The organism is Lacticaseibacillus chiayiensis (genome assembly GCF_004123795.1).
Lineage (GTDB): Bacteria > Bacillota > Bacilli > Lactobacillales > Lactobacillaceae > Lacticaseibacillus > Lacticaseibacillus chiayiensis.
On the sequence record NZ_MSSM01000021.1, the window covers coordinates 57,672 to 115,342 of the forward strand.

General features: G+C 47.5%; 49 protein-coding genes and 1 other RNA gene (2 of these 50 cut by a window edge). 9 read left to right on the top strand and 41 right to left on the bottom strand.

The genetic code is table 11. The features are described 5' to 3' along the window. On the top strand, positions 1 to 1,946 hold the 3' portion of the coding sequence (gene nrdE, locus BVJ53_RS08715) for a class 1b ribonucleoside-diphosphate reductase subunit alpha (protein WP_129302075.1). The gene continues 226 nt to the left of window position 1, outside the view; only the last 1,946 of its 2,172 coding nucleotides appear in the window; its start codon lies off the left edge, out of view; its stop codon occupies positions 1,944 to 1,946. A 53-nt stretch (positions 1,947 to 1,999) separates the two neighbouring features. Continuing rightward, entirely contained in the window at positions 2,000 to 2,980 is a 981-nt protein-coding gene (gene nrdF, locus BVJ53_RS08720; protein WP_129302076.1) for a class 1b ribonucleoside-diphosphate reductase subunit beta, read from the top strand. A 153-nt stretch (positions 2,981 to 3,133) separates the two neighbouring features. Here the strand turns inward: nrdF and BVJ53_RS08725 are convergent, their stop codons facing one another. Further along, positions 3,134 to 4,036, bottom strand: a complete 903-nt coding sequence (locus tag BVJ53_RS08725; RefSeq protein WP_129302077.1) for a LysR family transcriptional regulator — start codon at positions 4,034 to 4,036, stop codon at positions 3,134 to 3,136. Between the two features lie 229 nt (positions 4,037 to 4,265). Then, positions 4,266 to 6,170 (bottom strand): M13 family metallopeptidase, encoded by a 1,905-nt coding sequence (locus tag BVJ53_RS08730; protein WP_129302078.1) that lies wholly within the window; start codon positions 6,168 to 6,170, stop codon positions 4,266 to 4,268. Between the two features lie 696 nt (positions 6,171 to 6,866). Between BVJ53_RS08730 and BVJ53_RS08735 the strand changes: the two genes are divergently transcribed. Further along, positions 6,867 to 7,880, top strand: coding sequence for a lipoate--protein ligase (locus tag BVJ53_RS08735; protein WP_129302079.1), 1,014 nt, complete (start codon positions 6,867 to 6,869; stop codon positions 7,878 to 7,880). A 240-nt stretch (positions 7,881 to 8,120) separates the two neighbouring features. Here BVJ53_RS08735 and BVJ53_RS08740 read toward each other — a convergent pair whose 3' ends face one another. From BVJ53_RS08740 to BVJ53_RS08780, 9 genes are all read right to left on the bottom strand, one after another. After that, positions 8,121 to 9,626, bottom strand: coding sequence for an ATP-binding cassette domain-containing protein (locus BVJ53_RS08740; protein ID WP_129302080.1), 1,506 nt, complete (start codon positions 9,624 to 9,626; stop codon positions 8,121 to 8,123). Next, on the bottom strand, positions 9,620 to 10,495 hold the full coding sequence (locus BVJ53_RS15330; RefSeq protein ID WP_238150158.1) for an ATP-binding cassette domain-containing protein: 876 nt from the start codon (positions 10,493 to 10,495) through the stop codon (positions 9,620 to 9,622). The genes BVJ53_RS08740 and BVJ53_RS15330 overlap by 7 nt, the downstream gene beginning before the upstream one ends. A 68-nt stretch (positions 10,496 to 10,563) precedes the next feature. Next, entirely contained in the window at positions 10,564 to 11,322 is a 759-nt protein-coding gene (locus tag BVJ53_RS15335; protein ID WP_238150159.1) for an ABC transporter transmembrane domain-containing protein, read from the bottom strand. Positions 11,323 to 12,029: 707 nt separating this feature from the next. Next, positions 12,030 to 12,257, bottom strand: coding sequence for a hypothetical protein (locus BVJ53_RS08750; RefSeq protein WP_129302081.1), 228 nt, complete (start codon positions 12,255 to 12,257; stop codon positions 12,030 to 12,032). Positions 12,258 to 12,390: 133 nt separating this feature from the next. After that, on the bottom strand, positions 12,391 to 13,326 hold the full coding sequence (locus tag BVJ53_RS08755) for a phosphoglycerate dehydrogenase (RefSeq protein WP_129302082.1): 936 nt from the start codon (positions 13,324 to 13,326) through the stop codon (positions 12,391 to 12,393). Positions 13,327 to 13,329: 3 nt separating this feature from the next. Next, a complete protein-coding gene (locus BVJ53_RS08760; protein ID WP_129302083.1) occupies positions 13,330 to 14,481 on the bottom strand; it encodes a THUMP domain-containing class I SAM-dependent RNA methyltransferase in 1,152 nt (383 codons plus the stop codon). 572 nt (positions 14,482 to 15,053) lie between these two features. Next, an RNA gene (gene rnpB / locus BVJ53_RS08770) (RNase P RNA component class B) lies at positions 15,054 to 15,419 on the bottom strand. A gap of 12 nt (positions 15,420 to 15,431) precedes the next feature. Continuing rightward, positions 15,432 to 15,830: a cell division regulator GpsB gene (gene gpsB / locus BVJ53_RS08775; protein WP_010488257.1), complete on the bottom strand. Its 399-nt coding sequence runs from the start codon at positions 15,828 to 15,830 to the stop codon at positions 15,432 to 15,434. A gap of 55 nt (positions 15,831 to 15,885) precedes the next feature. Then, positions 15,886 to 16,461, bottom strand: a complete 576-nt coding sequence (locus tag BVJ53_RS08780; RefSeq protein ID WP_129302084.1) for an SLOG family protein — start codon at positions 16,459 to 16,461, stop codon at positions 15,886 to 15,888. 66 nt (positions 16,462 to 16,527) lie between these two features. On the opposite strand from BVJ53_RS08780, the gene recU reads away from it, so the two are divergent. Together recU and BVJ53_RS08790 are read left to right on the top strand one after the other, a co-directional pair. Then, a complete protein-coding gene (recU, locus tag BVJ53_RS08785) occupies positions 16,528 to 17,154 on the top strand; it encodes a Holliday junction resolvase RecU (protein ID WP_129302085.1) in 627 nt (208 codons plus the stop codon). Next, entirely contained in the window at positions 17,147 to 19,468 is a 2,322-nt protein-coding gene (locus BVJ53_RS08790) for a PBP1A family penicillin-binding protein (RefSeq protein WP_129302086.1), read from the top strand. The genes recU and BVJ53_RS08790 overlap by 8 nt, the downstream gene beginning before the upstream one ends. Before the next feature lie 181 nt (positions 19,469 to 19,649). On the opposite strand, the gene BVJ53_RS08795 is transcribed toward BVJ53_RS08790, so the two are convergent. The 9 genes from BVJ53_RS08795 to BVJ53_RS08835 all read right to left on the bottom strand — a co-directional run bounded on the left by BVJ53_RS08795 (position 19,650) and on the right by BVJ53_RS08835 (position 34,816). Further along, positions 19,650 to 20,114 (bottom strand): deoxycytidylate deaminase, encoded by a 465-nt coding sequence (locus tag BVJ53_RS08795; RefSeq protein ID WP_129302087.1) that lies wholly within the window; start codon positions 20,112 to 20,114, stop codon positions 19,650 to 19,652. Next, positions 20,111 to 20,764 (bottom strand): endonuclease III, encoded by a 654-nt coding sequence (gene nth, locus BVJ53_RS08800; protein ID WP_129302088.1) that lies wholly within the window; start codon positions 20,762 to 20,764, stop codon positions 20,111 to 20,113. The genes BVJ53_RS08795 and nth overlap by 4 nt, the downstream gene beginning before the upstream one ends. Before the next feature lie 67 nt (positions 20,765 to 20,831). After that, complete coding sequence (locus BVJ53_RS08805) at positions 20,832 to 21,452, bottom strand: DnaD domain-containing protein (protein WP_129302089.1); 621 nt, start codon at positions 21,450 to 21,452, stop codon at positions 20,832 to 20,834. A gap of 53 nt (positions 21,453 to 21,505) precedes the next feature. Beyond that, complete coding sequence (gene asnS, locus BVJ53_RS08810; protein ID WP_129302090.1) at positions 21,506 to 22,804, bottom strand: asparagine--tRNA ligase; 1,299 nt, start codon at positions 22,802 to 22,804, stop codon at positions 21,506 to 21,508. A 30-nt stretch (positions 22,805 to 22,834) separates the two neighbouring features. Beyond that, positions 22,835 to 24,010 (bottom strand): pyridoxal phosphate-dependent aminotransferase, encoded by a 1,176-nt coding sequence (locus BVJ53_RS08815; RefSeq protein WP_129302091.1) that lies wholly within the window; start codon positions 24,008 to 24,010, stop codon positions 22,835 to 22,837. Positions 24,011 to 24,062: 52 nt separating this feature from the next. Next, on the bottom strand, positions 24,063 to 24,554 hold the full coding sequence (locus BVJ53_RS08820; protein ID WP_129302092.1) for a cell wall elongation regulator TseB-like domain-containing protein: 492 nt from the start codon (positions 24,552 to 24,554) through the stop codon (positions 24,063 to 24,065). 191 nt (positions 24,555 to 24,745) lie between these two features. Further along, positions 24,746 to 27,526 carry a helicase C-terminal domain-containing protein gene (locus BVJ53_RS08825; RefSeq protein WP_129302093.1) on the bottom strand — a complete coding sequence of 927 codons (2,781 nt, stop codon included), beginning with the start codon at positions 27,524 to 27,526 and terminating at the stop codon, positions 24,746 to 24,748. A gap of 43 nt (positions 27,527 to 27,569) precedes the next feature. Then, positions 27,570 to 31,280, bottom strand: coding sequence for a helicase-exonuclease AddAB subunit AddA (gene addA, locus BVJ53_RS08830; protein ID WP_129302094.1), 3,711 nt, complete (start codon positions 31,278 to 31,280; stop codon positions 27,570 to 27,572). Then, the gene (locus BVJ53_RS08835; RefSeq protein WP_129302095.1) at positions 31,277 to 34,816 is read right to left on the bottom strand and encodes a PD-(D/E)XK nuclease family protein; all 3,540 of its coding nucleotides are present in this window, start codon (positions 34,814 to 34,816) and stop codon (positions 31,277 to 31,279) included. The genes addA and BVJ53_RS08835 overlap by 4 nt, the downstream gene beginning before the upstream one ends. A gap of 123 nt (positions 34,817 to 34,939) precedes the next feature. Between BVJ53_RS08835 and mvk the strand changes: the two genes are divergently transcribed. From mvk to fni, 3 genes are read left to right on the top strand one after another with little or no spacing between them, the layout of a single operon-like run. Continuing rightward, complete coding sequence (gene mvk, locus BVJ53_RS08840; protein ID WP_129302096.1) at positions 34,940 to 35,875, top strand: mevalonate kinase; 936 nt, start codon at positions 34,940 to 34,942, stop codon at positions 35,873 to 35,875. 7 nt (positions 35,876 to 35,882) lie between these two features. Then, on the top strand, positions 35,883 to 36,887 hold the full coding sequence (gene mvaD / locus BVJ53_RS08845; RefSeq protein WP_129302097.1) for a diphosphomevalonate decarboxylase: 1,005 nt from the start codon (positions 35,883 to 35,885) through the stop codon (positions 36,885 to 36,887). Then, positions 36,853 to 37,887 carry a type 2 isopentenyl-diphosphate Delta-isomerase gene (gene fni / locus BVJ53_RS08850; RefSeq protein ID WP_129302098.1) on the top strand — a complete coding sequence of 345 codons (1,035 nt, stop codon included), beginning with the start codon at positions 36,853 to 36,855 and terminating at the stop codon, positions 37,885 to 37,887. Before mvaD ends, fni begins: the two co-directional genes overlap by 35 nt. Positions 37,888 to 37,971: 84 nt before the next feature. Here fni and BVJ53_RS08855 read toward each other — a convergent pair whose 3' ends face one another. From BVJ53_RS08855 to rpsU, 20 genes are all read right to left on the bottom strand, one after another. Further along, entirely contained in the window at positions 37,972 to 39,303 is a 1,332-nt protein-coding gene (locus tag BVJ53_RS08855) for an RsmF rRNA methyltransferase first C-terminal domain-containing protein (RefSeq protein ID WP_129302099.1), read from the bottom strand. Beyond that, positions 39,290 to 40,243, bottom strand: a complete 954-nt coding sequence (locus tag BVJ53_RS08860) for an ABC transporter permease (RefSeq protein ID WP_129302100.1) — start codon at positions 40,241 to 40,243, stop codon at positions 39,290 to 39,292. Before BVJ53_RS08860 ends, BVJ53_RS08855 begins: the two co-directional genes overlap by 14 nt. Positions 40,244 to 40,448: 205 nt before the next feature. Then, entirely contained in the window at positions 40,449 to 41,192 is a 744-nt protein-coding gene (locus tag BVJ53_RS08870; RefSeq protein ID WP_129302101.1) for an SAM-dependent methyltransferase, read from the bottom strand. Positions 41,193 to 41,294: 102 nt separating this feature from the next. Then, entirely contained in the window at positions 41,295 to 41,642 is a 348-nt protein-coding gene (locus BVJ53_RS08875; protein WP_025012406.1) for a metal-sulfur cluster assembly factor, read from the bottom strand. Between the two features lie 35 nt (positions 41,643 to 41,677). Next, the gene (locus tag BVJ53_RS08880) at positions 41,678 to 41,866 is read right to left on the bottom strand and encodes a 2-hydroxymuconate tautomerase (protein WP_025012407.1); all 189 of its coding nucleotides are present in this window, start codon (positions 41,864 to 41,866) and stop codon (positions 41,678 to 41,680) included. 119 nt (positions 41,867 to 41,985) lie between these two features. Next, a complete protein-coding gene (locus tag BVJ53_RS08885; protein WP_129302102.1) occupies positions 41,986 to 42,780 on the bottom strand; it encodes a Nif3-like dinuclear metal center hexameric protein in 795 nt (264 codons plus the stop codon). Then, positions 42,767 to 43,477 (bottom strand): tRNA (adenine(22)-N(1))-methyltransferase, encoded by a 711-nt coding sequence (locus tag BVJ53_RS08890; RefSeq protein WP_129302103.1) that lies wholly within the window; start codon positions 43,475 to 43,477, stop codon positions 42,767 to 42,769. The genes BVJ53_RS08885 and BVJ53_RS08890 overlap by 14 nt, the downstream gene beginning before the upstream one ends. A gap of 149 nt (positions 43,478 to 43,626) precedes the next feature. Next, positions 43,627 to 44,877, bottom strand: coding sequence for an RNA polymerase sigma factor RpoD (gene rpoD, locus BVJ53_RS08895; RefSeq protein WP_129302104.1), 1,251 nt, complete (start codon positions 44,875 to 44,877; stop codon positions 43,627 to 43,629). Between the two features lie 13 nt (positions 44,878 to 44,890). Further along, on the bottom strand, positions 44,891 to 46,660 hold the full coding sequence (dnaG, locus tag BVJ53_RS08900) for a DNA primase (protein WP_129302105.1): 1,770 nt from the start codon (positions 46,658 to 46,660) through the stop codon (positions 44,891 to 44,893). A 194-nt stretch (positions 46,661 to 46,854) separates the two neighbouring features. Further along, complete coding sequence (gene glyS, locus BVJ53_RS08905; RefSeq protein WP_129302106.1) at positions 46,855 to 48,924, bottom strand: glycine--tRNA ligase subunit beta; 2,070 nt, start codon at positions 48,922 to 48,924, stop codon at positions 46,855 to 46,857. A gap of 1 nt (position 48,925) precedes the next feature. Continuing rightward, complete coding sequence (gene glyQ, locus BVJ53_RS08910) at positions 48,926 to 49,822, bottom strand: glycine--tRNA ligase subunit alpha (protein ID WP_129302107.1); 897 nt, start codon at positions 49,820 to 49,822, stop codon at positions 48,926 to 48,928. Positions 49,823 to 50,404: 582 nt separating this feature from the next. Further along, complete coding sequence (locus BVJ53_RS08920) at positions 50,405 to 50,716, bottom strand: hypothetical protein (protein WP_129302109.1); 312 nt, start codon at positions 50,714 to 50,716, stop codon at positions 50,405 to 50,407. Between the two features lie 111 nt (positions 50,717 to 50,827). Continuing rightward, a complete protein-coding gene (gene recO / locus BVJ53_RS08925; protein WP_129302110.1) occupies positions 50,828 to 51,643 on the bottom strand; it encodes a DNA repair protein RecO in 816 nt (271 codons plus the stop codon). Beyond that, positions 51,643 to 52,545: a GTPase Era gene (era, locus tag BVJ53_RS08930; protein ID WP_129302111.1), complete on the bottom strand. Its 903-nt coding sequence runs from the start codon at positions 52,543 to 52,545 to the stop codon at positions 51,643 to 51,645. Before era ends, recO begins: the two co-directional genes overlap by 1 nt. Then, complete coding sequence (locus BVJ53_RS08935) at positions 52,542 to 52,931, bottom strand: cytidine deaminase (RefSeq protein WP_129302112.1); 390 nt, start codon at positions 52,929 to 52,931, stop codon at positions 52,542 to 52,544. Before BVJ53_RS08935 ends, era begins: the two co-directional genes overlap by 4 nt. 2 nt (positions 52,932 to 52,933) lie before the next feature. Then, the gene (locus BVJ53_RS08940; RefSeq protein WP_129302113.1) at positions 52,934 to 53,332 is read right to left on the bottom strand and encodes a diacylglycerol kinase family protein; all 399 of its coding nucleotides are present in this window, start codon (positions 53,330 to 53,332) and stop codon (positions 52,934 to 52,936) included. Beyond that, entirely contained in the window at positions 53,316 to 53,774 is a 459-nt protein-coding gene (ybeY, locus tag BVJ53_RS08945; protein ID WP_129302114.1) for an rRNA maturation RNase YbeY, read from the bottom strand. The genes BVJ53_RS08940 and ybeY overlap by 17 nt, the downstream gene beginning before the upstream one ends. A 4-nt stretch (positions 53,775 to 53,778) precedes the next feature. Continuing rightward, positions 53,779 to 54,765 (bottom strand): PhoH family protein, encoded by a 987-nt coding sequence (locus BVJ53_RS08950; RefSeq protein WP_129302115.1) that lies wholly within the window; start codon positions 54,763 to 54,765, stop codon positions 53,779 to 53,781. A 346-nt stretch (positions 54,766 to 55,111) separates the two neighbouring features. Continuing rightward, positions 55,112 to 55,546, bottom strand: a complete 435-nt coding sequence (locus BVJ53_RS08955) for a GatB/YqeY domain-containing protein (RefSeq protein ID WP_191983440.1) — start codon at positions 55,544 to 55,546, stop codon at positions 55,112 to 55,114. A gap of 27 nt (positions 55,547 to 55,573) precedes the next feature. Further along, on the bottom strand, positions 55,574 to 55,750 hold the full coding sequence (rpsU, locus tag BVJ53_RS08960) for a 30S ribosomal protein S21 (protein WP_005687665.1): 177 nt from the start codon (positions 55,748 to 55,750) through the stop codon (positions 55,574 to 55,576). A 281-nt stretch (positions 55,751 to 56,031) separates the two neighbouring features. Between rpsU and BVJ53_RS08965 the strand changes: the two genes are divergently transcribed. Next, positions 56,032 to 56,862, top strand: coding sequence for a pyruvate, water dikinase regulatory protein (locus BVJ53_RS08965; protein WP_129302117.1), 831 nt, complete (start codon positions 56,032 to 56,034; stop codon positions 56,860 to 56,862). Here the strand turns inward: BVJ53_RS08965 and BVJ53_RS08970 are convergent. Then, positions 56,859 to 57,671, bottom strand: the 3' portion of a protein-coding gene (locus tag BVJ53_RS08970; protein ID WP_129302118.1) for a deoxyribonuclease IV. It continues 75 nt past the right edge of the window; only the last 813 of its 888 coding nucleotides appear in the window; its start codon lies off the right edge, out of view; it ends in the stop codon at positions 56,859 to 56,861. The genes BVJ53_RS08965 and BVJ53_RS08970 overlap by 4 nt on opposite strands.

Here is a 57,671-nt window from a genome sequence, read left to right on the forward strand (position 1 = left end):
ACCAGCCGGCCTTCTTGGAAAAGCTGGATCGGTTTCTGACGGCCCAGCATTTTCAGTTTAAGTCCTTTATGGCGGCCTATAAGTATTACGCTCAGTATGCGTTAAAGACCGACGATGGCACTCAATATCTTGAAGATTACAAAGATCGGGTATTTGCCAATGCGCTCTTCTTTGCGGATGGTGATGAGCAGTTGGCAATTGACCTGGCGGATGAAATGATCCATCAGCGCTATCAACCTGCTACCCCTTCGTTTCTGAATGCTGGTCGGGCACGCCGCGGTGAATTGGTGTCCTGCTTTCTGCTGCAAATTACCGACGATATGAATTCAATTGGCCGCGCAATTAACTCTGCTCTTGAGTTATCGCGAATCGGTGGCGGGGTTGGCCTGACGCTCTCAAACCTGCGTGAAGCCGGTGCGCCAATTAAAGGCATTGACGGTGCTGCAAGTGGCGTACTGCCGGTTATGAAGTTGCTGGAAGATTCTTTTTCCTACAGCAATCAGTTAGGCCAGCGTCAAGGTGCCGGTGTGGTTTATTTGAATGTCTTCCATCCCGATATCATCAGTTTCCTGGGTGCCAAGAAGGAAAACGCAGATGAAAAGTATCGCGTGAAGACGCTTAGCCTCGGCGTGATTGTGCCCGACAAGTATTATGAGCTGATTAAGGCCAATGCCGATATGTATCTCTTCTCCCCTTATTCGGTTGAACGGGCTTACGGCAAACCATTTTCGTATGTGGACATTACCAAAGAATACGACAATATGGTGGCTAATCCGGCAATCAAGAAATATAAGATCAAGGCGCGCGATCTGGAAAACGAAATTTCCAAACTGCAGCAGGAATCTGGCTATCCTTACATCATCAACATCGACACGGCCAACAATGCGAGCCCGATCGATGGCAAAATCATTATGAGCAACCTCTGCTCGGAAATCATGCAGGTTCAGGTGCCGTCGAAGCTGAACAACAAGCAGGAATATGAAGTTTTAGGGACAGATGTTTCCTGCAACCTGGGCAGTACGAATATTCCTAACTTGATGCACAGTCGCGATTTTGGTCATAGTGTTGAAGCCATGGTGCGCGCGCTCACCTATGTCACCGATCACAGCAATATTGACGTTGTGCCATCTGTTCAGCATGGCAATCGCCAAGCACACAGCATTGGCCTTGGCGCGATGGGCTTGCACACGTACTTTGCTAAGAATCATATGTATTATGGGTCACCGGAAAGTCTTGATTTCACCAACATCTATTTCTTGTTGCTGAATTACTACACGTTGAAGGCATCCAACAAGATTGCTAAAGAACGTGGCGAGTCCTTCCATAATTTTGAAAACAGTAAATACGCTGATGGCAGTTATTTTGACAAGTATATCCAGCAATCATGGGTACCTAAGTACGACAAGGTGCGTGATTTGTTCAAGGATGTCCACATTCCGACCCAAGCCGACTGGGAAGCCCTTAAGGAAAGCGTCATGAAGGACGGCTTGTATCATCAAAATCGGATGGCTGTGGCCCCTAATGGCTCGATCAGCTACATCAACGACACGAGTGCCTCCTTGCAGCCAATTGTTAACCGGATTGAGGATCGTCAAGAGAAGAAAATCGGCACCATTTACTACCCAGCCCCTGGTTTGTCGAATGACACCATGCCTTACTATCAAAGTGCCTACGACATCGACATGCGTAAAGTCATTGATGTTTATGCCGCTGCCCAACAACACGTTGACCAAGGGATGGCGATGACTTTGTTCATGCGCAGCACCATTCCCGCTGGCCTTTATCCGTGGAAAGACGGCCGAACCAACAAGATGACGACGCGAGATTTGAACATTTTGCGGAACTACGCCCATCACAAAGGCCTCAAGTCGATTTACTACATCCGGACTTACACCGATGACCAGGAAGAAATCGGCAGCAACGCTTGTGAAAGTTGCTCAATTTGATGATCTTTTAACAGGGGGATCTCCCCTGTTTTTACATACGAGGAGCGAAAAATATGGCAAAACAATATATTGCAATTAACTGGAATGCGATTGAAGATGAAGTCGACAAAGCCACTTGGGAAAAGTTGACGGAACAATTCTGGCTCGACACCCGGATCCCCCTCTCCAACGATTTAGACGATTGGCGCTCGTTAAGTCCTGATGAACAGTGGGTTGTCGGGCATGTCTTCGGCGGTCTGACCTTGCTGGATACCCTGCAGAGTCAAGACGGCATGGCAAGTTTGCGGCAGAATATTCGGACTCAGCAGGAAACGGCGGTTTTGAACAACATTCAGTTCATGGAAAGTGTTCATGCCAAGAGTTATTCATCGATTTTCTCTACACTGAACACGCCGGCCGAAATCGACGAAATCTTTGACTGGACGAATCATAACGAACATCTTCAGTACAAAGCCAACAAGATCAATGACATTTACCACAACGGTTCGGCGTTGCAGAAGAAAATTGCCAGTGTCTTTTTGGAGACTTTCTTATTTTATTCAGGCTTCTTCACCCCGTTGTACTACTTGGGCAACAACAAGCTGACCAATGTGGCGGAGATCATTAAGCTGATCATTCGGGATGAAAGTGTCCACGGTACTTATATTGGCTATAAATTCCAGTTAGGCTTCAATGAGCTGCCTGAAAATGAACAGCAGAAATTGCAGGATTGGATGTACGATCTACTGTACGATTTGTACGAAAATGAAGAAAAGTATACGAATGATCTGTACGCCAAAACCAAATGGACGGACGAGGTTTTGACTTTCCTGCGCTACAATGCCAATAAAGCGCTCATGAATTTAGGCCAGGAAACGGCCTTTCAGGATACGGCTGACGATGTGAATCCGATTGTCATGAACGGTATTTCAACGTCAACTGCCAACCACGACTTCTTCTCCCAGGTTGGTAACGGTTATCGTTTGGGCCAGGTCGAAGCCATGCAGGATGACGATTATTCATTTTCAACCGAGGATGAAGGCCGCGATAAGTAAAATGTAAGTGAGCGCTATCCTCAATGGAAAACCGGCTCTAGATGCCTCGCAGATTTGCGACGTATCTAGAGCCGGTTTTTTAAGTGCCCGATTTCTTTTAGCTGAAGCTATCGATAAATGACGTAGATTTGGGCGCTGTCACTTCTGACTTGGTTAGTTACGAGTTAGCTTACTGTTTTTTTGGTTATCGACGGCTTCGTGGACAAGGCCTAAGAAGCGTTGGGCGATGCGTGACAATTCGCGATCCCGCTTCCACACCAGCGTAATCGGATCGGCCAGTGCAGGTGCTAAAGGCCGAAACGTCAAGGAAGTGTTCGAGGTTTGTGTTGCCAGATATTCAAGACATAAAGCGCGTCCCAATCCAACCGTGGTCATCCCTAAAGCATCAGCAGTCAAATCGTAAGTTCCGACAATATTAGCCGGATCAAGACCTTGCCCTAACCAGTGCTCATAGGCGTTGCGAATATGGGTTGCTCGTGGAAAAATCAACTCGCTGTCCGTGAGATCATTGGGTGTGATAAGAAGGTTATCAGTTAGCGGATCATCCGTGGTCATCAAAATCCCCCAAGCATCCCGAACTGGCAGAAGCAGACTTTCATACTGGGGCTGCTCTTTTCCCGGGCGTAGGATAAAGTCATACATCCCGGCTTCCAGGTTCGCAATCAGACTATCCTCGGAGCCATAAGTCACATGGACGTGCAAACTGGGGTATTGGTGGCGAAGTGACTGCGAGACTTGCAACATCAACCGCTTGGCACTGGTTTCTCCGGCACCGATATATAGATCGCCGCCGAGCGTATGCTTGCCTTGCAAATTGTTTTTCGTTCGTTCGGCAATGGCCGTTAGCTCACGGGCGCGGTTCAATAAATAAGTGCCGTCTTCGGTGAGGCTGACATGCCGATTGCCGCGCACAAGCAATTTGACGCCAAGCTCTTTTTCCAAATCTTTCAGTTGTCGCGATAACGCCGGTTGTGAAATACCCAGTGTTCTGGCGGCAGCCGTAATATTGCCCTGATCGGCGATTTCGATAAAGTTACGCAACGTCTGCAGTTCCATAAGCTCCCCTACTTCCTATCAGTTCTCATTATTGCTGGCAGATTCCTATAACAATTATAGCCTATCAAGAGCAACTTGTATTCCCTTTCACGTACCTTCGTTCAACTCATCACGGTTTCGATTCGTGCTGATGCTGGATTTCATTCTTTGGAGCTGGACTTTTGTTGGCGGAAGGCCCATCAAAGCTATTTTAAAAAAGCACCGACTCAATGAGCCGATGCTAAAAGTGTTACCAGATTTGAACGCGTTTTTCCGGTGGCAGATACATACCGTCGCCGGGTTGAACATCGAAAGTTGTATACCAGTCATCCAGATTACGTGGTTGGATGTTGGCACGAAGCTCATGTGGTGCGTGAACATCAATCGCCAGCAACATTTTGGCGCGTTCTAGGCGAGACTTGGAACGCCAGATGCGCGCCCAGTTGATGAAAAAGGCCCGTAGATCGGCATCGGGTTCGCGCTTAGCAGTATCCAAAGCCGCCGCCAAACCACCAGCATCGGCAATATTCTCCGACACAACCAATTTGCCATTCACCTTACCTGCTGCCGTTTCGAGACCGTCGAATTCGTCAATCATGTCTTTGGTCAGCTCGTTGAAGTGGGCATAATCCGCTTTTTGCCACCAGTTGACCATGTTACCAAACTCATCGAACTGGGCGCCATTATTGTCGAACCCGTGGGAAATTTCGTGCGCGATCACGGCCCCAATGCCCCCTAGATTTTGTGAGGCACTTTGTTTCAATGAATAAAATGGTGCCTGAAGAATTGCAGCTGGGAACGTGATGTCATTTTTTGACGGATCGTAGCTGGCATTGACCAAGTGACCGGGCATATTCCAGACAGTGCGATCAACCGGTTTGCCCAGCTTGTCGTAGTTATACTGTTGCTGAACGAGCTGCATCGCTTTTAAATTCTCGACTAAGGATTTTTGTGCATCAACGTGAAGCAAATCGTAAAGTGCCTCAGGTTTGTCCGGATAGCCCATTTTGAGCACCATCTTGTCGAGCTTAAGAATGGCTTTGTCTTTCGTCGGTTGTGACAGCCAATCGGAATTTGCCAAGCGCCGTTTGTAAGTAGCAATCATTTTCTCAACCAATTGTGTCACGTCAGCCTTCGCTTTTTCGCCAAAATAGGTGCGGCCATAGTAAATGCCAATTGGTTCGCTGAAATACGCATTGGCAACGCGGTAGGCATGCTTATCTTGATTCGGCGATTTAGGTGCCCCCGATAATGCACGGTTGTAAGTGCCGCCTAACTGACGAAGAGGTTCACTTAAAAAGCCGGACAAGCTGTCGAGGTTTAGTACATAAAGCCAGTCGCGGTAGTTGGCAAAATTGGCTTCATTGAACAATTGGCCAAATTCATCCAAAAAGCGCGGATCAGCGACCACGATGGTATCCGGAACCGTTTTAAAAATGGCCTTCAAGAAGCCTTCAAATTCAAATGGTTTAAGCTTCTCAATGACCGTGGTTGTTGGCATTGGATTATAAGCTTTCGGATAATCGGCCCACTCCTCGGAACTTTTGACGTGTTTGGCAATTTCGGCATCAAATGCAAGCGCACCGGCCAGCGTTGCCTTTTGCGCTGCCTCATCAAGATCGGTGTATGCCAATAATTTGGTCATCATGTCTTTGAAAATGCCAAGCAGTTGCGCACCGTTTTGATTATCTTTGGCGTAATAAGACGTGTCTGGCAAGATCGTCTTCGGCCCCATGAGATTAATCACATTTTTGCTGGTGTCCTTCATATCGGCGTCGACGTAAAAATTAAATGGCGGATCAATGAGGTGTTGTTGAAGCAATTCGGCAGCACGGTTATTGTAATCGGCTAGATCCTTGATGTCGAAAACGCGATGCAGTGTCGGCAAAGCCGGTTCGAACCCGGCAGCGTCCCGCGTCTTAAAATCCTTGGCCTGTCGATAAAGCGTCACTGCTTGGGCAAAGTATTTGTCCGGCGCTTCTTTTTTACCGTTAGCGACAGCGGCAAAATCAGCCATCATTTTTGCTTCTACTTCGTCGGCCAAATCCTGAAAGCCGCCGGTACTGCTTTTGTCATCGGGAATGACTGCTTGATCCATCCAAGCCCCATTCACCGCTCGATATAGATCATCTTGGTAGCGCACTTCACTCGTCATTAGAAAAGCTCCTTTCGTTATGAAACGATATGACATAAGCTTAACGCATTTCTCATTTACTTGCACGGGAAATCAGTTAGCCGTATGGTTTGCGGGTAAATAAAGGTTTATATAAAATTAGAAATTCTGCAACTTTTAACAAAGGGTAACAGAAACCCTTTAACCGGTGAGTGTCCATAAAACATTTTGTGAAACCGATTTCATTTAAGATAACAAGTTGTTTGCAATCGAAATCGCTTTCTTTTTAATCATTAACTCGCTAAAATAGGGCATGTACCAAAACGACCCTGACAACATTTGTCCGGGATACGAGATCGGACGTTTCACCGGCGCAGGAACCTGCATGTAAGGATCTTGGTCGCAATGGCCAAGCCCGGGCCATCACGCCCAAGGCCACTTACACTCCGGCTCCTAACCGCGCTGGTTCACGCTCACCATAACGCGTTCACCGGCGCAGGAGCCTGCATGTAAGGACCTTGGTCGCAATGGCCAAGCCCGGGCCATCACGCCCAAGGCCACTTACACTCCGGCTCCTAACCGCGCCGGCTCACGCTCACCATAACGCGTTCACCGGCGCAGGAGCCTGCATGTAAGGACCTTGGTCGCAATGGCCAAGCCCGGGCCATCACGCCCAAGGCCACTTACACTCCGGCTCCTAACCGCGCCGGCTCACGCTCACAAGGAGGAAACCAATAGATGTATTATGTCATTATGAAGTCTCACGATATTCGGGAGAATTTGGCGACGGAGCAGTATTTGATGAATGCCAAACAGTTCGATGAACCACTGCTGCTTTTTTATTATGAAAAGCCGAGTGTGATTGTCGGGCGCAACCAGAACACGCTGGAAGAATTGAATCAAAAATATGTTGAGGAACACAATATTGTCGTGACGCGGCGCTTGTCCGGCGGTGGTGCGGTTTACCACGATTTGGGCAATTTGTGCTTCTCGTTTGTGGTCGATAGTGATTCTGAGGAATTCGGTGACTTCAAGTCCTTTACCCAGCCAATCGTGGATGCCATTCACACATTGGGCGCCACGAGTGCTGAAGTTTCCGGGCGCAATGACATGCTGGTTGATGGCAAGAAGTTCTCCGGCAGTGCCATGTATACACGTAATGGTAAGACCTTCTCGCATGGTACGTTAATGCTGGACGTTGACATGAGTGTCATCCCTAATGTCCTCAATGTGCCGGAAGACAAGATTAAGAGTAAGGGCATCAAATCTGTTAAAAGTCGTGTGACTAATTTGCGTCCTTACCTCGACAAAAAGTACCAGGATCTGACGGTACCTGAATTTCGCGATATCCTGTTGACTCGGCTGTTTGGCGTCGACGATGTTGCTGAGATTAAAGACAAGGAATATCACGTTACTGACGCCGACCAAGTCGAAATCAAGAAGATTTACGACGATGTTTACAACAACTGGGACTGGGTATACGGTCACAGCCCAGAATTCACGACTAAGAAGCGCAAGCATTTTGACTATGGTACGATTGATGCCCGCTTTGATATTAAAGACGGCAAGATCGCAAACGTTAAGTTCTATGGTGACTTCTTTGGACCTAAGGATGTTGCTGACGTCACCACTGCTTTGAAAGACAAGCCGTATACGTCTCAGGCAGTTAAGGAGACCTTGGATGGTATTAACACTAATGATTACTTCACCAATATTCCTAAAGATGACGTCATCAACTTGTTGGTACCTTAAGCATCAATCAGTTCAATATTTTCAAAAAGGGGCAGCCATTTTACCGGCTGCCCCTTTTGTTGACGCCCTCTTAGTAACTCTTCCCGATCGAGTTTGACTTGGCCAATTTCTGGATATTTTCTAACATTAAAAACATCTCATAATATTTAATAAGGTTAGTTTAGCGCGATGGCTAAGGGTTAAAATCCGTGGAGTTATTGACGGCTCACAATTATATCCCGCTAATATCAGTTCCTTCACTTATAATCTAAAAACAATATCTGCTTGTTTTTTTATCCAATCTTGATCCGCGGTAAGAATAATGATATACCGATTGTCTTTTAACCAAGTCAGGATTTTTTGACTTCTAGCCACATCGATAACATCAAAAGGTCTGTCTAAAATTAAAAGCTTGCTGTTGAGAGCTGCTCTTGCTAAAGCAATCCGTAGCTTTTCACCAGTTGAAATCTTGGTTGCATTGATTTGTAAATCACTCTTAAATCGTGCGGAAAGCCCTAGAATTTCTAATAAGTCTTGTTTCAACACGCGTTCGCTAGGCTTAATTGTCTGGGTGACATCAGGATCTGGAAATAAATGAATATTATTATATAAGGATTCATGAAAAACATAAGGGTTTTCTGGTAGATATCCAACTGAATGGTTTGATGAGTCAAAACCATTTGTATCAATGTTTAAGTATTGTTCCGGTGCATGAGCTAGTTCTCGTAGTAATCTGCTTTTACCACTTGTATTATTACCAACGATGCAGAGGATATCACCCTCTTGTAATGCAGCGTTGCCCTCCTTGAATTCTGTCTTGAATCGTTTCAGTACCTTTTCATATTCAGGATTCGGGTGATTCACACGAAGCAATAACTGACCAATCTTATTATCAACAAATCTGATCCTTTGTAACAATTCAATTGTTTGGCTTGAAATGGTAACAAAGTCAAAGCCTGGAGCTATATAGGTTAAAAACAGCGCTATTGTTCCTGGTGAGATGCTATTCGTCCGGTTAGCAACAAATAGAGTAAGTGCAATCGCTAGCATATTGACGAATGAAATGACATTATTCAAAAATGACGCATAAGTTGCTTGCTTTAAACTGTTTATTACTTGTACCTTGTTTTGCTTATCAAAAGCTGACTGGGAATGGAGTTTGCCAAGAAATCGCATATACTTGTAGTTAGTAATTATATCAAACATTAAACCAAAGTACTTGAGTGAAGCTTTTCTTGCCTGCCGATACAAAACTTCATTATATCGTTGTGCAAGGATAACAACGGTTTGCACAATGATCAATGGGATAATGACAGTGATTGTTAATGGGCGGCTGTATGAAAACAAAATGATTAGAGAGCCAATCAAGAATATTAATTTTACACACAGATCTGTCAGTGTTAATGCTGCAAAATCAATTGAGGGAAGATCAACATTAACCACATTCAAGAGATCTGAGGCAGGTGTCGCCCCAATGTCTTTCAATTTTGAGAATAGATTATTAATAAATCTTTTGTCCGTATTAAATGTGATTTTCGCGTCTAATAAACCATACTGATTTCGTGACATATTGATGACAATCACTACGCCTATGTAAAGTGCAACGGTCATCCAAAACACTGAACCATGATATACAGCTAACTCATCGAAAGCCTTCTTTTGAATCAAACCGATGACAAGGGGTGAGGATTCTTGAATCAAAGAAAACAACATCAGTGCTGCAATTAATTTTTTTCTTTCAAAAAAGACTTTACGTATTTTCAACATGTTGTAGTGCCCTCATAAACAGCTTCCCAGTCGGCTAACTGTGAGAAATAAGTGATTTCACCGTTCGCTATAGAATAGACATGATCGGCAAACAGAAGCCGATCAGACTTGTGCGAAATTACAATTACTTTTATTTTATGACTAGTTGCGTAAGATCGTAGCAAGTTTGAAATATCACTAAAACGTTCATTGTCTAAAGAACTCAAAGTTTCATCCATGATGATGAAGTCCTTTTCTTCCAGTAATGCCCGTAAAATTAATAATAGTTGTCGGTCGCCATCTGCGATCTTGTCGATGTTTTCTCCCTCCGACCCTACTTTTTTTGATAAGGTTGTGCGTAGATAGTCCAACATAGGCATGGGAACGTGCAAACGAGCAAGGTGTTCCCATGCAGTTTCTTGTCCGGTTAATGGCGCAAAACCTTGCAAGTTATTTTCAATCGAGGCATGGAAGAGGGCTTGATCGACGGAAACATAGGAAACATTTTCGCCCATAGCAGTACTCGAGATCTTTGAAATAGGAACATTAGCGTAGTTAATATAACCCCCATACTGCCATTGCAACCCTACAATCGCTTTTGCAAGGGTACTTTTACCTGATCCTGAAACGCCTGACAGACCAATGATTTGTCCGGGGGAAATTACCATATCAGCTTGCTTTAGTACTTGGTGATTAAAGTTTTTCAAGTTGTTAATATGCACGTGTATGGTTGGCTCGTTGGGATAGTTCCCGTCCGCATCAACCTCTTTAAAACTATTCTCTACCTCCAATAAGTTGCTAAGAGCCCCTTTGAGGTATTGAAAATTATTGGAGTGAAATTGGATGTTTTCTAATGGCGACTGGATTCTGTTGCTATAGTCAATCATCATGTACACCGTTCCTAATCCAATAATACCCTGTAAAAAAAAGTAGCCACCCAATGCTAACGAGGCGATCTCTAAGAAAGCAATGAGAACCAAAGCTGCAATCCATAATCTATAGAAAAACTTTGAGCATGTAACTTTAGCGGGAGTATCTTATCGTATTGCTTGTTGAACCACGAAATGACGCGATTTGAAACATTCATCGGAACAACATCATTATAATTAACGAAGACGTCTTGAAGATAATTTGAAGTCTCTGCCTCCTTACTTCTCAGTGCGGGAATAGTCTCGTTCCCCTTCGTGTTGAAGTGTTTCAATATGAGTATCGAAATTAATATGTACATCGTAAACATAGCGCCAATGAATAGAGACTGGTAAAGCAATATTGAAATAATTGTCACGACTTGAATAACATCAGACCAAACAGGAATCAAAGTCTGCTGGCAGAAGACACGGCACTGATCAATGTCTTTTGTTAGTCGATCATTCAAGTCGCCTGTTTGAAGCATCTCGCCATCAACGACTTCATTTCCAAATGAAATTAATTTGAGGTAAGCTTTTCGAATTCGATGCGACATCTTCAAAAAAACACGATACGAGAACGCGGTAAATACTGTTCGGCCAATCAACAGTGATAGGCCGAAAGCCAAATAGATTTTAAAACTATGGGTTACATTAGCGCTCCCAGTTTTCGTAATACCATTTATCATTCTTTGAACGAAGATCTCTGAATAAACAGAACTAGTGCTCAGTGCCAATGACATGACCAGTATGAGGCATAATGTCATTAGACTGCGTTTACCGATGATCTCTGATTTAAGTATTTTTGGCATAATTATCACCCTAATTAAGTAGGTTAAAAAATTGCGCTTGTAACATATCTTTAAGCAATGAGATCTATTAGTTTGGCAATGGGAACTTGCAGGACAGCGTCCATAAAGCTTGTCTTGCTCGGCAGTTTCCATTTGAGCGATCTTTTTAATCCCTTAATGAGCAAATCTTAAAGGCGCCTGCGCTTTTGCTCCTCAAAATATGCTTTAATCGCTATCTAATTTTTTATTGTTTAATTATATTCAGATTATCATCGCGATTCTCACAAGTCAACTACTTAAATTATAATTTTAAAATTCATTTTTCTCCATAATTTAACTTATGCATCAGTGTCTGACATTCTAAATTTTAGGTACCACAATTATGGGCATTCGTGTCGATCCTCTGTCTGCCTCAAGAAATGACGTAATATGCGAAAAAATATCTTTAAATTGGGAATTTAAAAAAATGATCGAACACACCTTACTCGATCGTTTTTTGAAACAGAGATTTATACTGCTACTATCACTGCAAAAATTTTTACCAACTCACATAAACGTAAACGGATCTGTGGACTGTTTCGACGGAATCACTTTAACATCTTAGCCTTCAGCTTTTGCTCATCCATAAATTAACCCGTCAGATTCGATTCAGTAGTCGTTCATTGTTTTTTTAAAAAAGGGGCAGCCATTTTACCGGCCGCCCCTTTATCTACGCCTCGTCGGAAGCGTTAATTATATTTAATTTGGCTAATGGCGTACGCCTGAATTCGTTTAGCTCCTCGCCCAGTTGCGACCGTAATGACGCCGCGTTCGTTGTATGGCTTAACTTTTGCCGCTTTAATGTCGACGACGCGGCCCTTTAGGCAATGCCGATCGATCGTATCGATTGCAACCTCGTGCTGTGAGTGTAAAGCATCTTGAAGCAAGTTGGTAATTTCTTCCGGGCGTTGTGCCATAAGAATTCCTCCTTCATCTTCATGCCGTCTAAAATGCTGACGGCAACTGTTTCAACGCGTATTGCCGGTTTGCCAAGCAATACAGTAACTGAAAACGGTTACGAGTCCAGTATAACGGTTGCCGGACTAAATTTCAGTAGCCCCGGCTCAGATCGACTTGGTGACTTGCTAATTGACCGCGTGATACCAAGGATTGGAGGTTTTCATTAAAAATTTTAAAAACTTGATCGCGCAAATGAGGAACAGTGCCGGATATGTGAGGCGTCAACAAAACCTGATCCATGTCCCAAAGTGGTGAGGTCTGTGGCAATGGCTCGGGATCAACCACATCAAGGACAGCGGCACGCAATTGTTGAGCTTGCAGCGCTTGAACGAGTGCCGTTGTTTCGACGGATGCACCGCGACCGATGTTAACGAAAAGTGGCTGCCGATCCAGAGCGGCAAAAAATTTGGCGTTATAAAAATATCTGGTAGCAGGCGTGAGCGGTAATGCGTTAATCACGATGTCAGCGGTGCGAATTACCCGCGTCATCTCAGCATCGGTCACCACATCATCGAAACCGGCTGCAGGCCGACCATGGGCACTGACGCCAATCGTATGCAGTCCTAAAGCGTGCAACTTGGCAGCGATCGTTGAGCCAATATGGCCGGTTCCGAAAATAACAACCGTTAGCCCATTCAGTAGCGTCATCGGCGGCCGTTCCTGACGCAGTGACCACATTTGGCGCCCTGCGCGAATCGCCGGTAGTATGCCGCGACTGATAGTGAACAAAGCGCCAAGCACATATTCAGCGATCGGTTCTGCGTGAATGCCACTGGTGTTAGCCAACAAGACGTGGTGCTTGGCAAATTCAGCGAGCGGTAAATAGTCAACACCGGCGGACATCGCCTGGACAAACTGCAAATGGTCAAAATTGACCGTTGCAGAGACTGTATGCCAGCCGTAAATGACATCGATTTGCTGGGCGGTCGTTGCATCCAGTTGATCTTCTTCGATCACGGTATGCCCAGCGTTTTCCAATGCCTGGCGTTGCGCTGGTTCGAGACTGAAGCTATTTAGAATCTTCATGATTCATCCCTCTTTTTTGTCATGATGATGCCAATTGGGTTTACCCCAATACTGGAAAAGATCGGTTCGGATAGTGCCATTGTACAGTTTACGGCGTTTGGTCGCTTTACTGCCATAGGCTTTCTCAAAGCCCATATCACTCGTTAGAATATATTTACTCCAGGTGGTCAAAGGCGCAAATGCATGACCCATTTCCGCGTACAGCTGGCGGACAGCCGCTTGGTCACTTAGACGTTGGCCATAAGGCGGATTAGCCACAATGACACCATTTTCTTTGGTAGTCGCAAAGTCTTTAATCGCCAATTGTTTAAACTGAATACTATGAAGTAAACCTGCTTGCTGGGCGTTTAACTTTGCCATGTCAATCATGTCACCGTTAATGTCACTTGCCTGAATATCAAGTTCTCGGTCAAAATCTGCCTGATCCATAGCCTGATCTTTGGTAGTCTGCAACACGTTTTGATCAAAAAAGCCGAAGTTTTCAAAGGCGAAGTGCCGTTGTAAGCCCGGCGCTAGATGGTGGCCAATCAAAGCCGCTTCAATCGCGATGGTTCCAGAACCGGTTGTAGGGTCGACAAACGGCATATCTGGATGCCAGTTGGTGAGCAAGACCAATGCCGCCGCAAAGTTTTCTTTCAGCGGTGCCTCCCCTTTGGCAATCCGGTAGCCGCGTTTAAATAAGCTAGGGCCAGTCGTATCCAAAGTCAGCGTTGCCACGTCTTTTAAAATCGAAACTTCAAGCGGATACTTAGCTCCGGTTTCGGGTAAACGGGTGGTGCGGTGGTAAACGCCTGACATTTTCTCGACAATTGCCTTTTTGGTAATGGCTTGTGCATCAGGCTCAGAATGCAGCTGTGAGCGAACCGCCCGGCCTTCAACCGGGAACGCCGCATCCAGTGGCAAATACTGATCCCACGGCAACGCCTTGACGCCTTCAAACAATTCATCGAAAGTGCGCGCCTTAAACTGACCGACCACGATTTTGATTCGATCGGCACTACGCAACCAGACGTTGGTTAAGGCAATGGTTTGATCATCGCCTTGAAAATACACTTTGCCATTTTCGGTTCGGGTCTCAATGCCCAGTGCTTTTAGTTCCTTGGTCGTAACAGCTTCCAGTCCTGCTGCCATGGTTGCGACGAGTTGATATGTCATGACGTGATTTCCTTTCAAAAATGCCAGTTTAAAGAGTGATGTTCAGGTTAAGTTTAACTTTTTTTGGTTGGGTTGGCGATGTTGGATTTGATTTGGGATTTTGGTGAAAGGTGGCTCATTGGAGATTGTTTTATTATAGGCAATTGTGTGGGTAACTTTCGCGTTCTATAACGCGCTCACAGTCGCAGAAATCTGCGTGTAAGGACCTCGAGCGCAATGGCCAAAGGGTGGCGGCTCATTGGAGATTGTTCTATTAAAGGCAATTGCGTGGGTGACTTTCATTTTCTATAACGCGCTTGCCAGCCCAGAAACCTGCGTGTAAGGACCTCGAGCGCAATGGCCAAGGGGTGGCGGCTCATTGGAGATTGTTCTATTAAGGGCAATTGCGTGGGTGACTTTCGCGTTCTATAACGCGCTCGCAGTCGCAGAAATCTGCGTATAAGGACTTCGAACGCAATGGCCAAAGCCCGGCCATCACGTCCGAAGCCACTTATACTCCGATTTCTAAGCGCTCCTGCTCGCGCTCATAAAAAAACAGCCCGAGTTTCCCCGAGCTGTGCCTGCATGTAGATCCCTATAAGCCATGTTTTGTTCCAGAGCCTGTTCAGGCGCAGGTTCCTTCAGTCATCATCTATCTCAGCGTTGCCGCTGTATTGCCGTCGCTTCAGTTTGCTTGGCAAAACGCCCCTACCAAAAGTTTGGGTTACTCGCTCGCGGGGTTTACCCGTTCCACCGTTCAGGTTTTCCTGAACGTTTCGTCACTGTGGCACTTTTCAGACCTACTGGCGCATAGCCGAAGCCTTAGCGCGGTTGGTCGCCGTAACCGTTTGCACGGTCCCTAAGCTTATTGGGCTTAGCACGAACACTACAAGCATCGCAGCTTGTGCGGGCATGGACTTTCCTCAGCCTGCAGGTGCAGGCCGCGATCACTCAGGATCTACATGTGATCATTAATATTGGTCAACGTCGGAATGGCTGTTGTCATCGTGGGTATCAGCGCTACCGCTATCCGACAGCTTCGAACCGAAAACGTGACGTTCCAGATTACTCAGACGTTTAAGAATATCATAATTTGTCGCAGCAGCGTTGGTTTGCGGTGTCTGCGCACTGACATTCTTGGAAACACTCAGCTGTTTGGTCAGCTCATCGACCCGACTAAACAGCTTTGCATTTTCTTCTTTCAGTCGATCAATTTCGTTAGTAAAAGCCTCATAATCACGAATGATGCCGTCTAAAAATTCATCGACTTCATCCGGATCATAACCGCGAACCTTATTTTTGAACTTCTTGTCCAAAATATCTTTAGGTCCGTACTGGATACTAAATTTTGTTTCTTTGTTACTATCCATTCCGACACACCTCATTGTTTTCATGGAACCAGACTAACAATTAGCTTACCATATCTCAATCGTTTTGAAAATGCTCATTTTCCGCTTCTGCCATTTCCTGTGCGGTTTCTTCCAAATCATCCATCGTAATCAACGTGACTGGATAATCACGCCGATTCGCCATATCCTCAGCAGCTCGGTAATCCCATTGCGGCTTACCGGGAAACTCTGGATCGTAAACAATCACTGCAGCATCTGTGTGCGCTGTCATGAACCGTGTGTAACCTTGTAACTGTGCGGGGCGTTGATAAGGCACCTGCGAAACCGCATCGGAAAAATCAACTTGCTGACGTAATGCTGCCAGTTGGCCTTGATTGTCTTCATTCCACTTTGAACCGAAGTCCGTAAACGGCAACATCATCGCAATTTTAAAGTCAGGATATAATGGCTTCAGCGTTAAAGCGACCTCGATTGACCATTGCTCAACACCTAATTGACCGCCCGTAATCAACCAGTTCAAACCTTCGTCCAGATACTGAATCAAGGTGTTTTTTAATGAAGTTTTAAGGACTTTTAGCTTTGGGTCCTCATTGCCAAAGACGTTAAGCTCATAGGCACGGTATCCGGTCATCCATAATCGTTTTCCAGCCATGATTTTCCTCCAATCATTAGGTCAATGCGGTTGATATTGGTATAATAGCGCCAGGAGTGTGATCGTATGACCATTCGTTATCCCAATGGTAATCCATACAAAGACGGGACGCAATTATCGCCGGATCCCGTGGCGCGTCCGACCATTTACGGCGGGCGTGGGATGACATTAGAAGAAGAACTTAATCTCAGCAATCAGTATTACCGCAGTATTGACAAGGCTGTTGTTTATAAAAAGCCAACGCCTGTGCAAATTGTGAAAGTCGACTATCCCAAACGTAGCCAAGCGGTGATCCGCGAAGCTTACTTCAAGACTCCTTCAACAACAGACTATAATGGCGTCTACCGCGGATATTACCTTGACTTTGAAGCTAAGGAAACCAAAAATAAGACAAGTTTCCCGCTTAAAAATTTTCACCAACATCAGATTGACCATTTTCGCCGCTGTTTGAAGCAAAATGGTATCTGTTTTGTCGTCATTCGGTTTGCCACGATTAAGCGGCTGTTTGTTTTTCCGGCAAGTCGCTTAATCGCGTGCTGGGATGATCAAACCAATGGTGGCCGTAAATCAATTTCTTTAACAAAAATCATTCAACACGGATTTGAACTTCATCCGCAGTTGCAGCCAGTGGTGCCGTTTCTTGACGGCGTTGACTGGCTGATTGAAACGAAAGTAGGTAATTTGCGTGGCTGATAATCAGAACATGTCGCGAATGGCGCGACGCCGCGAAGATAAACTCACTAACGGACCCAAGCCGCCCGAAAAATTGTGGCGGCGTATTCTCAAATGGACCTTGCTCGGATTGCTCGCCCTTTTCATTGGAGGGGTTGGCTTGTTTTCTTGGTATGCCAAAGATGCGCCTGAGGTGACACAGGCTAAGCTGGAGTCAGGTGGCTCCAGCACCATTTATGATCGCAGCGGAAACGAAATCACGACGTTGGGGCTTGAAAATCGCGACTATGTCAAAGCCTCAGAGATTCCACAAGAACTAAAAGATGCTGTTGTGTCGATTGAAGATCGCCGATTTTATGATGAAAAGTTGGGCATTGATCCGATTCGAATCATTGGCGCTGCTTTTAACAACCTGACAGGTACCAGTGACGGTCTTCAAGGTGGATCAACCTTGACGCAACAACTGATCAAACTCTCGGTTTTCAGTACCAAGTCTTCTGACCAGACCTTACGCCGCAAAGCCCAAGAAGCTTGGTTGGCGATGCAGGTCCAACAAAAATATAGTAAAGATCAGATTCTGGAGTATTACATCAACAAGGTCTACATGAATTATGGTCAGTACGGGATGAGCACAGGTGCTAAGTTTTATTTTAATAAATCGCTTAAAGACCTGACGTTAGCGCAGACGGCCTTTATTGCCGGCCTCCCGCAAAGTCCTGTTGGTTACGATCCATACAAGTATCCCCAGAAAGCGACTCAGCGCCGTAATGCCGTCATTGACGCTATGCTGCGAGACAAGAAGATCACAGCAGCAGACGCTGAAAAGGCTAAGGCCACGCCGATCACTGATGGCTTGCAACCGAAACATCAGCAGACCAATACGACGACTAATGATAAGATTATCGATTCGTACCTCACCCAGGTTATTTCCGAAGTGAAGAAGAAGACTGGCCTGAATCCGTATACCGATAATCTGGATATTTACACCAATATCGACATGAGTGCCCAACGGCGTTTGTATAACATTGTGAATACTGATGAATATGTCGATTTTCCTGACAATGCTTTCCAGACTGGTGTGACGATGACTGATCCAGACAATGGTGAAGTGCTGGCACAGATTGGTGGTCGCAAAACCGGCGATGTCCGACTTGCTTATAATCGAGCGGCGCAAAATACCCGTAGTAATGGGTCAACGATGAAGCCATTAATGGATTATGGGCCGGCAATCGAATATTTGAATTACTCCACTTATGAACAGATGCTGGATGAGCCATATAAGTATCCGGGCACCAATATTTCCTTATATGACTGGGACAAAAAATATCTAGGCCGTATTTCCATGCGGACGGCATTGGAACAATCGCGGAATATTCCGGCAGTCAAAACTTTAAGCGCCGTTGGTATGACCAACGCCGTGAAATTCCTGAAAGGCTTGGGTATTGATTTACCAAGCTCGGAGCAGTATCTCTCAAGTGCGATTGGCGCGTCAGTTAACACTGTTCAAGAAGCCGGCGCTTATGGCGCATTTGCAAATGGTGGTACCTATTACAAGCCGTATTACGTCAATAAGATTGTAACCGCTGACGGCAATACGCAGACCTTCAACAGTCAAGGAACGCGTGCTATGAAGTCCAGTACCGCGTATATGATTACCGACATGCTGAAAGGTGTGCTGACCAAGGGTACCGGGAAAGCAGCAGCTATTCCCGGACTCCACCAAGCTGGAAAAACCGGGACCACTGATTACAGCGATGCCGAACTTAAACAAAATCCGGCTTTAAATGCAACAGGTATTGCCAAGGATGCCTGGTTCACCGGTTATACCCGTAATCGAGTCATTTCGGTTTGGACAGGTTATGATAAGCCGATATCGCACGGGATCACTTATGCTGAACAGGAAATCTCGCAGAAAATATACAAAGCCCTGATGAGTTATACCTCACAGAATCTGGATAATCCTGATTGGACCAAACCGGATACGGTTGAATCGTTCAATATTCTTAAAGGTAGCAACCCAGGCACTGCCATCACAGGCAGTTCAGCCAACACGACCAAAGAGTTATACGTTCGCGGTCATGGACCAAGCAGTCGTAAAGCAGTCGCCGAATCCTCATCTTCTAGCGAAGGTTCGGAATCCTCTAGTTCGCATGCGAGTGTCGAAAGTTCAAGCACCGAAGTTTCCGCAAGCGCCGAATCGAGCGTTTCAGCACCAAGTGTCACAACACCAAGTGTCACAACACCAAGTGCTTCGCAAGCTTCACAAGAAGAACCAACTTCAAGTAGTACACCTTCATCGGCAAGTAGTGGTGGCTCCTCTGGCGGTAATCGGTAAGGCATTTAAACTGATGCTTGAGTACTAAAAAAGTCGACGCACGGCCGAACATTTTGGCGGTGCATCGACTTTTTTGACTTGGAAGCATGATCAAATTTTGCGCCTGTTCAAGTTTACACTTCATGTAAAAAGTCCCGATGCTTGATGTGTCTGCATCAAGCATCGGGACTTTTTTGCGACATTAATCTAGTGGTGCCAGGTGCAAGACGTCCAAATGATGTTGCCGCAACAACGCTTCGCCATATGAGTCATTGTGGTAGTCATGTGCATAAACAATGCGCTTGATCCCTGCTTGAATCAAAGCCTTGGTGCAGTTCAGGCATGGAAAGAAGTTCACATAAACGGTCGCGCCGTGGGTACTGACACCATTGGCCGCACATTGGATAATCGCGTTCATTTCTGCGTGAATCGTGCGAATACAATGGCCGTCGCGCATTAAGTGTCCTGCCTCATCACAGTGCGGGTCACCACTGATGGCACCGTTATAACCCGTGGCAATAATACGGTGTTCCTGTACCAAAACCGCGCCAACAGTGGCTCGCTCACAGGTCGATCGTTCCGAAACTTTTTGCGCAAGTTCGAGAAAATACTGATCCCAGCTTTCGCGATGAACCGTTCGTTTAGATGGTACAATTTTTTCTGTCAATTCTTCGCTGCCTCCTTAAGTGGCGCGTAATGCTCCGCCAGAAATGACCACTCGGAACCTTTTGGCACTTGTGGATCACGGGCTCGCAGATGTTCACGGCCAAAACGGATTAAGCTGCGATGCAATTTAATCCACGTGGACTTTGGCATTAAGTCTTCTAAGCGTTTCTGAATCTGAACTGGCGTTGCCTTGGGTGAAACCAATCCCAAACCTTTGACAATCCGACTAACATGCGTATCAACGGCCACACCCGGGATACCGAACGCATCACTTAGCACCACGGTGGCTGTTTTCTTACCAACCCCGGGCAATTTGACTAAATCTGCAGCATCAGCCGGAACCTGCCCGTCGTAGGAATGAACCAAAATGTGACTGAGCGCTTTTAGATGAGCCGCTTTCGTCCGATATAATCCCAACCGGCTGATTTTTTCAGCAATCGCTTCAACCGGTGCTTCAGCCATCGCTTCCGGGTTCGGATAAGCTGCAAATAATGCCGGCGTCACGGCATTGACAGCCACATCCGTCGTTTGTGCCGACAACATTACCGCGACCAAAATTTCAAACGGATTCGCTGCGTGTAATGTCGGTTCGGGATCTGGATAAAGTGCCATGATTTGGTCAAACAATTGCCTCGCCTCTGCGTCCGTCATGAATGTCCTCCTAGTTAGCTCTCAGTGCTTTTATCTGCTAAAAGTATGATGTGTTTTGATAGTGAATCTAAAGTTCCTGATGTCGCTTAATATCAGCTTGAACTTGTTGGGCAGTCTTGAGATGACGTCGTTCCCAGTTAAGCAAAATGCGATCCATATATTTCAGTGAGTACGCCGAATTCAAAACCGCCTCGCGTAATGCCAATAAAATGACCTCCGGCAGATAATGATCGGTGTTTAACCAATCGCGAATCATTTCCTGCTCAATCGGTGAAAGCGGCCGCCCAAATTCAATTTCGATTTGATTGAAGACATTGGTTTGTGCGTCGGTATTGGGTTGAACCATCGCCGTATTGTTGGCTTGTCCACGACTGGATACCTTTTCAAGTAACGAACTCAGATCATAATAATCGCGCATCCTGCCTTGATTGTCGGGAATGCTCTCCAGTACCATCGCCTTTTTTTGAATCAGTGTCTCAATAGCTGAATAAATCACATTTGGCGCTACATTCATCTGGGTGGCCAAAACTTTAAGATCCGGAGCCTGATGATGCTTAGATTGCCATTGATCCAAAAAAAGATACGTTAGAAACTCGGTTTGTGTCAAGCCTAATGCCGCATAATGATCAAACAGCAAGTTCGAGACGCTAAACTGACCAGCTTCAATGTAAGTCCTTAAATCAGTCATGCTTGAGTTCCTCCAAAAAAGCCGGCGCGTTGGCGTCCGACTTTTGCGTGCCATTACGGCTTCAAACGATTGATCATACGTGGAAACGGGATGGCTTCGCGCAAGTGATCCAGCTTGCAGATCCAGGTAATTGCTCGTTCCAGACCCAAACCAAAACCGGAATGCGGAACGGATCCATACTTGCGCAGGTCTAAGTACCATTCATATTCATCTAAATCAAGCCCGGCTTTTTCGATGGCAGCCTTTAACGTGTCATAATCGGTTTCACGTTCGGAACCGCCAATAATTTCGCCATAGCCTTCAGGTGCCAACATATCGGCACAAACATATTGCTGCGGATCTTCGGGATCTGTCAGCATGTAAAACGGTTTGATGTTTTTTGGATAATTCAAAACAAACACTGGCTGATCAAATTGGTCCGACAGATAGGTTTCTTCTGGCGAGCCAAAGTCATCACCATACTTAACGTTCATTCCGGCATCCTGCAGCATTTCGATGGCTTTTTTATAGCTGATGCGTGGGTATGGGAGCTTGGTGTATTGTTTGAGGACTTCAGGATCACGACCGAGCAAATGCAGCGGATAAGTGCAGTTGTCTAAGACTGCCTGAACTAAGTAAGCAACGTAACGTTCCTGAACCTTGAGACTTTCTTCCTGATGACAAAAGGCCATTTCCGGTTCGATCATCCAAAACTCGGTCAAATGACGGCGGGTCTTGCTTTTTTCCGCTCGAAAGACGGGTCCACAAGTGAAGACTTTGCCGTAAGCCATGGCGCCTGCTTCAGCATACAGTTGGCCGGATTGGCTGAGATAAGCTTTCTTATCAAAATAATCGGTCTCGAACAGTTCTGTTGTCCCTTCTGGTGCCGAGTCGGTTAGAATTGGCGGGTCCATCTTGATAAAGCCTTCGTTGTTGAAAAATTCAAACGTCGCCCGGATCATTTCGTTACGAATTTGTTGAATCGCAAATTGTCGCTTGGATCGTAGCCAAAGATGACGGTGATCCAGTAAAAATTCAATTCCGTGTTCCTTAGGGGTAATCGGGTAATCTTCAGAGTCACCGACAACTTCGATATCGTGAATTTCAATTTCGTAGCCAAAATGACTGCGACTGTCTTGATGAATGACGCCGGTGATCCACATGCTGGATTCTTGGCGTAATTCTTTGGCAAGCTTGAAAACTTCATCAGACACATCGGCTTTAGAAACAACACCCTGAAAATACGCCGAGCCATCGCGTAACTGAAGAAAAGCAATCTTGCCCGAGCTTCGTTTATCAGTCAACCACGCGCCGATTTTCACTTCTTCATTTACATGTTCCTTTGCATCAATAATGCGAATCTTTTCGGTCATGCCTTAACTCCCCATTTTAAAAGTATAAAATTATTTCCGTACAAATTCCTGAATGCGCCGTGCTGCTTCACGCAGACTGTTAAGATCTTTACAATAACTAATTCGCGCATGATCCGGCATTCCAAAGGCGCGGCCCGGAACGATCGCAACCCCGGTTTCATTCAGCAGTGCGCTGATAAAATCATCAACGGTTCCATAATGGCTTAATTGCGCTGCCCGCTTAATATTCGGGAAAAGGTAAAATGCGCCTTGTGGTTTCTCACCCATTTCAAAACCCGGAATTTCGGCTAACAGATTATAAAAAAGATTGAGCCGTTCTTCAAACGCCTGGCGCATCTTTTTGACAACGGTTTGATCACCGGTAAGCGCCGCTACTGCAGCGTATTCGGAAACGGCTGCCGGATTAGAGGTGGTGTGACTAATGAAGGTTGCCATTGCTTGTATAAGCTTTTCTGGACCCGCCGCATAGCCGATTCGCCAACCGGTCATGGCGTAAGATTTGGAAACCCCTGAAACTAGAACGGTATTATCTGCGATGTCAGGATCAATACTGATCATAGATGTATAGGATGTGCCGTTGTAAATCAAATCTCGATAAATATCATCAGTGACCACCAGAATGTCATGCTTTAAGGCCCAGTTGCCAATTAAGGTTAATTCAGTGCGATTATAGACGACACCGCTTGGGTTTTGCGGCGAATTGATGATCAATGCGCGCGTTTTTTCCGTTCGCGCGGCTTCAAGATCATCAACGCTAACTTTGTGGCCAACTGCTGGCATGACCAAGTGTGGAATACCGCTGGCTAATTTAATCTGTTCCTCATAGGAAACCCAATACGGAACAGGAATTAACACCTCATCGCCCGGGTTCAGATAAATCTGGAATAAGGCGTATAAAGCAAATTTGGCCCCAGTGGTCGCAACGATCTGGCGCGCCGGATAGCGAACCCCATCCTGAGCAAAAATTCGATCACTGATAGCCTGTTTTAATTCCGGAATACCGGTAGCTGCCGTATAAAAGCTGGCATTACCGGCTTGAATGGCAGTAACTGCCGCATCATCAATGGCTTTTGGTGTCGGAAAATCCGGCTGACCGATTGATAAGTCAATGACATCAGCGCCTTTTGCCTTCAGTTCCTTAGTCTGATTACTTAATGCTAATGTCGCAGATGGTGCAACGTTGAGGATTCTTTTTGCTAAATGCACGAGGGCGCCTCCTACAGTGTCGACACCTCTCAGGATGTCGAATCATGCTAATTTATAGATTTTTGATCGCGTTCAGCTGTTCGCCGCTGCGAAAACTGTACGTCACGTAATTCAGTTTACCAGACTTTGACAGATAGCCAATATCCCAAACGAATTCCGAACCACGTTTACCTAAGGAAGCGTTTAAAATCTTCTTCGGATTATTGGCACTAGTCGCTTGTTGAATTGCCTGTTGCCGGGTGATGCCGGATTTTTGGTTTAAGATATCGACTTTGCCGGTTTTTTGCTGAATGACGACATAGACGGACTTGTTCTTTTGCGTTTGTCCAGCAACGCTTAGGTAACTTTTATCGCGGTTATACCACCAAAAGCCGTTAATCGTTTTCAGATCGGCCCGATTGGTGGCAATTCGTTCGGCTTGGCTGCGTAATTGCTGATAAGGCGAAATACTTCTAGCATAAATACCGATAACAGCGATGATGAGTACGATGAGGCTGCTGATCAAGGAAAATTTTAGCCAATCAAAACGTCGATGACGCCGCATGGATTGTTCCCTCCTTTGTCGGGTGTGAGTGCAGGTGAGTTTGGAAAAGATCTTTTGGGTAAGTTGGCCGATGCTGCTTAAACGCGTTCGCAAGCCCAGAAGCCTGCACATAAGGGCCTCAGCCTTAAATGGCCAAAGCCCAGCCATTTAAGGCTGAGGCCACTTATGCTCCGGCTTCTAACCGGGCTTGCTCACGCTCTTAACCACATTCCAATATACGCCTGCATGTCGTTTAAGGGCATGGTCATTGGTTTAATATTCGGTAAGGATTTTTGCATCTTTTTGCCGTATTGCGTGGTGATGAAGCGTGGGTCCAGGATGACGAAGGCGCCGCGGTCGGTTTCGGTGCGGATGAGGCGACCGAAACTTTGACGTAGGCGGAGGGTTGCACGTGGCAGTGCATCGTCGGTGAAAGGGTCGCCGCCGTTTGCTTTAATTTGGGCATAGCGTGCCTTCGTGATAGGTGCTTCCGGTGCGTCAAATGGTAATCGGGTTAAGATGACCATTTCGAGTAATCGATCAGGATAGTCGATGCCTTCAAAGAAGCTCGCTGCGCCCAGCAATAAGCTCTGTTCGCCGACTGCAAAGCGCTTGGCAATTTTTTCCGCCGAGCCGGTCACGCCCTGCGCTAACAGTTCTTTGTGGTCGGCAATGGGTCGATGAACCAGTCGCTGATAAACCTCTTCAATTATGGTCAGAGAGTTGAACAGGACAATCGTTTGGTGGTGATTATCGGCTAGCTGCTCAATTGCCTGAGCAAGATAGTCTGCATACGCTGACGCAGAAACCTCACTGGCATTTGGCGCATCGGTTGCCACTAACACTTTGGCCTGATCGCGATAATGAAAAGGGCTGCGAAGTTTTAGGAAACTCGTTTCCGGCAACTCGCGGTAGCCTAATTGACGAGTTAAAAAATCAAAGGATCGGGAAGCCATCAATGTTGCGCCGACAAAAACCGGTGCCGTAAATTGACGAAGTAACTGTTGCACCGCGGCGCCGACCTGAAAAACATCCCAACTTAAGCCTAAACTTGCCACATCTTTCACTTGACTTAAGGTGATTGACGCAACTGCAGCCCGGCCGTTGATCAGTTCCGGTAACCGCCGAAGCATTTCCTGCAATCGCGCACGTTGATCAGCCAAACCCATGCGCAATGCCGCCAGTGCCTGAAAACGTTGACCGTCACTTTTTAAAAAGAACCGCGGGCGTTGATTAAAATCAGATGTCAACTTATCAGCTGTGACTGTTAGCCGACCTAGGACTTTGATTAACCGTTTAACTTTGTCTGACTGGGTTTGACGCAGCCAGTCAACAGCGGCTGGATCCAGACTTAAGCTGACAAAACCGGATGTCGCCGTTGTTTTACCGTGGAAAAAGTGCCGGTAAACGTCTTGCTGCAAAGCCGTGACGATTGTTTGGGCCGTTTCCGTTAACTGATGTAGTTGCTGCAAAATGAGTTGCATCGCTGGCTCACTTTGATAGATCGCAACTAAGGCGTGAGACTCATCGGGATCGCTTAACTGCCATAAATGCCGCAACTGGCGGCGCAAATGGCCTAACGCTGTATGTTGAGCAAATGCTGCTGCCGTGTTATCCGCAAAGTGCTGTGCTTCATCGATCACTAAAAACGGATGCCCATCAGCAAGTTGCTCGGCATGACGCGACAGAAAGGCATGATTTGTCACCACAATCACCGCTGCGTCCATGGCCGTCTGTAGCCGCCGATAAAAATCCAACGTGTAAAACGGATTGGTAAATGGCGTTCCGACATCGCCGGTATGCCGAATCTGCAAAAATAACGGCGCCCGATAAGTTGTTAGATGCAACTCATCCAAATCACCTGTTGTTGTCTGCGTCAGCCAAACCAGTAATTTCATTTGCAGTAACTGGGTCTGTCGTGTCGGGGCTTCCTGATGCAGGCTGTTAGCAAATTTATTTAGATCAAGGTAATGTTGCGGGCTTTTAACCTCCACACTTGGCACCGTGCGCCCCAGCAAGTCGTTAAGTGCCGGAATGGCTTTGTGCATGAGCTGGGTTTGCAAAACTAAAGTTGGCGTTGCAATCACCAACTTGTGCTCGGGGGTAGCAGCGTAAGCATAAGGTAATAAATAGCCTAACGTCTTCCCTAACCCTGTACCGGCTTCTACAAATAACGGTTGCTCAGGTTGATGCGTATGCGCAAAGATGGCATCCATCATTTTAGCCTGCGCTTTGCGAAACCGATAACGCGGTTGCAACAGATGCTTTTTAGTTAAGTCGGTTGCCGGATAAGCTCCTGAAATTGCAAAGTCAGTTGTCGGTGTCACGGGGCGCCGCAATACCAGCGAACCGACTTGAACATAGGCTTTTTGAAGCGGTTTTAGCGGTGTCGCGATCAGATTGAGGTAATTGCCGGTTTCCCGAATAAAACCGCCGCGATGCCGAATCAGCGCTTGCTGGGTCGGACTAGGCAATTTCTGAAATTTTTTGGTTAATTTTAATAATAATTTTCCGGTGCTGATCGCGTCACTGTCGGCTTGATGCGGATTATCGTGTTGAATGGCAAGATAGGCAGTTAAATCACTCAGGCGAAAACTGCTGATTTCCGGCAGCAAAACTTGCGCCAGTTCAACGGTATCAATGGCTTCCAGTTGCAATTTTGGTAAACCGACCCGTTCAAATTCCGCATTTAAAAATGGATAATCGAAATTAACGTTATGCGCGACAAAAACCGTGTTTGTCAGCAAATCGTGTAAGACCGGTGCCACCTCGTCAAAATACGGGGCTGCGACTAATCGATCGGGATTAATCCCCGTCAGCCGTTGAATGGTTTGCGGTACCGAGCGATCAGGATTAACCATTTGTGAAATTGTTTGAATGATTTTGCCATGGCGCAATAAGGCGCATCCGAACTGAATCATCCGGTCGCCATCTTTGACGCTGGTGCCGGTTGTTTCCAAATCGACCACAGCAAACGTGGTGTCAGCATTCATAAATTTTTATCCATTCCCGTCTAAACATACTGCGTTTATCATACTATTTCCCGATTGGATTCGCCACCAAATCAACAATCGTACCGGTCCGCAACAAAACCAGGTAACGATGGTTAACCGGCTTGGCTTGTAGTCGGGTTAGCGCCTGCGCATAAAGGTTCAGTTGACCGCGATAACGCGCCACTAATACTTCGGGATTAGGTTCGTGATCCGTTTTATAATCGAAAAGTGTCACCCCATCGGTATCACTGACATAACCGTCAATGATCCCGTGAATCAGAACATCTTCGCCGGGATCATCCCTCATGCCTTTAAATAACCGATCTGCCGGCAACAACATGGAAAACGGCACTTCCCGATGAACCTGCTGCGGTTTGGCCTGCATCAGACGACCCAAGTCAGTCGCAAAAAAGCGCACTAATGTTGACAAGTCAATGCGGGCAGCTACTTCCTTAGAGATGGCGCCCGTGGTTATCAGATGGCCTCGTAGTTCATCGAGACTTGTATGCGTCACTGGATGTGTCAGGTCTACCAACTGCAACAACAAATGGGTTGCTGTGCCGACAGCAGTCGCACTGACGCCACCTGCCGATTTGGTCAGAAATACCGGTGCAGTTAAATCTCCTAGTGGCGGTTGTGGTCCCAAAAACCGATCGGCGCTCACCAGTTCCATCGTATCGGGATCATCGAAGGCGCGTTTGATTTCAGAAACACTTTGGAAGCCGGCCGTGGTGGTAGCGGCCTGATATGGATACTGCTGCTTAAACCAGCTGCTTAAGTCAAGCGAAGGCGTTTCAGACGGAGCCGACTTTGTGGTAGTGATCGCCGGTTTGATTTGCGGATTAACTTCAATTTCAATGGCAAATTCGGTTGGATCGCCGATGAGAGCCGGCTTCACGGTGGTTTCGGCTAAACCTTCGACTTGGGGATGGCGAATCAGTGCCGGACCGATCCAATCCAGGTAATTCGTTGCCGCGCTGCGAACTTGGGGAGCCAGTACCAGTTCTTCGCCTTCAGCTTCTTTAGCCCATCTTGCCACCGTTTTGTCGGCAGATGTGAGTTGCTGTCCGCTCATCGTTGCCCCAACAACGTATAGGCGCTGCTGAGCGCGAGTTAAGGCAACATACAGTAGCCGCATTTCTTCAGCAAGCATCTGATTCTGACGAGCGGCTTTTGCGGCCTGATATTGTGGCAACTCATATTCAACTCGGGTTTCCGGATCCAACCACTTAACGCCGATGCCATTTTTGGTCAAAATGGCCGCGCCACGTTGATCACATCGATTAAAATGTTTATTAGTTTGCATGACAAAAACGACCGGAAATTCAAGGCCTTTACTTTTGTGAATCGTCATCAATCTAACCGCGTCTTGATCTGGATCGACTTGCGCCGGTGTGGCAAGATCCTGATCCTGTTTTTGCATGAGAGTGATGAAATGAATAAAGGCAAACAGGCCCTTAAATCCGCCTGATTCGTATGTTTGGGCTCGATCAATCAAAGCTTGCAGATTGGCCTGACGCTGACTCCCCCCGGGGGTTCCGCCAACATAATCGAGAAAACCCGTTTCTTGATAAATCGCCCATAACAAAGTCACAAGGTCGTTTTCCCGTGCAAGGTCACGAAAATGTTTTAATTGTTGGAAAAATTGTGTCAGCGTTGCATGTGTCTGCTTGGCTAACGACGTGGACGGTGTCGTATCCAAAAAGGCAGTGACCGCATCATAGTATGGAACTTGTTTGGCTGCCAGGCGAATGAGTGCTAGCTGATCCGCTGATAGGCCAACTATCGGCGAACGCAAAACCGCAACTAATGGAATATCCTGCTTGGGGTTGTCAATAATCTTAAGCATTGCAAGCATTACCATCAGTTCAGTGGTTTTAAAGAAGTTTTTCGTATCCGCTACAAACAGCGGCACGCCGGCTGCGGCAAACTGTGTTTGGATCAGACTGTTCTGCGTGGTTTGTCGGGTTAACAAGGTGATGTCACGATAATGGATTCGGCGGTAACCCTGTTTCTTCCGGTCCCATAACTTCGCTTCCGGATTTTCAACCAACCGTTGAATCTTGGCAATGACCATTTGGGTTTGACCGGTGGCGACATCTAAAGGCTCATCATCGTCTTCGCTTTCAGGTAAATCAGGTGCGTCAATTTCGTCATCATCCTCATCAGATGTTGCCTTGCTGTATAACAGCATTTTAACCGCTGGATGGCATTCGCCGTAATCCACGGCTCCATACTTCAAAGCGGCACGATCATCATAGCTTAAGTCCCCCACCTCGGGATCCATGATCTGGCTGAAAATAAGATTGGTGAATGCTAACACGTTCTTGGTGGAGCGGAAGTTCTCTGCCAGAATAATCCGTTCGGGAGCGGTAGGATCGCTGGGTTGATCGGCGAAAGACTGATATTTGTGAATGAATAATTGCGGATCTGCTAATCGAAAGCCATAGATGCTTTGCTTAACGTCCCCCACCATAAAGCGATCACCGGGGTCAGTTGTGCTAACGGCAGCAAGCAGTGCTTCTTGCAGCGGGCTGATATCCTGATATTCATCCACCATCACTTCATCGAAGCTGGCACGATAATTCTCGGCAATCGGTGCACCAGTTTGGGGATCTTGTTGCTGCAGAATCCGTAACGCGTTGTGGGCGATGTCGCTATAATCCTGGACGTGGCGATCTGCTTTTTCAGCGGTTAGGGCTGCCAAAAACTGTCGCGCCACTTTTGTCAACATTTCCATCATTGGCTGAACTGTCTGTAGCAGATCCTTGATTTGTTCGCTTGTCAGCGCAAACTCCGGCGCAACTTGTTTTTGCCACATGGTTTTGGCCGCATCGCGTAACTGCTTAGCCGCTTTTTTGGTTGCTTTATCGTTGTCATCAAGCCCTTTCCTGGCGTTCGACCATGTTTCAAATTGATGATCGGCCAAAACGTCGCGGACTGTGTCATAAGTCGGGGCTGTATTTTCCAATAAATGTTGCAGTGGTGCCAGATCAGCGTCGATTTGGCGATGCCAGATTGGGTTAGGTAATTGATCGGCTAGGGCTGCTGCTTGGGTGAGATCCGTGGTCATTTGCAGTAATTTCTGTTTCATCCGCGGCCAGATCTGGGTGTTGAAGGTTTGCTCCCATGCCTCGGGTGCATACGGTTCGGCTAATTGATGCAAATAGGCTTCGGGATCTGTCGTTGCCGCAGCTTGACGCATTAACTCAAACATCAAATCCTGAAAGCCGCTATCGTCGCGGTCGCCGCTAAAATTGGCCGTTAACTGTTCAAAGGCGGCAGCATCGTCACCAGCATAGAATTGTTCGCGTAAGTCATTCCAAACGCGTTCCTGCAACATGTAACGTTCCGTTTCATCCGTGAGTAATCGAAAACCGGGATCAAGATCGATGACATAATAATAGGTTTGGACAATTTGCAGGCTAAAGGCATCTAAGGTACTGATTTTAGCAGCATTCACCAATGCAATTTGATTGGCTAAATGGCGGCGATCTTCAGCATTGAGTTCGTGCCGTTTTTGCGTCAGTGTCTGTTTTAAAGCTGATTGAATTTTGGTCCGCATTTCGGCAGTTGCTGCGCGGGTAAACGTGACGATCAACATTCTGGTAATATCAGCATGCTGCTTGAGGATTTTTTGAATAATCCGTTCAACCAACACCGTTGTTTTACCACTGCCGGCGGAAGCAGAGACCAGCACATCATGTCCGTGATGATCAATCGCTGCTTGTTGAGATGAAGTAAAATGCGTCATGATTGCGGTTTCTCCTTTTTAGAATCTGGTGTCTGCCTATGGTCCGTTGTGAGGCGGTTGACGACATCTTTCCGTTTTAATTTAGGAACATGATGATAATGGTCAAAGCCGGTTGCCGGATCAAAAAGCATGATACTTTGGTAATCACTGCGGCTGACGACTTCTGAGGATTGACCGTATTGAAAAGGTGCCAGGTCAATGTTACCAGCCAGAATCTGAGTGGCGGCATCGATAATCAGAGCTCGATTGTGGGCCAAATAAGCGCGTAAATCATCCGGCGTTAAAATATTCGATTGGCTACGATTGAAGCTGCCATCCTTTTTAAACCCCAACGGAGCAACCTCGCTGGCGCCGCCGCTTTCCGGTGAAATCGTGCGGTCAACCGCGGCCAGTTCGTCACCACTATTGGCAACCAGAAAACCCAGATATTTGAATTTCTTGAGGCGCTCAATAACCGGTTCCAACGTCGGCGTGTATTGAAGTGTCGGATCTTGAAGATGGAAATATAATGCCCCGGCCGGTACAAACGGCGGGTCGACAGGAACGTTCGTCATGGCTTCAATATACGTTAACATTTGCAAAGCAATCCCGTAATAGGCATCACTGTCGTTAAATCGATGCTGGGTACTCTTATAGTCAACAATGATAAAGCGGCGTGCATTCGGTTCGCGATGAACATCTAAGCGATCGATTTTGCCGCGAACGTTGACGCGCCCACCATGCGGCAACGGCCAGGATAACCCCGGCAAGCCTTTGGTGTCCCCGATTCGTCCAAATTGTAATTCGGTACGCATTGGGCGAAAACCGCTGCGTTGTTGTTGCTGGTGCATGTTGACCAATACTTGGATCAGCAGACGGCTTAAACGTTTGGTCAGATAGGTCATCCGATTGGTGCTGCCAAGAATCTCATATCCTGGTTGTTGAGCGATGTCGGTAACCAGTGACGGAACCGCAGCAGAGATGGCGGTTGGGTCAACATCTGCCAGTGCCACATGCTCGTCGCGTAGTTGGGTCAAATATCGATCCAGTACCGCATGGAACAGACTGCCTGTGTCGGCTGGTGAAAGTTCAAACTCCGGACGCGGTTGCAAGAGCAAGCCATACTTGAGAAAATATTCAAAGTGATTGAGATAATACGTTTCAAGCCGGGAAACCGAGACATTCATATCCCGCCCGTAAAGTTTGATGGCTAAATCCGGATCAAGGTGTCCTGGATCATTTTGGTAGGTTAAGCTACCGGCGAGGCGGCGGGATAATGTTGCCAAATCGGTTTGTTTCAGCGCCACCAAAACGCTTTGCCACGCTTGACTCAAGGGCAGTTTTTGTTGTTGGGCATTACCCGCGGCGCGCACAAAGTCACTCAACATTGCCCGCGGACTGCCTAAGACTGTTTCGACTGGCGTTGTCAGCGAAACCGGCGCCCAAGGGGTTGGTGTTAGGTGCAGTGCGGTTCCCATTTGCTGAAAATAAGGTGAGGCCTGATTCTCGCTGTTCTCTTGGGGGTTTTGGACCGGATAACTCAACGTCAATTCGTCTGACGCTGCCATAAAGCCTAGGTAGTTAATAAATGGATCGCCTAAAGTCGTTGCCGGTCCCTGTTCAGGCAAGAAACGATCATCCGGGAGCTGGGCAGCCAACAATTGGCGTTCTTCACTGTTCAACACACCGTCATCGGTTGGAACATCCGGCATGGCCGTATTGGTTGCGCCAATGACGAATACATGTTTTGTCTTCGCTAACCGCACCAAACCGGTTTCGGAGATGACAACCGCGTCAAGCGTCGCCGGAATCTGAGTATACGTAGCACTGGCAAATCCAGCCGCGAGCAATTCGTGAAACTGATCGCGGTCGAATTTAGCATTACCCAAAATAGTGACATAGTCGTCCAATAACGCCGTAAAAGTGATCCACGCCTGCTCATGCGCGCGGCTGCGGGTCAGATCACCCGCGTCACTGGCAGCTTGCCGCCAAGAGCGCAGTTGATCAACGACGCCATTTGTATCCAACCAGTGATACAGGCTGCCTGCAGCCTCCGCTCCTGTTTTCGCGGTCTGCCACTGTTTTAGCAACGTTGGTACGGTTTGGGAGATTAACGTTTTAATGGCATTGATCTGCGCGGTTTTAGCAGCTTCCGGATCCATCTGTGGGTCATCGGCGTCGGGATTGCGTTGAAAATAGCGCCATGCAGCTGGTTGTGTCCACCGTCGCTTACCAGCAATGCCCGTCCGAACCAAGTGATTATCCGTTGTGTCAACAGCATCTCGGAATTCGGCCAGTGTCATTCCTTTCGGCAGCAATAGTTCTGTGTGCAGCAGACGCATGACATCCTGATACTGGTAATCGTGTTTTTGAATCGCAAACAGACTTTCCATTAAGACAACTAACGGATGGTCTTTCATCGGTCGCTGTAAATCGGTAAAATGTGGGATCGAGAACTCAGCAAAAATTGCTGGAATCACGGTTGCATAGGGTTCCAGTCGTCGTGCCAAAATCAGGAAATCTCGATAACGCGCACCGTGACGAACCGCACGATAAATGTGCTGAGCCACATGCCGAAGCTCCTGATACGGATCGGTTGCAATTGCCAGATGAATTTGCTCGGACGTTTCTGGATTCGAAACTGATCGTGGCTGTAAATCAGTATTTGCTTCCCACCAATTTGCAACTTGCTGCATGCCACGACTGATTTGACGGGGTGCCGCAAACCGATCCGGGCGAACCGGAACTCGCAATGCTTTTGCCTTTTGATAAAGTCTTTGGTAAAGCCGGCCAGCGGGTAAAAATAAGTTAGGAGCAACTGGTGGATTAAGCGGATATGGCTTATTCAGTACTAACCCGATCGTCACTTCGGCAGCCGTTTCGAGCGTGGTTTCGACTAACGCAGACTCAGATGCAGAAAACACGTTAAAATGATTGAGATAGATAAACGTATGACTTAAATCCTGCGTACGCATAGCTTGCTGCAAGCCACTCAGTAAACTTGCGGTCGTGGCATAAGGGCCGATTTCGGCTTCGTACTGATCAAGAATGATCCCCAAGTCGCGCAACTTCGCACGATGCCGATCACCGGGAGCCAAGGCTGATACCGTATGCATCAAATCTTCAGCAGTGATACGGCCGATCATCAACTCGCTTAATTGATCGGCAAGTTGCGTCACAAAGCCGGTGTGTTGCGCTTCACCGGCATAAATGGTTAAATCTTCTTGCCGATCAGCCAGAATTTTGGCAACCAACATGGTATTGCTTGCCTGATCAAGCCGTGGTTGTTGATAAATCGGCGTATTTTTCAAATAAAACCAGGCCAGCCGCGAAAATGACAGTACTTGCACCCGACTCTGAGCATATGCATCCATCTCGCCTTGTTGCAATTGGCGCAGGCGTTTGAGAAGATCGATTTCTGCTTCGAATTTAATATGGTTGGGCACTAAAAAGAAAATCTGATTTTGCGGATCAGCAGCGAGTTGTTCTTGAATCATGGTCGCCATGGTTTGCGCATGATCCCTTGTTGCGTCACCTAAAATAAACTGCAGCCCCATGCTGTGCCTCCTCGACGTTTCAATCAATGGTGATGATGACTTATGCTTTAGTCTAGCATAACTAAGTAGTGTCCGATCGGCGTTTGCGCTATCATAAGTAAAGAATATTAACGAGGTGTTTATATGGAAATCGGGACGGGTAAAAGTTATGCAAAAATTATTCTTATTGGGGAGCACGCGGTCGTTTATGGGGAACCGGCTATTGCGCTTCCAGTCAAAAGCATCGGCTTGTCAGCGCGGGTGGCACCGTTGCCTGATGGTCGCCAAGAGGTCACGTCGGCTTTTTTTAACGGTGATTTGAACGCTGGCCAGCTGACCAACTTTGCCGGAATTGCCATGCTGATTCGCCGGTTGCTTGTATTCTTTGATGCTACTGATCAGGGCTTTCACCTCACCATTACCAGCGCATTGCCATCTGAGCGAGGGATGGGATCCTCAGCAGCAACTGCGGTGGCGGTTGTGCGAGCCTTTTATGATGCGTTTCAGACAGCGTTGACGCGCACGGCTTTGCTGAATTGGGCCGATATTTCCGAAAAAGCGTTACATGGTAATCCCAGTGGCTTGGACGCGGCTACGGCCAGTGCGGAGAAGCCGCAGTGGTTTGTTCGTGGCAAATCATTGCGTTCAATCATGATGCCGCGGAATGGCGTCTTGCTTATTGCTGATACCGGCATCGCAGGTCAAACCAAAATTGCAGTTGATCTTGTCGCGCGGAAGCTTAAACAGGAACCTAAAGTTTATCGACCGCTTATTACGGACATCGGCACAGCAGTTCGTCAGGCAGCGCTGGCTTTGGCTCAGGATGACATCATCACGTTAGGGCAACTATTGAACCGCGATCAGACAGATCTAGCGGCACTTGGCGTCAGCAGTCCGGAGTTGGATCGGTTGATTAATGTCGCTCTCGATCATGGCGCATATGGTGCCAAATTAACCGGTTCCGGCATGGGCGGCTGTATGATTGCCCTTGCCGCAGAAGACCAGGCTGCGACGATTATTCAGGCGCTTAAAGCAGCTAATGCGGTTAAAGTCTGGGAATACCACTTTGAAACGAAATGAGGCACCTATGACAACTTATGTACGTGCACATACGAATATTGCGCTGATTAAATACTGGGGTAAAGCCAATAAGCGGCTTATGTTACCGGCAACGAGCAGTATTTCCCTGACGCTGAACGATTTTTATACAGATACAGCGGTGACGTTTGATTCAGCACTTTCAGAAGATCAGTTTGTCCTCAATAATCAACCACAATCACCGGTCGCTGTTAGCCGGTTTTTGGATCATGTCCGGAAGTTAGCCAATGTCAAAACCCGTGCCCGGGTGATCTCGTTGAACCACGTGCCAACTGCGGCCGGTTTGGCCAGTTCTGCCTCGGCATTTGCTGCACTGGCATTGGCCGCCAGCCGCGCCGCCGGTTTAAACTTATCACCCATCGATTTATCGCGCTTGGCAAGGCGCGGATCCGGCTCGGCAACACGATCGATTTTTGGCGGTGCCGTCATCTGGCATCGTGGCTTTGATGATACCTCTTCATTTGCCGAACCCTTGGCGATTCAGCCGACGTTACCGTTACGCATGTTGGTTGTTACCGTTTCAGATCAGAAAAAAACGGTCAGTTCCCGCACCGGCATGGCTAATACCGCCGCAACCAGCCCTTATTACCAGGCGTGGGTGAAGGCTAACGAATCCTTGATAAGCCCCATGATCACGGCGCTGGCCGAAGACGATTTTGCCACGATCGGCGCGCTCACCGAATTGTCCAGTATGCGCATGCACGCTGCGATCATGGCTGAGGAACCGCCATTTACCTATTTTCTGCCAGAAACCTTACGCGCATGGCAACTCGTGCAGGAACAGCGCCGGCTAGGTATTCCCGCTTTCGTCACAATGGACGCGGGACCCAATGTCAAAATTCTCACGACGGCACCCTATGTGGATGTGCTCATGACTGCATTGCGGCCAGCTTTCGGTGATCGCATTCTCAGCACCCAAATTGGCCCTGATGCCCAGATGATCACAAAGGAGCAATTTCATGACACAGAGTCAACAATCACATCGCAAGGATGAACATGTCTTCTTGGCAGAAAAATATTTTAAAGCCGATGCTAATGCCGGGTTTGATCAAATTCGATTGCTTCATCGTGCGCTTCCGGAGACGGCCTTAGCTGACGTTGATCTGACGCCACCGTTGCCTTTTGGCTGGCGCTGGCCGATTTATATTAACGCGATGACTGGCGGTTCCCCGCAAACCGGCAAATTGAATGCCCAACTCGGTCAATTGGCAAATGCGTTGGGTGTCGCCATTGCCAGTGGTTCGCAGTCAGTCGCCTTGCATGATCCTGAGTTGAGTTCAACGTTCACAACACTACGTCAGCATAATCCTGATGGTTTTATTTTTGCTAACATTGGTGCTGGCCATGATGTGCAGGCGACCATGAAAGCTGTGACCATGTTGCAGGCGGATGCGCTGGAGGTGCATTTGAATGCGGCGCAGGAAGTGATCATGCCTGAAGGTGATCGCGACTTTTTATGGCAAAAAAACATTCAGGCGATCGTGGCAGGAGTTTCCGTTCCGGTGGTGGTAAAAGAAGTTGGTAATGGATTCATTCGTGAAGACTTGCAGACTTTGCAACAGTTGGGTGTTCGCTATGTCGATGTAGGTGGGCGCGGCGGCACCAATTTTGCTATTATTGAAAATGCGCGTCGGCCGCAACAGGACTTTGGGTATATGCGAGACTGGGGCCAGACAACGGCTGAATCGCTGCTTGAGGCCCGTGGCTTGCCGCTGGCGATTCTGGCGACCGGTGGCGTTCGTTCGCCGCTGGACGTGGTCAAAGCGCAACGGTTAGGTGCCCAAGCGGTCGGGATTAGCGGGCTTGTGCTTCATCATTTGATTCAAACCGGCTATAGTGCGACACTCGCGTATTTTCAGAAGTTTCTACACCAGATTCGACAACTCTATGCGCTGCTTGGCGTCACAAACTGGCGCGCGTTGCAAACTGCTCCCGCCCTTCTCAGCACTGAACTGGAGCATTATCGCCGTGCCCGCAATTTGCCGATGATTTGACCGTTAACAACGGGCCAACAAAAAAAGATGATCTGAGAGTCAAAAATCAAACTCTTGGATCATCTTTTTTATACTGCTTACTGGCTAAATGCGTAACCCTTTTGGATAAAAGTTTTTGATGGTGCCATTGACTATTTTACCGATCGCGAAGGGTTTGTGTTCAAACGTCAGTAACGCAAATCGCTTACCAGTGGCTGTTACCGATAAAGTTTCACCATGACGATAACGGGCATAACCATCCTGATCGACTTCGATGACTGTCTGAAACGTTTTTGGCGATAACGCGGTGGCCAAACTGTGACTGGGTTCGAAGCGTTTTTTGCGAAAACTGCCAAGTTCCAACCCTGCCCGCACCACTTTTACCCGATCAAACGGCAGCATGGTTGATGGTAGCAATGACAAGAAATCACCGTGGCGATAAAGCTGGCCGGATAACGACTGATTTAAGCTGGTTGTGAAAAAGTCACGAACCATATCCATTGCTGGCTTGGCCAATGGTTTCAGTGAAAGCGTTGCAGCGGTGCGCACTGGCTTTTCGCCTGCCAAGCGTAGTTTAGCAACAAAATGGCCTTCACCCCGCAGCCGATGCGGAAACAGGCGCACCGTTTTGGCTAACGCTGGATTCCCATCGGCCCATTCAGGTCGCCCGGTTTCCATTCCTGGATAGGTTTTGATGGGCTCAAGCGTCATATCATAGTTTGTTAGTAACCATGCGACGATTTGCTCGTCTTCTTCCGGGCTAAAGGTGCAAGTTGAATAAATCAAATTGCCCCCGGGTTGCAGCATTTTAACAGCCGCCTGCAGAATCTGCTTTTGTCTGGCAGCACATTCAGCCGGATAATCGCGATGCCAATATTGAACCGCGTCTGGATCTTTGCGAAACATACCTTCGCCCGAACACGGTGCATCAACCAGAATCCGGTCAAAAGTTTGCGGCCAGGCCTTTGCCAGCGTGTCAGGATCATTATTGGTCACCAGAATGTTTCGACTGCCCCAGCGTTCAAGATTGCCGGATAGCACTTTGGAACGCGCCGGGTTAATTTCATTGCTGACGAGCAAGCCAGTGCCATCTAGATAGCTGGCCAATTGCGTCGACTTGCCTCCCGGGGCAGCACAGAGATCGAGAACCCGCTCACCAGCTTGCGGCGCCGCGACCGTGCCCACAAACTGAGCACTGGGTTCCTGACTGTAAACAAGGCCCGCAACGTGATCAATATCATTACCGGCAATTTTGCCATAATATCCCCAGGGACTCCAAGGAACAGGATCATTCATTGCTTCATCCAGCGGCCAGGGTTTGGCGGGATCACGCCGGAAACCACTCACCGGTTCTGCATCAAAGCTGGCCAAAAAAGCCGCCGCGTCCGTCCCCAATAACCGGTTATATTTTTCTTTAAAAGCTTCAGGTAGTTGCACTTGTGCGATCCTTTCTGCGAATCAAGTAGCGCAGGAAAACAGTGGTGGCAATCGTTAAAATAACCAGAAAACTCCAGATGTTGGTTCTGGTGGTGAAGTAGAACCACCAATTAGCAAACAAACCGCCAAGAAAAAGGCTAATACCCACATGACTGGCGCAACTGGACAAAACACCCCGCAGATATCTAGCGCGCATATTGATTTCCAAGCCGGATGTCTGTAATGGCCCGATCATCGTCACCATCAACAAACTCAAAAGCCCTGCCCCCATCAGCAATAGCCCACAGAATAAAGCGGTTTGCCCATAAGTTCGCCACCAGGTAGCCGCATCGTTATCGCTGAAATGAACCCGATGAACGCGACTTGCCCGTAAAATAGTCTTCAATGTCTTGCTGTGCTGGTTAGCGCCATCAACGTAAATTTTAACGTGCTTTAAGGTCAGCCCTTCATTGGCCATATTCGGCGAAGCATTCAGAAAAACCGCCTTGTTAAGTGGGCTTCCCTTACGCGTACCGACTGTTCCCAAGACTGGAATGTACTGGCCGTTAACACTCAGATAACGTTGATTATTGCCAGTATAAAGCTTATCTGCTAAATCATGACCGACCACCGCCACTGGCAGACTTGATGCAAAATCGCCCGTTGAAAACCACTGCCCGCTTTCTACTGGGAGACTCGCCACCGACCCACGTTGATAAACGTAAACCAACTGTTTCGTCACAAACTGTACCTGGTAACCGGAAAAATCGGTTTTTTCAAGCTCAGCCACAGCCTTCGTCACACTTCGCGAACTACTCGTGACATATTCTTGTGCCATTTCAGACATGCCAAGATGATCCAGCTGGCTGGCATATTCATTTTGATCATGCTGCGACCAAACCAACCCAGCCAAAATTGCCAAGCCGATCCATAGAAAATCAATCAAAAATAATTTTTTCACGAGACCCTCCTGTGAGCTGAGCGTTAGCCGACGCGCTTAGAAACCGGAGTGTAGGTGGCCTCAGTCGTGATGGCCCGGCTTAGGCCATTGTGACTGAGGCCCTTACACGCAGTCCCTGCGTCCGCGAACGCGTTATGGTGACAGCAAACTTGCTTTCAAGCTAACAATACACTATCAAAAACAGTCCATACCCTAACAGCCAGCATCACTGCAACCGATACACCCGCTCATGAATCGCATCGAAGTGGCCTAACGCCTGATTCAATGCGAATAAGCGGCGATCAGGTACCTGCCGAGCTTCTTGCCAAAACAAGCGACTGTTGGTGGCACCTTGGCGTTCACCAATGACAAATAATTGCTGATCGGGAAACGATCGCGCCATGATATGTAAAAAGCGCACATCATTCGGATCTTTATCTGGGCTCCAAGCCATGACCACCGCATCAACCTGACTCGCATACAGGAACAAGGAAGCATTAGCAGTTGCGGTTTTGACGGGAACTAAAGGCTGCTGACCGGTTCCATTTTCTTTGACCCAAGTGTGAGCATCCGTGGCAATCGTGGCATCGCCTTGTGCGCGCAACCCGGCACTAACATAACCGTTACCAGCTGCTACTTCCAAATAACGCTGGGGGCCATATAGATGATGCCAGACGTTAAAGAAGTCGGTGTGGACAAATGACCACATCCCATAATGAAACGCAATGTAACGCCGAAAATTATGCAGCAAATGATCCAGTTGTTGCAACTCTGCCAATCGCGCGTCAGGCAAAGCTAAAGCATGTTCGATTTGCGGCGTTGTCAGGCCTAACCAAGGCAAGGCATGTTGCGGCAAGCGGTTATTCGCCACGGCCTGTTGCCACGTGGTCATTGCCGTTATTTGTTGTTTAAGTGGCAAAATGGGTGTGTATTTTCGCGCTAACTCATTTAACCGGGTCCAATAAGCCATATCAACCTCGATCTTTAACGAATACTAGTAAAAAATATGCAGAAAACACTCAAAAGCCGCCAGAAACGGCGGCTTTTACGGTGAACTTTGACAGCCAAAACGTTAATGGATACCCAGTGCCATTTTGGCATAGCGGCTGAGACGCTCAGGACCCCATGCTGGGTACCAAACCAGGTGAATTTCGACACTTTCGATCCCATCAATTGCAGTTAAGGCCCGCTTAATATCAGCATCCAGCATATCCGTTAATGGGCAGCCCATCGTGGTCAGCGTCATTTCAACGGTACACTTGCCATCTTCATCCAAATCAACACCGTAAATGAGCCCGAGATTAATTAAATCAATCCCTAATTCAGGATCGATCACTGTCTCCAGCGCATCAAGAATCTGTTGCTTCATTTTATCAAAATAGGCCTGATCCTGAGTGGTGGCTTCGTCATGATCTGCCATCAGCGGTCCCTTCTTTCCTAAAAGCTTGCAGAACCCTACGCTTTATCGGCCGCCAAGACACCTGCAACGGCATAATGTTCTTTTGCCATTTCATTTAACACAATATGCACATGTTCGGCAGGTGCACCAGTGTCCTTAACAATAGCAGCGGTCACATCCTTGACAAGTGCCTTCAATTGCTCCGGCGAGCGGCCTTCGATTAAATCAATATGGACTAATGGCATGACATTTCGCTCCTTCAATCATCGTTTGGTGAAAGTTAATTTGTTCCATTTTAGCATGCGAACGTTTTTTGCGCACGTTTTACCGTATAAATGTAAGTAGTCTCGTCCGGTCGATTTTTTTACATAAACGTAAACGGATCCGTAGATAACTTCGACGGAATCGCTTTGACATCCCATCCTTCGACTGCTGCCCATTCATTAATCAAAGCGGCAACTTTGCCTTTCATGATGGCTTCGATGTGATGGCCTGGATCAATGACCGGCAAATCTGCCGCCAACATGTCATGACCGGTGTGATAATACACGTCCCCAGTAATGAAAACATCCGCACCGGCTTCCTTGGCATCGTTGAAAGCATCGCCACCATCGCCACCAAGAATGGCAACGCGCCGAACCTGGCGATCCAAGTCGCGCGCAATCACCCGAAGTCCCTTAACGTTATAGGCAGCCTTGATCTGTTCAACGAAGGCTTCAAGTCGAACTGGTTCCGGTAAAAGACCGATCCGGCCCATATTAGCGCCTTCACCTTCGTTAATAAACGGCACGACTTGGCTTAAACCCAATGCTTCGGCCAGCCAGTCATTCATGCCTTTCTGCACCCGATCCAGATTCGTGTGGGCGCTATAAACCAGCAAATCGTCCTTCAGAATCTGGGCATACATGGCGTTTTGCGGTACCCGCAAGTCGAGGTTGTGAACAGGTCGAAACATGGCCGGATGGTGGGAAAAAATCATGTCAGCGTGAATCGCCTCAGCCTCCTTAACAACTTCCGGACGAACATCAAGGGTCACCAAGACCGTTTTAACCGTTCGTTCCGGATTACCTAATTGCAGTCCGCTGGGATCTCGTTCCATAGCAAGGCTTAAAGGGGCATAATCTTCGAATCGATTGATAATCTGCTTACCGCTTGTCATGTGCGTTTAACTCCTCCTTAATGAGTGCCAGGATATGCTCTTGTTCCCGAATCTTAGCCAGTGGTACCATTCGCGCATCTGCCAACCCCTCAAGAACGGCTTCGGTTTTTTCAGCCTCCCGATGCATCTTTTTCATGAACACCGGATTTTTCTGGCGGCGTAAAATAGGGCCAAAGCGCAGATCCGCTTCTGAATACGGAACATCTGGTTTGGCTTTACCAGCTGCCATGATCTCATAGATATGGCCTTCATCTTCGACAATCTGTTCACCGATAATGCCATACCCGTGTTTGTCTAGCCAAAGACGGACGTCGTATTGGTGACGATTCGGTGCCAATACCAGTGTTTCGGTGCCATCCATTCGCGTCATTCCTGCGTCTAGAATATTAGTGATTAATTGTCCACCCATGCCGGCAATCACAATGGTTGAGATAGCGTCAACCGGCTTGATGCCGGCTAAGCCGTCTGCCTGGCGTACGTCGATTTGCTTGGTTAACCCCGCGGCAGCCACGTTTTGTTTGGCGATTGCCACCGGACCGGCACCAATATCACTGGCGACGGCGAATTGAATGGCACCACGCTTGACAAGCTCAATTGGTAAAAGAGCATGATCGGTACCGATATCCGCAACCCGTTCGCCCGGTTCGATAAACTTGCTGATCGTTTGCAGGCGCTTCGATAAATGTATATGATCCATTAACTTTACGATCCCCTCATCTAATTGACAGTTTTCATTATAACAAACTGATGCAAAGATGCTGGTATTCTGCTAAAAATCAATTGGTTTGAAAGCAAAAAGCCGCCATCTCGGTTGAGAGAGATAGCGACTTTTCAGACTTGATTTAATTATTCAAGAAAATCTTTAAGTTGCTTGGAACGACTCGGATGACGCAGTTTGCGTAACGCCTTTGCTTCGATTTGGCGAATGCGTTCGCGTGTCACGCCGAAGACTTTGCCGACTTCTTCCAATGTCCGGGTACGGCCGTCATCAAGTCCAAAGCGTAACCGCAAAACATTTTCTTCACGATCGGTTAAGGTGTCAAGCACACTTTCCAACTGTTCCTTTAGCAGTTCATAGGAAGCGTGGTCTTCCGGACTGGTGGCGTCCTGATCTTCAATGAAATCACCTAGATGGGAATCGTCCTCTTCACCAATTGGCGTTTCAAGCGATACCGGTTCTTGGGCGATTTTAAGAATTTCGCGAACTTTTTCGGTCGGCATATCCATTTCAGCACCAATTTCTTCAGGCGTTGGTTCACGGCCAAGGTCCTGAAGCAGTTGCCGTTGAATTCGGATCAGCTTATTAATGGTTTCAACCATATGCACTGGAATCCGGATTGTCCGGGCTTGGTCGGCAATCGCACGGGTAATCGCCTGGCGAATCCACCAAGTTGCATACGTCGAGAACTTGAAGCCTTTGCGGTAATCAAACTTCTCGACTGCTTTCATCAGACCCATGTTTCCTTCTTGAATCAGATCCAGAAACTGCATGCCACGGCCGACATACCGTTTGGCAATGGAAACAACCAACCGTAAATTAGCTTCGGCCAAGCGCTGTTTGGCTTCCTGATCACCTTGTTCGATCTTCAGTGCCAGTGCGACTTCTTCGTCTGCGGTCAGCAACGAAACCCGGCCGATTTCCTTTAGATACATCCGCACAGGGTCATTGATCTTAACCCCGGAAGGTGCGGACATGTCGCTCATTTCCTTCTTGGAGACCTTTTTTTGCTTCTTCAAGCTGATGGTCGCCGGTTCGCCGTTTTCATCAACGATCGCAATGCCGTTGTCTTCGATTTTTTGCATCAGGTCATCGATGGCATTACTCTTGAGTTCGAACGGTTTGATCAACTTAGCGGTCAAATCGTCTTCGGTAATCTGTTTTTTCTTCTTATAGTCTTTGATCACAGCCTTGACAGCACTATCAAATGCCTTCGTGGTTGTGTGGGTCTTGCTAGCGGTAGTCTTCTTGGCCGTTGTTTTCTTGGCGGTGGTCTTCTTAGCCTTCGCCTTCACACTGGTTGCCGTCTTTTTGGCAGATGCAGCCGTTGTTTTCTTTGTGGTCTTGTTTACTTCAGTTGCTGTTTTTTTCTCAGCCATTAAAGTTCCTCCCCTAGCCTTGTTGTTGCTTCAAAAGTTTCATGAGATTCACATATTGCACTGTTAACTCGCCTTGTTTCTGCTTGTCGCCCAAACGTTGCGCTTCAACAATCGCCTGTTTGATTGCCTGCAGCCGCGTCACTGTCGAGGCAGACGTGATCGTCTGGATTAATTCGTCAATAGTCGCCTCGGTGGCTTCAGGCAATGACTGCATGGCAACATCTGCCGCCACACTGCTGAGTTCGGGATCAACCCGATCCAGGAATCCCGCCAGATCACCGTCTGGTTGTTCATGCAAAAAATTCAGCCATCCGGTAAAAAGTGTCTGGAAATAAGCGGTCGGAAATACGAATGTAGCATTTTTCAGCCGCTGCATCACCAAATCATCATGCCACACATAATATAATAACTGTCGTTGCGCCGCCGTGTATCGATCAAGCGGGCGGGCTGGTTGTTCCGTGACAGTCGGACGCGCAGTGGTTGGCTGTGATGGCTGTGGCTTGGGCAAACTTTGATTCAATGCCGAGATCGGCACATCAGTTGTTTCGGCTAATTGTTTGACGTAAACCGCGCGGGCAACCGGATCATTGATTTTACCGACGATTTTTAGTGCCGCATTCAAGTACGTCAACTTAGCCTGATCGTTGTGCATATCCACGCCGCGGGCTAAAAATTGTAACATAAATGCGGTTGGCGTCAACACCGACTTGACTTGCGCCTGAAAAGCCTCGGCACCACGCGCACGAATATATTCATCAGGATCCATGCCGTCCGGTAAAACCACTACATCGGTTTGCAGTCTTGGGTGATCGGCCAACATCGTCACCGCGCGTTCGATGGCTTTTTGGCCGGGCTCATCACCATCGTAACAAACTGTCAGTCGTTTGCTTAAATGACTGATGATGTCAACTTGCTCGGTCGTTAGGCTCGTGCCCATCGAAGCAATGCCGTTTTTAACCCCGGCTTGATACGCTGCGATGACATCCATATACCCTTCAAAAAGAATCGGTCCGCCATCACGACCAATCTCGGCTTTTGCGCGGTGCAGATTAAACAAAATGTCGCGTTTGTTAAATAGTTTTGTTTCCGGGCTATTTAGATACTTGGCCTGGGTCTTATCGTTTTGTAGAATCCGCCCGGAAAAACCAACGACCTTGCCATTGGCGTCTGTCAGTGGGAACATGACGCGGTCGTTAAAGCGGTCGAATAATTTACCTGCCTGATCTTCGACAAACAAACCACTGGCACGCTGATCCTGGTAATCGATTTTACGATTATTCAGAAATGCCACCAACAGATTACGTTCTTCAGGAGCATAGCCTAGCTGAAATTCTTCAATCGTCTCATCGGTCAACCCACGCTTGTGCAAATAGGCCAGTGCCGCTTCGCCTTTTTCCGTATTGACCAGAATGTGGTGAAACAGATCAGCCGTGTCTTGCAGAATATGCTGTTGCTTGGTAATTTCAGGATCAACCGGCGCTACATGGCCAATTTGGACATCAAGCGGGATACCCGCAAAATCCGCGACCTTCTTAACGGCTTCAGGGAACGTGACATTGTCATAGTCCATGACGAACTTGAAAACATTGCCACCGCGACCGCATGAAAAGCAATGGAAGATTTGTTTCGGCTCATTAACAGAAAATGATGGCGTGTGTTCTTCATGAAAAGGACAGAGACCAAAAAGATTTTGGCCGGTTTTACGCAGTTGGACGAATTGCCCAATATAGTCGGCGATGTTAACCGACTTCAGGATTTTGTCGACAGTGGCCTCTGGAATCATTCCGGCGATATCCGCTCACTTCCCTTCCGCGATAGGCGCAACAGCAACGATTTTCACCATCACTGCGGCACGACTTGAACCGATTGAAATAGCTGTAAAAAGTCGCACTTCTCATATGAAATGCGACTTTTGAATAGTCTATCGGCAGATTAATACAAAATACAGTATAGCCCCTTGACGGCTAAAAAGCAAATCTACTTCACAATCACCTGACTGACATCGCCAAACTGTCGGATAAGTCGGGCAAGTTGCTGTAAGGTGGCCAGCCGATTCGCGCGCACCGCTGCGTCATCGGCCATAACCATGGTAGCATCGAAATAAGCATTAATCGGGTCAACCAAAGCTTTGAGCGCCTGATAATCAGCTTCAGTTGGTTCCGCGTCAAAGGTTTGGGCAGTCGTGGTCACTGCTTGGTGTAACTGGCCTTCTGTATTATTTTTAAACTTGTCTGGATCCACTTGGGTATCAGTGGCTTTGTTACCGGTAATCCGCAGCACTCGACCCAAGGCTTCCATGACGGCTTTGAAATCGTCATCGGCTGCATGGGCAGTCAGCACTTTGGCAGCATCCAAAATCCCGGCAATATCAGCATCGCTGCGAACCGTGACTGCATCCACGATATCATGCCGAATCTTTTCGCCTTGAAGCAATTGCTTGGCACGATCGATGACGAATGCGTTAAGTTCTTCTTGATGGGCCGCAAAATCTAGCCCGTTTGTTTTCCCGGCTGCAGCAAGTGCTTGGGCAATGGCAGGTTGCAGTTTGGCAAGCGCAAATGGCCAGTCGTGGGCCGCAATCATGCGGACAATGCCATAAGCTTGGCGCCGCAATGCATATGGGTCGTTGGAGCCGCTGGGGATTAGATCAACGGCGAAGAAGCTCATCAGTGAGTCCAGTTTGTCAGCAATGGCTAAAACCGTCCCAACCAAACTTTGCGGTAACGCACCGTCAGCGGCAATCGGTTCATAATGCTCGGCAATCGCCTGTGCCACCGCTGGCTTTTCGCCGGCCAGTCGTGCGTAGTGCTCGCCCATAATGCCTTGTAACTCCGGAAATTCACCGACCATCGATGTGACCAGATCAAACTTATAAATAGAAGTAGCCCGATCCAAGTCAGCTTTGTCCGCGGTCGACAAGCCAAACTTGTCAGCAAGTATATCGGCAATGACTTTCGTGCGGCCCATTTTGTCATACATTGAACTGATTTTATCGTGAAAACTAACCGCTTTGAGACGCTCAACATCTTCGGCGATGCTGCGCTTTTGATCTTCTGCATAGAAGAAAGCAGCATCTTCAAGTCGAGCAGCCAAGACCTTTTCGTTGCCGGCAATCACATTGGCCAGATGGTCGCGATTCCCATTACGGACGCCAATGAAGGCATTGACCATCTTACCGGTCGTGTCGCGCGCATAGAAGTATCGCTGATTATCTTTCATTGAGGTGATTAGCACGGCTTCAGGGATCGCCAGGTATTTCTTGTCAAAAGTGCCCGCAAAAGCAGTTGGCCATTCAACCAGATTATTGACCTCTTCTAACAAATCGGAATCAAGATCGATTTGCCACTGATGATCAGTCGCGATCTGTTTAATTTGGTCGCGAATAAGCTGTTTGCGGGTAGCAGGTTCGACGATCACAAATTGGTCTTTCAACGCCGATACATAATCATCTGGATTCGCCAGCGAAACGGGTTTGCCGAGGAAACGGTGGCCTTGTGTGACCCGACCGGCTTCGACATCCAATAATTTCATCGGTACAACTTGATCATCCAGCAAGCTGACCAGCCAATGAATCGGCCGAATGTATTCAAAATCATAGGCGCCCCATTTCATTCGCGTTGGGAACGTCAAGCTCTTGATGACAGCCAGCATCCCCGGCAGAATTTCGGCTGCGCTCTTCCCTTTAATGGCCTTATGGAGGTAAACATAATCAACGCCTTTGACGGTTTTAAAAACAATGTCGTCCGGGGTCATGCCTTGCCCGCGTGAAAAACCAATGGCAGCTTTCGTCCAGTTGCCATCTGCATCTTGTGCAATTTTCTTGGCAGGGCCTTTGACGTCTTCTTCAATGTCGGCTTGTTTGGCGGCTAGATCATGCACCAGTAATGCCAGCCGCCGCGGGGTTGCGTAACAGTCAATCGTACCATGTTCAAGATGATTGGCTTTCAGAAAAGCAACTGTCTTGTCATGAAATTGGTTCAGACTCGGCGTTACAACATGGGCAGGCATGTCTTCAAGGCCGATTTCGATCAGATAGTCATGCGTCATGTTATTGCACCTCCGTTTTGCGCTGCAGCAATGGGAAACCGAGCTTTTTGCGCTCAGCCACAAATGCCCGGGCAACTTTATGTGCCATCTTGCGAATTCGACTCATATACCCGGCCCGTTCGGTAACCGAAACGGCGCCGCGTGCATCCAACAGGTTAAAAGTATGACTGCATTTGAGGATGTAATCATAAGCTGGATGAACCAAGCCAAGATCCATCAGTCGCCATGCTTCTTTTTCATAAGCATCGAAGAACTTCAATAACATCTCTTGATCGCTAACTTCAAAAGCATATTTACTGTGTTCATATTCAGGTTCTTTGAAAATGTCGCCGTACAAAACACCGTCGCCCCATTCAAGATCAAAAACGCTATTAACGTCTTGAATATAAGAGGCTAAACGTTCGACTCCGTAAGTGATTTCGCTGGTGACCGGCGACACTTCAAGACCACCGACCACTTGGAAATACGTAAACTGGCTGACTTCCATACCATCAAGCCAGACTTCCCAGCCTACCCCAGCGCAACCCATGGAAGGATTCTCCCAGTTATCTTCAACAAAGCGAATATCGTGTTCCAAAGGATCGATGCCAAGCGCTGCCAGTGAATCCAGATAGTAGTCCTGGATGTTTTCCGGCGACGGCTTCATGACCACCTGAAATTGGTGATGCTGGAACAACCGGTTCGGGTTTTCACCGTAACGGCCATCTGCCGGACGCCGAGAAGGTTCAACATACGCAGCATTCCAAGGTTCCGGTCCGATTGCCCGTAAAAAGGTATACGGACTCATGGTACCGGCGCCTTTTTCTACATCATAGGCTTGCATCAGCATGCAGCCTTTGTCACCCCAGAATTTTTGCAGGGTCTGGATCATCGTTTGGATGTCCATTTTTGTTGTCATGACAACCTCTTTCCCGGTGAATCGAAGTGGATCTTGGCTCAGACAACATTTTAAGAAACGCGAAAACGTCCCTACGCCAAGAGTTGGCGTAGGGACGCTTCTGCGCGGTTCCACCCTACTTCAGACAGTTGCAAAACCTGCCTGCAGCTTCATTATTTGGTTCGAAAACGCCAATCATACCTACCGTCACCAGGCTTGCACTATCCCTGACTCGCTGAAGCTAAGTACCGATATGATCCTTTTTCTCATCACCGATTCAATTTTCCTAATAAGTATAGCATCGCGGTAGGTGCTGTCAAGCGACTTTCTGAAAGCAGAGCGCGAACAGGAGCGCTTAGAAATCGGAGTGTAAATGGCCTCAAGCCTAAATGGCTGGTCTTTGGCCATTTAGGTTTGAGGTTCTTATACGGAGATTTCTGTGACTGTGAGCGCGTTTTCAATGCAGTATCGGCCAATGTTATTTCTTGCCTGCATGCAGTAAGATTTCTTTGGCCATTGCGACCAAAGCCTTTACATTCCGGATTTTGGCCCAGTGAACGCCTTTCATAAAATGTACATATCACTGAGCCACTTCAAGAAATGCTAATTAATGCCGGATAAATGATCGATACTTGGCTTGCTGTTGTTCCAAAGCTCTTCAGGTGTGTAGGTATCTTTTTCAAACAGTGTGACGCTGCCATCGGATTCGATTCGGGCATTAGAGCCCAGCCATTCCCAAGTTGGTGCCACAAAAAAGTTGACCCGTTTACCTTTGCCCTTGCTCGGCGACCATGAGGATACATAATTATCAATAAAATGTGTCCTCATGAACCGCGTTTGTCCGTTATCAAACTTAATTTGTAATATATTTGCGCCCATCCAGACTTTGACAGCTCTGGGTAATGTTTCTGCCATGCTCGCCACCCCTTTGAAAACATCTGCCGAAATCATCTTCACCCAAAAATCATCAATTACGAAAACGCTTACTTGTCTTCAACCTACCACAAAGCTACAGAAAAGCAATGACTATTCTCGATGCTCGTTGTTCGACTGGGAGTCGCTGGGTTTATGCGCGTCTGGCAAGCGATCCTGCCACTGATTCATTTGGTCGATAAAACGCTTGGCTTTTGGCGTCACGCCAACCATGTCGGTGTAAATGATGTCAAGAACCCGTTTTAGCTCGGCTTTGGTGGCAGGTTTAACATTAATGTGTTTCACCTGACTGAGATCAAGGGTGCTAAACCGGCGCAGATAAAAAATAGCGCGCGGACTGGCGTGAAGCCGATGGGGATCTTTATCCCAGTGCCGTTGACACAGAAGACCGCCATAGCTTTCCGAGAAATCCAGCGGCAAGTCGGTGCGGCCATCGATCACACAACCGCGCCAGTTGGGTTCTACGCCATAAGCTTTTAGCATCTGCACCTCAATCACATTGGCGATAATTTGCGGATCAAGACCAGTGTCAATCAAATGTAGGGCTTGCTTGATCTGGTTAAACCAGAAACCGACTGGCTGGCCATCCGGATACGCTAAATCGAGCAACCCAAAAATGTAGGCTGCATAGGCATTTAGCGTGATGTCATTGGAAATTTGGCGGTACTGAGTCACATTTTTGATGGCCGACAAATAAGATAGTCCCGACTCGCGAACCTCACCAATGTAATCGGCATGTGTAAATGGCAAAATACCAGCAGCTAAAGCAAAACCGGGCTTGCGGGCCCGGTTTAACAGAAACATTTTCTTGCCGAACTGATCGGTTAAAATTTTAACCAACATGTCGGATTCGCGATAATTTTGGCGGGACATCACAAGGCCCTCAAAAGTTTGCGTTTGCTTAGCCATTAGCGCAGATCCTTTGTGTTGTAGCCGAGCGATTTAAGATAAGTGTTGTTATCGCGCCAATTTTTCTGGACGCGAACCCACAGCTTTAAGTTCACCTTATCACCTAGCAAATTCTCAATATCCCGGCGTGCCCGAATACCGATTTGCTTTAGCATTTGCCCGCCGCGGCCGATAATGATGCCCTTTTGACTGTCGCGTTCGACAATAATGTAGGCTTCGATCTGTAATTTACCGCCTTCGCGATCTTTCATGCGTTCGACTTGGACAGCCGTAGCATGCGGTACTTCATCGCGGGTGAGTTCGAGGACTTTCTCCCGAATCAGCTCTCCTACGACGAAGTATTCCGGATGATCGGTCAATTGATCTTCCGGATAATACTGCGGACCGATCGGCAAGGCTGCTGTCAACGAGGTTAATAAGTCATCGACATTGTTACCCATGGTTGCGCTGATCGGGAAAACCTGGGCGAAGTCATAATCATGCTGATAGCTTTCGATCAACGGTAAAAGATCATCCGGCTTCACCAAATCGATTTTATTTAAAATCAAATAAACCGGCTTCTTCACCTCAGCCAACTGCCGCATGATATACGCATCGCCAGCGCCTTTTTGCTCATCCGCTGCGACCATGAACAAAATGGCGTCCACTTGGTTCAAGGTCGATAACGCTGCTTTATCCATGTAGTCATCGAGTTCATTTTTAGGCTTATGAATCCCCGGCGTGTCGACAAAAACGATTTGGGCATCAGGCGTGGTATAAATACCGTTGATTTTATTCCGCGTTGTCTGGGCCTTGGGAGACATAATGGCAATCTTTTCACCCAAAATCCGATTCATAAAAGTTGATTTACCGACATTTGGTCGACCGATAATGGCAACAAAGCCAGAATGATGTTCGCTCAAGCGTTCAAATCTCCTTTCGAAAATGCGCCCGGTAGTAAGGCTTGCGGAGTTGTTTGCTGCGAATCACCATGAACGTTGGCAAGCGTGATAACCGCGTCGGCAGCAAAGAATTCGCTGATAACTTGCCTGCATGCCCCACAAGGTGAAACCGGGTCTTCTGTATTCGCAATCACGTATAATTCTTCCAGCTTGGTATAGCCGGCACTCACGGCTGCAAAAATCGCACTACGCTCAGCGCAATTGCTTAAGCCATAACTGGCATTTTCAATATTGGCGCCGGAAAAGATTCGGTCACCGACGCGAACCGCAGCACCGACCGCAAAGTGTGAATACGGAACATAAGCATTTTCGCGTGCTGCCAAGGCAGCGGTACGTAAAACAGACAACTTCACCAACTCCTCAAAAGTTCAAACAACGGCGGCCCGAAGACATAAACACCGGCGACAACGGCGATTAGAGATACCAGCAAAACAGCGCCGGCGCTCATATCCTTAATTTTTTTTGCCCGTAAATCATAGTGTTCCCCGATAATGAAATCCACCAAATTTTCCACAATGGTATTCAATAGTTCGCCTAAGAAAACCAACAAAATGGCTAAAAGCAGGACGAACCAGGAAAATGGCGGTACTTTTAGCCAAATACCGGCAATAATGACCAGAGCCGCACTGGTAAATTCCCGTTTGAAATTATTCTCGTCGACAAAAAAGACGCGCAGCCCATCGAGCGCGTGGCGGGCGCTTTGGATAAAATGTTTGTTTTTGCCGATCTGTTTATCGGGTAAGGCCATAAGCTGCCAGAATTTTCTTTTGAAGCGGAATCATAACGGCTTCATCTTCCGGCTTGATGTGATCATAGCCGTTTAGATGCAAGAAGCCGTGAACCACCGTGTATCCCAGCTCGCGCTCAAAGCTGTGGCCATACTCCTTGGCGTGGCGGCGAACCGTTAGCGGATCAATAAACAGATCGCCAATGTTCTTTGCCATACCCGGAAGCAGCGGCAGATCATCTTCGCCATCTTCAATCGCAAAACTAATGACATCCGTTGCCCGATCGGTGTCACGATATTCACGATTAATCCTCTGAATGTCATCATCACCGACAATCGTGATGGACATCTCGGTATCGGTAGGCAATTTTAACTGTTGTCCGCAAAAAGCAACCAACTTCTGAATCAGATCATGGTGTTGCGCGTCCAATAAATGATCATCATCGTACAACTCTAAGTCCATCGGTCTACTCCTTTGTTCGTTTCTGCAGCTGTAAATCGTGTTTGCCATATGCTTCGATAATCTTGGCAACGACCGGATGCCGCACAACGTCTTGTGATGAAAATTGCGTAAAGGCAATGTGACTAATCCCTTTTAGCAGTTGTTCTGCCTGTAGCAGACCACTCTTGGCATTATTCGGCAAATCGATTTGTGTTACGTCGCCGTTGACGATCATTTTTGAGCCAAAGCCGAGACGCGTCAGGAACATTTTCATCTGGGCCTGTGTCGTGTTTTGCGCTTCGTCAAGAATGGCAAAAGCGTTGTCAAGTGTGCGACCACGCATATAGGCTAATGGTGCAATCTCAATAACACCGCGATCCATTAGCCGATCCGTGTGTTCTTTGCCTAAAACCGCATACAATGCATCATAAACCGGGCGCAAATAAGGATCGACCTTTTCTTTTAGATCGCCTGGAAGGAAACCCAGACTTTCTCCTGCTTCAACGGCTGGACGGGTTAAAATAATTCGTTCCACTTGTCCGGCTTTCATTGCCGCAACGGCCATCACAACAGCTAAGAAAGTTTTCCCTGTCCCGGCCGGCCCGATACCGAAAGTAATATCGTTATGCTTGATTGCATCGACATATTGGCGTTGGCCAAAGTTCTTAACCCGAATCGGCTGGCCCTTAGCGTCCTGCAACAAGGTTTCGCTATACATATCGGCAAAATATTCCAGCGTCCCACGTTTCGCCATGGCAACCGCACTGGCAATATCCTGCGGTGACAACTTAATCCCCTGCGACAACAACTTGCTCGTTGCTTCCAACAGCTGCAAGGTCAAACTAACCGTCTCCGGTTCACCGCTAATGCGCAATTCGTCACCAAAAGGCGAAATACGCACGTTCAAGCCTTCTTCAATCAACGTCAAATTAGCATCATTAATGCCGACAAGGTTAATCGCCATGTCGGGATTGCTAAGTCGGAAAATTTTCTCCGAGGTTTCCTGTGCCAAATATTGGCCCCCTAACAAATATTTTAAGCGATGAAGATGGTATTAGTTTAGCATATTTTAAGAGCGTGAGCAGGCCCGCTTAGAAACCGGAGTGTAAGTGGCCTTAGACCTAAATGGCCGGTCTTTGGCCATTCAGGTCTAAGGTCCTTACACGCAGGTTTCTGGGCCTGCGAGCGCGTTTCCACTACAGCATCGGCCAGCTTGGCTCACATACAACAGTCTTTGGCCATCACGCCCAAGGTCCTTATACGCAGATTTCTGCGACTGCGAGCGCGTTTCCGCTGCAGTATCATCCAACTACCAACCACCACAATAAAAAAAGCCGGTGCTAACACCGGCTTTGTCGTTAACTAAGTTTTTCTTTTACCACGCTGCTGACGAGACCGCCATCAGCTTGGCCTTTAACCTTGGGCATCAGTGTCTTCATCACCTTGCCGAAGTCTTGCTTACCTTTGGCACCGACTTCTTTGATTGTTGCATCAACGATGTCAGCGACTTGGGCTTTGTTCAACTGGGCTGGTAGAAAACGCTCCACAACCTTGATTTCGGCTTCGGTTTCCTGGACCAAATCATCACGGCCACCTTTTTTGAATTCTGAAACGCTTTCCTTGCGCTGCTTTAATTCAGTTGCAAGAACGCTCTTTTCTTCATCCTCGGAAAGCTCATGGCCGAGTTTGATCTTTTCATTGACCAACGCTGTTTTCAACATCCGGACGACGCTCAACGTTACTTTGTCCTTGGCTAACATGCTTTGCTTCATCTGAGCATTAAGCTCATCCATTAAAGCCACTATTCACCAAGTCCTTTATTAATACTTCTTACGTTTACGCGCTGCTTCTGACTTCAGCTTGCGGCGTACGCTAGGCTTCTCATAGAATTCACGCTTGCGGTATTCAGCGAGTGTACCGGATTTGGATACGGTACGCTTGAAGCGCCGAAGAGCGTCATCGAGAGATTCGTTTTTCTTAACAACTGTCTTAGCCATGTGATATCCCTCCCTCCGACACTTGTGTAACCACTGACGGATATCATAGCCAATAGTTCGTTTATTAGTATACAAAACTGACAACCACGCGTCAATAAGCGATTTCAGATTTTTATATAAACAACCGCTGTTATTGACAAAGATGTTGTCTCAACTAAATCTTAACGTCATTGACGTTCGCAATCAAAGATTTGCTAGCGTTTGATGACCCCGTTTTGCGACATTCACGCCCACACTTGAATTATGCTATGATAGCGTTATCTAAGTAGCGAGGTGGCATTATGACCCAAGAATTGAATTTATATATTATGTCAGATTCGGTTGGCGAAACCGGCTTGCGATTGGCTCAGGCTGTTGCCGCACAGTTTCCCGAATTTGAAGCTCATTACGTTCGCTTTCCGTTCATCCATAACAAAGAAAAAATCTATAGCTCTCTTGATGAAGCCAAGAAAGAAAACGCGTTAGCTATTATGACCTTCGTGACAGACGGCTTCGCCCAACTGGCAACACATTACGCGAAAGACCAAGGCATCATTGCGATCGACGTCATGTCACCGATTTTAAGCGGGATTAAATCAATCACCCATGAAGAACCCAATCACGTTCCGGGAGCCGTGCACGATCTCAATGAACGTTATTTTGACCGTATTTCGGCGATGGAATTTGCGGTTTTGTATGATGACGGCAAAGATCCAAAAGGCTTCCTCGAAGCAGACATTGTGTTACTGGGTGTCTCGCGAACCAGCAAGACGCCGCTTTCGCTTTTTCTTGCCAATCGCAATCTGAAAGTGGCCAATTTACCTTTGGTGCCGAATGCTCATATCCCTGAAGAAATCTGGCAGGTTGATCCTAAAAAGATTGTCGGCCTGACCACTGATGCCTCCGTTTTAATGGAATTTCGGCGTCAGCGCATGATTCAGTATGGCTTGAATCCAGACACTGCTTACTCGGCGCGTGATCAAGTCAATCAGGAATTGAAGTTTGCTGAAGATCTCTACAAAAAAATCGGCTGCATGGTGATTAACACCGCACACCGATCAATTGAAGAAACGGCAACCCTGATTTTGGAGCACATGGGTTTAGATGAATTTGAAAATACCGAGACTCATTAACCCATCAACCGGCGCAAAGCTTCCGGCTGAAAATGGCCGCTTCTAAGCCACTTAATTTCTTCCCCATATGGCGGAACCTGATGTTTCTTATCTGGCCCGACATATGGGGTTTCGAGTATCTTGGGTAACTTTTCCAATGCCGGATGATGGGCAATTCGGTTTAACGCGTCAAACCCGATTGTCCCAAAACCGATGTTGGCATGGCGATCCTTATGGCTACCGCGCGGATTCTTGGAATCGTTCACGTGAATGACGCTCAATCGATCCATACCGATGACGTGATCAAACTCATTTAAAACGCCATCAAAGTCATTTTTGACATCGTAACCGGCGTCGTTGGTATGACAAGTATCAAAAGTCACGCGCAGCTTTTCGTTATAGGTCACGCCGTCAATGATCGCAGCGAGTTCTTCGAAAGAACGGCCGATTTCCGTTCCCTTCCCTGCCATGGTTTCAAGCGCAATCGTGACATGTTGCTTAGGGTCAATAATGCGATTCAAGCCTTTGACAATTTGCTTGATCGCTGTTTCAGGACCAGCGCCCACATGCGCACCGGGATGAAATGGCATTGTATAGGCATGCAACGCGTCTGCTCGAGCAACTTCTTCCTGCATGAATTGCACCGCAAATTCAAAATTTTCGGGCTTTTTCGTATTGCCAAGATTGACAATATAAGGTGCGTGAATAACGGTATGACTGATGCCGTCTTTGGTCATCGCTGCCAGCCCTTCAGGAATGCGCATCTCGCTCGTTGGTTTACGACGCGTATTTTGCGGTGCACCTGTATAAAACTGCAGCGTATTAGCATC

What these genes read in the sequence shown, in the direction of transcription:
- rpsU (WP_005687665.1), bottom strand. Translation starts at nt 55,750, where the DNA reads ATGGCTAAGACAGTTGTTAAGAAAAACGAATCTCTCGATGACGCTCTT.
- BVJ53_RS08955 (WP_191983440.1), bottom strand. Translation starts at nt 55,546, where the DNA reads ATGGATGAGCTTAATGCTCAGATGAAGCAAAGCATGTTAGCCAAGGAC.
- BVJ53_RS15330 (WP_238150158.1), bottom strand. Translation starts at nt 10,495, where the DNA reads ATGATGATTGACTATAGCAACAGAATCCAGTCGCCATTAGAAAACATC.
- mvaD (WP_129302097.1), top strand. Translation starts at nt 35,883, where the DNA reads ATGACAACTTATGTACGTGCACATACGAATATTGCGCTGATTAAATAC.
- BVJ53_RS08890 (WP_129302103.1), bottom strand. Translation starts at nt 43,477, where the DNA reads ATGGATCATATACATTTATCGAAGCGCCTGCAAACGATCAGCAAGTTT.
- BVJ53_RS08880 (WP_025012407.1), bottom strand. Translation starts at nt 41,866, where the DNA reads ATGCCATTAGTCCATATTGATTTAATCGAAGGCCGCTCGCCGGAGCAA.
- ybeY (WP_129302114.1), bottom strand. Translation starts at nt 53,774, where the DNA reads ATGGACTTAGAGTTGTACGATGATGATCATTTATTGGACGCGCAACAC.
- mvk (WP_129302096.1), top strand. Translation starts at nt 34,940, where the DNA reads ATGGAAATCGGGACGGGTAAAAGTTATGCAAAAATTATTCTTATTGGG.
- BVJ53_RS08740 (WP_129302080.1), bottom strand. Translation starts at nt 9,626, where the DNA reads ATGTTGAAAATACGTAAAGTCTTTTTTGAAAGAAAAAAATTAATTGCA.
- BVJ53_RS08825 (WP_129302093.1), bottom strand. Translation starts at nt 27,526, where the DNA reads ATGAATGCTGACACCACGTTTGCTGTGGTCGATTTGGAAACAACCGGC.
- dnaG (WP_129302105.1), bottom strand. Translation starts at nt 46,660, where the DNA reads ATGATTCCAGAGGCCACTGTCGACAAAATCCTGAAGTCGGTTAACATC.
- BVJ53_RS15335 (WP_238150159.1), bottom strand. Translation starts at nt 11,322, where the DNA reads ATGCCAAAAATACTTAAATCAGAGATCATCGGTAAACGCAGTCTAATG.
- fni (WP_129302098.1), top strand. Translation starts at nt 36,853, where the DNA reads ATGACACAGAGTCAACAATCACATCGCAAGGATGAACATGTCTTCTTG.
- BVJ53_RS08805 (WP_129302089.1), bottom strand. Translation starts at nt 21,452, where the DNA reads ATGACTGATTTAAGGACTTACATTGAAGCTGGTCAGTTTAGCGTCTCG.
- BVJ53_RS08755 (WP_129302082.1), bottom strand. Translation starts at nt 13,326, where the DNA reads ATGAAGATTCTAAATAGCTTCAGTCTCGAACCAGCGCAACGCCAGGCA.
- BVJ53_RS08875 (WP_025012406.1), bottom strand. Translation starts at nt 41,642, where the DNA reads ATGGCAGATCATGACGAAGCCACCACTCAGGATCAGGCCTATTTTGAT.
- BVJ53_RS08920 (WP_129302109.1), bottom strand. Translation starts at nt 50,716, where the DNA reads ATGGCAGAAACATTACCCAGAGCTGTCAAAGTCTGGATGGGCGCAAAT.
- BVJ53_RS08965 (WP_129302117.1), top strand. Translation starts at nt 56,032, where the DNA reads ATGACCCAAGAATTGAATTTATATATTATGTCAGATTCGGTTGGCGAA.
- BVJ53_RS08940 (WP_129302113.1), bottom strand. Translation starts at nt 53,332, where the DNA reads ATGGCCTTACCCGATAAACAGATCGGCAAAAACAAACATTTTATCCAA.
- gpsB (WP_010488257.1), bottom strand. Translation starts at nt 15,830, where the DNA reads ATGGATAGTAACAAAGAAACAAAATTTAGTATCCAGTACGGACCTAAA.
- BVJ53_RS08835 (WP_129302095.1), bottom strand. Translation starts at nt 34,816, where the DNA reads ATGGGGCTGCAGTTTATTTTAGGTGACGCAACAAGGGATCATGCGCAA.
- glyQ (WP_129302107.1), bottom strand. Translation starts at nt 49,822, where the DNA reads ATGACAACAAAAATGGACATCCAAACGATGATCCAGACCCTGCAAAAA.
- BVJ53_RS08725 (WP_129302077.1), bottom strand. Translation starts at nt 4,036, where the DNA reads ATGGAACTGCAGACGTTGCGTAACTTTATCGAAATCGCCGATCAGGGC.
- recO (WP_129302110.1), bottom strand. Translation starts at nt 51,643, where the DNA reads ATGGCTAAGCAAACGCAAACTTTTGAGGGCCTTGTGATGTCCCGCCAA.
- BVJ53_RS08885 (WP_129302102.1), bottom strand. Translation starts at nt 42,780, where the DNA reads ATGACAAGCGGTAAGCAGATTATCAATCGATTCGAAGATTATGCCCCT.
- BVJ53_RS08750 (WP_129302081.1), bottom strand. Translation starts at nt 12,257, where the DNA reads ATGGCACAACGCCCGGAAGAAATTACCAACTTGCTTCAAGATGCTTTA.
- recU (WP_129302085.1), top strand. Translation starts at nt 16,528, where the DNA reads ATGACCATTCGTTATCCCAATGGTAATCCATACAAAGACGGGACGCAA.
- addA (WP_129302094.1), bottom strand. Translation starts at nt 31,280, where the DNA reads ATGACGCATTTTACTTCATCTCAACAAGCAGCGATTGATCATCACGGA.
- BVJ53_RS08820 (WP_129302092.1), bottom strand. Translation starts at nt 24,554, where the DNA reads ATGCGGCGTCATCGACGTTTTGATTGGCTAAAATTTTCCTTGATCAGC.
- nth (WP_129302088.1), bottom strand. Translation starts at nt 20,764, where the DNA reads ATGACGGACGCAGAGGCGAGGCAATTGTTTGACCAAATCATGGCACTT.
- BVJ53_RS08735 (WP_129302079.1), top strand. Translation starts at nt 6,867, where the DNA reads ATGTATTATGTCATTATGAAGTCTCACGATATTCGGGAGAATTTGGCG.
- nrdF (WP_129302076.1), top strand. Translation starts at nt 2,000, where the DNA reads ATGGCAAAACAATATATTGCAATTAACTGGAATGCGATTGAAGATGAA.
- rpoD (WP_129302104.1), bottom strand. Translation starts at nt 44,877, where the DNA reads ATGGCTGAGAAAAAAACAGCAACTGAAGTAAACAAGACCACAAAGAAA.
- asnS (WP_129302090.1), bottom strand. Translation starts at nt 22,804, where the DNA reads ATGACCGAAAAGATTCGCATTATTGATGCAAAGGAACATGTAAATGAA.
- glyS (WP_129302106.1), bottom strand. Translation starts at nt 48,924, where the DNA reads ATGACGCATGACTATCTGATCGAAATCGGCCTTGAAGACATGCCTGCC.
- BVJ53_RS08760 (WP_129302083.1), bottom strand. Translation starts at nt 14,481, where the DNA reads ATGACATATCAACTCGTCGCAACCATGGCAGCAGGACTGGAAGCTGTT.
- BVJ53_RS08780 (WP_129302084.1), bottom strand. Translation starts at nt 16,461, where the DNA reads ATGGCTGGAAAACGATTATGGATGACCGGATACCGTGCCTATGAGCTT.
- BVJ53_RS08870 (WP_129302101.1), bottom strand. Translation starts at nt 41,192, where the DNA reads ATGGCTTATTGGACCCGGTTAAATGAGTTAGCGCGAAAATACACACCC.
- BVJ53_RS08730 (WP_129302078.1), bottom strand. Translation starts at nt 6,170, where the DNA reads ATGACGAGTGAAGTGCGCTACCAAGATGATCTATATCGAGCGGTGAAT.